Below are 55,959 nucleotides of genomic sequence, written 5' to 3'. Positions count from 1 at the left end.
CGCAGTCCTGCAGACGATCCCAGATATTCGCCTCGTAGGATTGGAAGGTCGCCCGGCGTCCGAGCAGCCCGTCGACCTCGTCCGGCGTCAACCCTTCTTCCAGAATGCTTTCGATCGCCCGGGCATTGTCCATCAGGCCCGCGCCTTCGGTGAAAAGATCTTCGAACTCGTTGACGAGCGTTTCAAGTTCGTGGGGCGGGATGGCGCGCAGCGACTGCGCCGCGGCGATGATCGCCTGCAGCTCGCTCTGGGTGAAGAACTTCAAGAGCTTCCCGGCCACGGACTTGCCCATGGCGAGCAATACGGCGGCCGCCTTGTCTGTCTGGCTCAGCGGATGTGCCGGCGTCTGTGCCCCGAAACTTTCGAAATCCATCATGGATTTATCCCTCGCCCCTTCATCGGGCCTATGATTTCTTGCTTCCCTTGATCTCGATGAGCTTGACGCCGAAACGGGTCACATCGCCCTCGAGAACGGTAATTTCACCACGGCCGATCACCCGGCCATTGACCATGATTTCGACTGGCTCGCCGATCTTGCGATCGAGCGCGATCGTTGCGCCTTCGGCCAAGCCCATTAGTCCGGAAACCTGCATCCGGCTGGTGCCGAGCACGATCTGGACATCGATCGGAATGTCCATGATCAGATCGAGATTGGCCGTCATGCCGCTGCCTGGCGCGGATTCGGTCGCCAGCTCCGCGACATCGAAGCCGCCATCGCCGAAACTGCCGCCGGCGTCGAAAGCGCCGTTCATTCCCGCACCGGCGAAGTCGCCGCCAAAGCTATCCGCGCCGAAGTCGCCGCCGAATGCGCTTGCGGTATCGGTCGCGTCGCCAAAGTCGCCGCCGAATTCTGTTGCCATATCCAGTGCGCCGGTGGAGCCGAAGTCGGCGCCAAAATCCGTCACCTGCTCGCCATCCTTCTTGAGAACGCCGCGCAGGTCGTCGATCGCCTGGTCGAGCTCCGTGTCTTCGACGGCGAATCCCGCCTGTTCCTGGATGGGTGCTGCTTTCTTGGGTGCCATGTGCGAATTATTCCAGTTGAAGCTTGCCTCAGGCATTCTGCCGAGACGCGGCTGTTAACCCATGATGTGGCGGAGGATGTCCTGTTCGGAGCCATGCGTGTCCTTGATCCGGACCGTATATTTCGCCCCCGATCGGCCGAACTCGCAGACATAGAGCTCGCGTCCGTTGGCGTTTACGTCGACGCGGACGTCCTGCCCGTCATGAAACGGGATCACGTCTCCCGGCTGCAGGCGGCTGATCGTGTCGAGCGTCAGGCTTTCCAGCCGGACGCGCGCCTCGAGCGTCACCGCGGAGCGACGAACCTGTTCTTCGAGCTGCTCCGTCCATTCCGACTTTGCCTTGTTATCCTGACCGGCGCCTTTGGGCGGGACGATCTGCGTCTTGAGGAGAACGCTTTGGGGAACGATCACCGAAAAGGTTGAGAGCACCGGGCCGAGCCCGATCGTCATATCGATCGAGGCCGCGTGAATATCCTCGATCGCGGGATCCGGTTTGAGGCGAGCTTCGCTGTTGTATGGGCGGCTGACGACGGGCTCGAAGCCGCCCGGCGCGTTTACAGCCGTATGCAGCACGTCGGCGATCTTTTCGAAGATCGGTACTGCGACGTCGATCTCGATCTGCGACATCGATCGCGGCTGAGGCTCCCCGATGCTCGTGGGCTCGGCGCCGAGCAGGGCTTCGACCAAGGTGATGAGAACCGGGCTGTCGCAACCAATCTGGAAATCCTGGCACCAGTTGCGCAGCGAAACGTCGGCAAGCAGGACACCGTCGCCGAGACCCGCAACGAGCTCGTTCCTGAGACCGGTCTTGAAACCGGCATAGCCGATCGCAATGTCGTGCCCGATCTCAGCCCTATAGATACCGGGAAGCAACTCGCCGAAGACCTGGCCGAGTTCGAGTGCGATCCGGCCGATGGTCTTGTCGTCGCCGAGCGCGCCGATCATGCGCGCAAGCAGCCTCTTGTCGAATGCGTGGACGTTCGATGCGGTGCCCGGGTTCATGTTACGCCGCCTTGCTTTCGCTGCCGCCGCCCGGGTTCATCATCTCCTGTTCGACCGCGTCGATCGACGGCCGCTCATAGGCCGAGATGGTCTTGCGGCCATATTCGAGCGCGACCTGCGGGACCGAGCCGTTCATGTAGGCAAGCAGAGTCTGCTTGACGATGACGTAGAGGCGGTTCTGCTTCTCGCGCACCGCCTTGATGTTTGCGACGAGCGGGCCGACGATCGAATAGGAGAGGAACACACCCAGCAACGTTCCTACGAGTGCGGCGGCGATCTTGGCTCCAAGCACTTCCGGAGCTTCGTTGATCGCGCCCATCGCCTTGATGACCCCAAGAACCGCCGCGACGATGCCGATCGCCGGCAGCGCGTCGCCCATGGTTGTCAGCGAGTGGTAGCACTTCATCTTGTCGTGCGTGATTGTCTGGATTTCCTCGTCCATCAGCGCCTCGATCTCGTGCGAGCGGGCGTTGCCGATGATGATCAGTCGGACATAGTCGCAGATGAAGGCGGTCAGTTCCTTGTTCTGCAGGACTGTGGGGGCGGACTGGAAGATCGACGATTCTTCCGGGTTGTCGATGTGGCTTTCGATCTCGTTGCGGGATTTGGTTCTGAGATCGCGCATCAGGCTGTAGAGCACACCGAGCGTATCGAGGTAGTGCCGCTCCTTCGGGACCTTGTGCCGGAAGGCTTCGCCGAGCGCCCTGCCCGTGTCTTTCACCACCTTCATCGAGTTGGCCATGATGAAGCCGCCGATGCCGGCACCGCCGATGATCATCAGCTCGAAAGGCTGGTTCAGGACTTCCAGGTGGCCGCCCATTGCCAGATATCCGCCGAGGATACAGCCGAAAGTCACAAGAAGCCCGATGATGATGTTCATTGTCGATACCTGTCGCGATCGTGATTTTCCGTTGACGGAATAGGATTTCATCCTTGCGTGAGGCTGTTCGTGAAGCCCCGTTGAAAGCCGCGCGCGGAACAGGTTCGCGCAAGCCAGTCAGGTCAGGATTTGCGACGTCGGGCCTTCGCGCCCGGTTTTTATTCGGGCAGGGCGAAGCGATCGTGACCACGACCTATACGAGCTACAAGCTGATCACCGCCGATTTGACGAAATCGCTGGAGCGCGTTTCCGAACAGCCGGACGTCGCCCGCGAGACGGAATATTACCTGTCGAAGATCGGCGGCATCAAAACCGTCGACGATTTCTTCGCCGACAGCCGGCTCTACAACTACGCGATGAAGGCGCACGGTCTCGAAGACATGGCCTATGCGAAGGCCTTTATGCGCAAGGTGCTTTCCGAGGGCATCGACAGCGACGATGCCTTCGCCAACAAACTGACGGATGGCCGCTATAAGGCGCTGGTCGAATCCCTGAATTTCGCGCGCAATGGCGAGGCGGCGACCTCGTTCGACCGCGCGCAAAAGGGCGTAGCCGACAAATACGCGCGCCAGACGCTGGAACAGAACGCCGGCGAGGAAAATGCCGGCGTGCGGTTGGCACTCTATTTCTCGCGCATGGCGCCGACGATCACCAGCGGTTACGCCATCATCGCCGACGAGGCGCTGGCACAGGTCGTGCGCACCGCTCTGCAATTACCCGACGAGTTCGCAGCGACCGATGTCGATCGCCAGGCCGAAGCCTACGAGGCGGCGATCGACCTCAAGGACTTCCAGGATCCCGAAAAGCTGGCGGCGTTTCTCGACCGCTTCACCGCCCTTTGGGAAGTCAACAATTCCACGGACAGCTACGATCCGCTTGCGGTTTTCGGTTCATCGAGCGGCTACGGCATCTCCTCCGATCTGCTCCTGTCCATCAACAGCCTGAAACTCGGGGGACGCTGAACGTGCAGACCGGTCTCTATGTGGCGATCTCATCGCAAATGGCGCTCGAAAGGCGCCTGAATACGCTCGCCGACAACATCGCAAATTCCAATACCGTCGGCTTCCGCGGCGCGGAAGTGAAGTTCAACCAGATGCTCGGCGACACCAAACCGACCAGGGTTTCCTACGTTTCGGAAGGTGAGGAATACATCAACACCAATACCGGATCGCTCGCACGCACCGGCGCCTCGCTCGACTTCGCGATCAAGGGGGACGCCTGGTTTTCGATCGACACGCCCGGCGGCCCGGCATTGACCCGCGATGGCCGGTTCACGCTGACGGAGACCGGCGAACTGGTCACCATCAAGGGCTATCCGGTGCTCGACGCCGGCGGGGCGCCGATCCAACTGAACGGTGGAGCGGGCGACATCACCGTCGGAGCCGACGGCTCCGTTCATCAGAACGGCAATCAGGTCGCGCTGCTTGGCCTCTACGAAGCGGACTTCAGCAACGGCTTCATGCGCTACGACAACAGCGCTGTCATGCCGGCAATTCAGCCGGAGCCGGTGGTCGACCGCTTTGATATCGGGGTGATGCAGGGCTTCCTTGAAGAATCGAACGTCAACGCCATCCAGGAGATGTCGCAGCTCATCATGGTCACCCGCGCCTTCGACAACATCACGGCCCTGATGCGCGACAGCGAGGGATCGCTGGAAGAGGCGATCAAGACGCTGGGCGGCAGCTGATAAGTGACGAGAACCATGAAACGCGAAGGCGTTGAAACTCTCGCCGCATCGACCTCGCTGGCGGCACTTGCCGGGCTGGTCGAGCGTTACGCCAAGCCGGAGGTTTCGATCGCGCCGGGCGGTCACGTGCAGACGATCTCGCCCGGCCATTACACCGTTACCGGTCTTTCGCGCCATGTGCGGCTCGGTGATTTCGTTGCGCATAAGAGCGCCACGGGCACCCATCTCGGCGAAGTCGTCCGTGTTGAGCCCGAGCGCGTGGTCGTCTGCCCGATCGAACCCGGCGATCCGATCGGCATCCACGATACGGTCATACGCAAAGGTGCCTTCCGGATAGCGCCGACGGAAAATTGGTGCGGCCGCACGCTCAATGCGCTGGCGGAGCCGATCGATGGTCTCGGACCGCTGTTGCAAGGCGACGTTCGCCGCTCGATCTCCAACACCGCGCCGCCGTCGATGACGCGCAAGCGCGTCGAGGATGGTTTCCGGACCGGCGTGCGCGCCATCGACATTTTCTCCCCGCTCTGCCTCGGGCAGCGCCTCGGCATCTTTGCGGGCTCCGGCGTCGGCAAATCGACGCTGCTTTCGATGCTGGCGCGCGCCGACGCGTTCGACAAGGTCGTGATTGCGCTGGTCGGCGAACGCGGCCGCGAAGTTCGCGAATTCATTGAGGACACGCTCGGCGACAATCTTTCGAAATCGGTCGCCGTAGTCGCGACCAGCGACGAAAGCCCGATGCTGAGAAAGATGGCGCCGCTGACGGCCGTCACGATTGCCGAACACTACCGCGACAAGGGTGACAACGTGCTCCTTATCGTCGATAGCGTGACGCGCTTCGCCCACGCAATCCGCGAGGTAGCGACCGCAGCGGGTGAGCCGCCGATCGCGCGTGGCTATCCGGCTTCCGTTTTCACCGAGCTGCCCCGCCTGCTCGAACGCGCCGGTCCCGGCGTCGAGGGAACCGGGACGATCACGGCGATCATTTCGATCCTGGTGGATGGCGACAACCATAACGATCCGGTTGCCGACTCGACGCGCGGCATTCTGGACGGGCATATCGTACTTGAGCGCAGCCTGGCGGAGGAGGGGCGCTATCCGCCGATCAATCCGCTCGCCTCGATCTCGCGCCTTGCACGGAAGGCCTGGACGCCGGACCAGGAAAAGCTCGTGGCCCGCCTCAAGGCGCTGATCCATCGCTTCGAGGAAACGCGCGATCTGCGCCTGATCGGCGGTTACCGTCCAGGCGGCGATGCCGATCTCGACATGGCGATCAAGCAGGTGCCGGTCATCTATGACGTGCTCAAGCAGACGCCCGGCGAGCGGGGCGCTTTCGACGCCTTCACCGATCTTGCGAATGCGTTGAAGGCGGCTGCCATGGGCAATCAACCTGGCGCCGCTGTGCGAGGGAGGGGGTAGCAATGACCGACTATGACGCGGACGAGATCGTCCGCCAGCGCCGACGCGAGGCGAAGATGCCGCTGATCGACAAGGTTCTGGGGGCGACCGGGCTGGCGATGGCCGCCTGCGCGACCTTCTTTCCTTGGTACGCGGTCTTCCACCAGGAAGAGTTTTCAATGCCGCCGCTCTGGGAGAGCGCGACGCGGGACGTGCCGGAGCGTGCGGGCCGCGCGAACGTGCCGGCTTCGCCGCTGGCAATGAAGGACATGGACGACAAGACCCTCGCCACGGTCGACCGGCTGACGACCGCGACGGTGCCGGGGCTCGGACACGAGCCGGCTGTCGGGGAGGGCGAGCTGAAGGCCGCTCCCGCTCAGCCTCTGCCCGAAAGATCCGGCTTCAAGCTCATGCACATCGCCAACGGCCGGGCGCTTATCGAAGACCGGGGCGGCGTGTACATCGTTCGCATCGGCTCCATCCTTCCAGACAACAGCCGGCTCGCGACTTTCGAGCAGCGAGACGGCCGCTGGGTGCTGATCACCTCCAAGGGGGAGGTCTACGAGCCGAACTAGGCGGCGGCGGAGCCGTCTTCCCGAGCGTGCCGAGATCGCCGCGACGTCTTTAAGTGCCGGCACATGGCATACATGCGGTGCCGACCAAAACGTGCGTAGCGTTTTCCGTCCGGAATTGCCGCCATCCGCCATTTGCGTGAGCGACACGGATCCGGGGCATCATTCCCGTCTGATCCCGCGTCCCGACAAGTCCCACGCAAGATTACCTGCCTAGGTTCGTCATCATCAGGCAGGAGCTTTTGATGGAACCGATTCAGCTTTTCGAACTTGCGTCGCGCCAGGCCCAATGGCTGACGGTTCGTCAGAACGTCGTGGCCGGCAACATCGCCAACGCAAATACCCCACACTACAGGGCGAAAGACGTAGAAGCCTTCGAAAGCGTCCTGCAGAACACCGGCATCCAGATGGCGGCGACGCACCGCGCGCATTTCACCGAAAGTCCCGATGCGGCCCAAGTCACGGAAGTCAGCATGATCGATGACGTGCAGGTGCAGCAGTCCGGCAACAGCGTGGCGATCGAAGAGGAAATGATGAAGACCGGTGAGATCAAGCGCGACTACGAGCTCAATGCCGGGCTCGTGAAAGCCTTTCATCGGATGATGCTCATGACGGTACGGAAATAACAATCATGGATCCTTTGACTTCGGCGCTCAAGGTTTCGGCCTCCGGTCTGCAGGCGGAATCGACCCGCCTGCGCATCGTTTCAGAAAACATCGCCAACGCACGTTCGACCGGCGACACGCCCGGTGCCGATCCGTATCGCCGCAAGACCATCAGCTTTGCGGCGGAAGTCGACCGGGCGAGCGGGGCATCGCTCGTCGAGATCCAGCGCCTTGGTACGGACGATTCGAATTTCAACATCGAGTTCGATCCCGGCAATCCGGCGGCCGACGAAAAGGGCATGGTCAAGATGCCGAACGTCAACGTCCTGATCGAAATGGCCGACATGCGCGAGGCCAACCGCGCCTATGAGGCGAACCTGCAGACCATCAAGCAGTCCCGCGATCTTATCTCCCAGACAATCGACCTGTTGAGGGCTTCGCAATAATGATCGATGCAATCCAGTCCGTCGGCGCGTTTTCGGCCATCAGGGAGACGGAAGGCACGAGCCTGACCGCTTCCAGCTCGCTCGTCGCGCCCGGCGCCGGCGCTTCCGTGCCGCAGTCGCAGAGCTTCGCCGAGGTTCTCGGCAACATGGCCAGCGACACCATCCGTTCGATGAAGTCGGCCGAAGGGGCGTCGCTGCAGGCCGTCCGCGGCGAGGCCAATACTCGGGAAGTCATCGACGCGGTGATGAGTGCGGAACAGTCGCTGCAGACCGCACTTGCCATCCGCGACAAGGTGGTGAGCGCCTATCTCGAAATCGCGCGCATGCAGATCTGAAGGAACGAGACATGAAGGCCCTTTCCATCGCCGCCACGGGCATGAATGCCCAACAGTTGAACCTGGAAGTCATCGCGAACAACATCGCGAACATCAACACGACGGGCTACAAGCGGGCGCGCGCCGAGTTTTCCGATCTGCTCTATCAGACCGAGCGCGCCCAGGGCGTGCCCAACCGCGCCAACCAGGCGATCGTCCCGGAAGGCGCGATCATCGGCCTCGGCGTGCAGACCTCCGCCGTGCGCAACCTCCATATCCAGGGCAGCCTGGTCAACACCGGAAACGACTACGATCTGGCATTGGTCGGCCGCGGCTGGTTCCAGATCGAGACGCCGGACGGAGAGACCGCCTATACCCGTTCGGGCGCATTCAACACCAATGCCACCGGCCAGCTCGTCACCATTGACGGCTACACCGTCGTTCCCGGCATCACGGTGCCGCAGGACGCGAGCGAAATCACCTTCACCTCGTCGGGGCAGGTGCTGGTGCGCATCGGCAACAACACGGAACTGCAGGAAATCGGCCAGCTGACGATCGCGAACTTCGTCAACGAGGCGGGGCTCGAGCCGCAGGGCGAGAACCTCTTCAAGCAGACACCGGCTTCCGGCGAACCGATCATCGGCACGCCGGCCGATCCCGGCTTTGCCCAGATCAAGCAGAACTATCTCGAGGCCTCGAACGTCGATCCTGTCAAGGAAATCACCGACCTGATCTCGGCCCAGCGCGCCTATGAGATGAATTCCAAGATCATTCAGGCCGCAGACGAGATGGCGGCGACGGTCAGCAAGAACCTCAGGTAAACGCAAAACAGGGGCAAACATGATGTTTCGCCGATCAGCCGCAAGGACAGCATCGCCATCCCGTTCCCCGTTCCGGATGCGAACTGTCGCGTTCGCCGTGGTGGCCGCAGCCTTCCTGTCGCCGGCTGCCGTTTTCGCGGAGCGGCCGACCGCTGTCATCCCCAAGCAGACGATCTATCCCGGCGAAACCCTTGATGAGAGTCTGGTCGAGGTCGTCGACGTGACCAATCCCAATCTCATGGACGGCTATGTCCAATCCATCGAGGAGATCGAGGGCAAGGTCACGAAACGGACCCTCCTTCCAGGACGGGTGATCCTCGCCTCGGCATTGCGTGACCAATACGCGGTCGAGCGCGGTTCGACGGTTCGGCTCATCTTCAACAATGGTGCCCTGACGATCACGGCGGCGGGTTCGCCCTTGCAGGACGCCGCGGTCGGCGAACTGATCCGCGCGCGTAACGTCGATACCGGCGTCATCGTCTCCGGCACTGTGATGGCGGACGGCACGATCCATGTGGTGGCGAAATGAAGCTCCGTGTCTGTAAGTGGTTCCTGACGCTTGCCGTAGCCTTTGCCGCGACACTGACGCTTGCCCATGGTGCCTCCCGCATCAAGGACGTGGCGTCGCTGCAGGCGGGGCGGGATAACCAGCTGATCGGCTATGGTCTGGTGGTCGGGCTGCAGGGAACCGGCGACAGCCTGCGCTCCTCACCCTTCACCGATCAGTCGATCCGCGCCATGTTGCAGAACCTCGGTATCTCCACGCAGGGCGGCGAGTCGCGTACGCGCAACGTCGCGGCAGTGCTGGTCACGGCAACGCTGCCGCCCTTTGCAAGCCCGGGCAGTCGCGTCGACGTGACTGTCGGTTCTCTCGGCGATGCGACGTCGCTGCGCGGCGGCACGCTGGTCATGACGTCGCTTTCCGGCGCCGACGGCCAGATCTACGCGGTGGCGCAAGGTTCGGTCGTCGTGACCGGTTTCAGTGCGCAAGGGGACGCCGCCACCCTCAGTCAGGGCGTGACCACGGCCGGACGTGTGCCGAACGGTGCCATCATCGAGCGGGAACTACCGGCAAGATTCAAGGACGGCGTCAATCTGGTGCTGCAACTGCGCAATCCGGATTTTTCCACGGCCGTCGGCATGGCCGCGGCGATCAACAAATATGCCGCCGCGCAGTTCGGCGGGCGCATCGCCGAAGCCAAGGATTCGCAGTCGGTGCTCGTCGAGAAGCCCAAGATGGCCGACCTTGCGCGCCTGATGGCCGACGTCGAAAACCTGGTGATTGAAACCGATGTGCCGGCGCGCGTCGTCATCAACGAACGGACCGGCACGATCGTCATCGGCCAGGACGTGCGTGTCGCCGAGGTCGCCGTCAGCTACGGCACGCTCACCGTGCAGGTGACCGAGACGCCGACAGTCGTGCAGCCGGAGCCCTTCTCGCGCGGCGAGACCGCCATGGAACCGAACACGACGATCGAGGCGCAAGCGGATGGTGGCACGGTCGCGATCCTGAATGGCTCGAGCCTGCGTTCTCTGGTCGCCGGCCTCAACAGCATTGGCGTCAAGCCGGATGGGATCATCGCCATCCTCCAGAGTATCAAAACGGCGGGAGCCCTTCAGGCGGAGCTTGTTCTGCAATGACCGGACACTTGGACAGACTTCTCGGGAAATCGCCGCGCATCCTCATGATCGCGGCCGCCGGCGCATTGATGCTGGCGCTCCCGGGCGCTTTCGCGCAGGACGTGACGGCGCCGCCGGCGGAAAGCGGGAGCGCCAACGAAATCCAGCAATTCTGCACCAACATCGCCGATGCGGCGCGCGACCAGCGCTACCTGCTGCAACGCAAGGAACTGGAAAATCTTCAGGGCAGCGTCGACGAGCGTATCGCGACGCTGGAGAAACGCCGCGCCGAATACGAGGACTGGCTGAAGCGCCGCAACGACTTCCTGAAACAGGCGGAACTCGGTCTCGTCGACATCTACAAGACGATGAAGCCGGACGCCGCCGCCGGCAAGCTCGAGATGGTACGACCGGAGATCGCGGCTGCGATCGTCATGCGGTTGCCGCCGCGCCAGTCGTCGCTGATTCTCAGCGAGATGAGCGACGAGAAGGCGGCTGTGCTCACCAACATCATTTCGAGCGCGAGCGACCCCAACACCTCGAAGGAGCCATCATGAGAAAGCATTTTACGGCCGTCTTGGCCGCGGGCCTCCTTGCGGGATGTCAGAGCCAGGCGTTCAAGGAGATCGGTCAGGCGCCGTCAATGAGCCCGATCGGCAGCGGCCTGCAATATACGCAGACGCCGCAGCTCGCTGCATATCCGAAGCAGCCGCATCAGGTCACGAACGGATATTCGCTTTGGAACGACCAGCAGGCAGCGCTCTTCAAGGATGCTCGCGCGATCAATGTCGGCGACATTCTCACTGTCGATATCAGGATCGACGACAAGGCATCCTTCGACAACAAGACGGATCGTAGCCGCAAGAATTCCAGCGGCTTTAACCTCGGCGCCAGCGGGGCATCGCAGACCAGCGATTTCGAATGGTCGGGCGATCTGGAATATGGCTCCAACACCAAGACCGAGGGCGATGGCAAGACCGAGCGCTCCGAAAAGCTGCGCCTGCTCGTCGCCGCCGTCGTGACCGGGGTGCTGGAGAACGGCAACCTCCTGATCAGCGGTTCGCAGGAAGTTCGTGTCAACCATGAATTGCGCATTCTCAATGTCGCGGGGATCGTTCGGCCGCGGGATGTCGACGCCGACAACATCATCTCCTACGACCGCATCGCCGAGGCTCGCATCTCCTATGGCGGCCGCGGCCGCCTGACCGAGGTTCAGCAGCCGCCTTGGGGACAGCAAGTCGTGGATCTGCTCTCTCCGATCTGATCAGGGGCCGATTGCAAATCAAAGTGCCACGGTGCCCCTGTCGTCCTTGACGACCTGCGGCGCTGTAGGCCGACCGGCATGGAATGGGACGATGGAAGAAATCGATAAAGCGCAGTCCTCCAGATCCGTTTCCAAGGTGATGACGATCGCCGCCCTGGCCGTGCTGACAGTCGTCGCCGGCGGCGGCGGGTGGCTCGTCGGCCAGTTGCTGGCTCCGCCGCCCGCAACGGAGAAGATCGAAGCTGCGGCCGAAATCGCGCCGAACGCCACCGGTGCCGAGGGCATTCCGAAAATCGCCACCGAAGCCAATGGTGTCGTGCAGCTGGATCCAATCACGACGAACCTGGCGTACCCCTCCGAGAACTGGGTCCGTCTGGAAGTCGCGCTGCAGTTCAACGGCATCCCCGACGTTGTTCTCGCCGAGCAGATACACCAGGATATTGCAGCCTATCTCAAGACCGTGTCGCTGCAGCAGATCCAGGGGCCGCGCGGCTTTCAATATCTCCGGGATGACATTCAGGAGCGGGTTGACCTGCGCTCCGACGGACGCGTAACGAAAGTGATGTTCCGAACTTTCGTCATCCAATGATTCGCTCGATGCTCCGGATTGCCACCTTCATAATCGCTATGATGGCGATGTCGGGAATTGCCGGGGCGCAAAACTTTCCCGCCGATATCCTGAACACGCCGGTCGACGGCTCCGTCGCATCGTGGATCATCCGCACCTTCGGCCTGATCACCGTTCTGTCGGTGGCACCCGGCATTCTGATCATGGTGACGAGCTTTCCGCGCTTCGTCATCGCCTTTGCGATCCTGCGGTCGGGCATGGGACTGGCGACCACGCCATCCAACATGATCATGGTGTCGCTGGCGCTGTTCATGACCTTCTATGTCATGGCGCCGACCTTCGACCGCGCCTGGAGGGAGGGTATCGACCCGCTCCTGAAGAATGAAATCTCGGAAACCGAGGCCATGCCGCGCATGGCGGAGCCGTTCCGCGAATTCATGCTGGCCAATACGCGCGACAAGGACCTGCAGCTCTTCATCGACATCGCCAAGGAGAAGGGCCAGACGGTCGTGGTCGACGACAAGGTCGATCTCCGCGCCGTCGTGCCAGCCTTCATGATCTCGGAAATCCGGCGCGGCTTCGAAATCGGCTTCCTGATCATGTTGCCGTTCCTGGTAATCGACCTGATCGTCGCGACGATCACTATGGCGATGGGTATGATGATGCTGCCGCCGACGGCGATCTCGCTGCCCTTCAAGATCCTCTTCTTCGTGCTGATCGACGGCTGGAACCTGCTCGTCGGCAGCCTGGTGCGGTCCTTCACCTGAGCGGGTGAAACGTCCCCCTGCTGATCCTTGACAATAGATCGACGGAACGCAGGGCCATCTGTGCGGCGACTGCGCCGCAAGGCACCAACCAACGAGCGAACCTCTGCAATGAAAAAGAGGCAGTGGTTCCACTGCCTCTTCGCCAATGGCCGTTTCCGTGGCGCCGGCGATCTATCGTTCGAAGGACCCATCGCGTGGCGGAAGCGCCGGAACGTCGATGTGATCCGGTGCCAGTTTCTGCTTGGCGCGATCCACCATCATCTCGTAACCGCGCTCGAGATGACGGCAGAAGCGCTCTGCATCGAACAGCGGCATGCGGAAGCGGTTTTCCTCGAGCACCTTCCTGTATTCGGCGATTTTCTCGCGGTTCTCATAGAGTGCAACCGCTTCGGCGACGTAGGCTTCGGGGCCGGCGGTTACGAGCTCTGGCAGCCCGATTGCGTTGAGAAGGCTTTCGCTTACGCGCGAGGCAAAGTTGGTGCCCTTGAACGTGAGCACCGGCAGGCCGGCCCAAAGCTGTTCCGAGGTGGTCGTGTGGCCATTATAGGGATAGGTGTCGAGGCCGAGATCGGCTGCGGGCAGGCGATTGATGTGCTCTGCATAGGCCGTCTTGCTGCATAGGATGATACGTTTCGACGCGATACCGCTGCTCTGGAGCTTACGCAGAATGTTGGCCTGAGCGTCCCGCTTGCACATGAGCCACAGAATGCTGTCGGGTGTTCGGCGCAGGATCTCGATCCAGAGATTGATGGTCTGGAGAGAGATCTTTCTGCTGGCGTTGAACGATGCGAAGACGAACGCTTCCTCGGGAAGGCCTAGGTCCCTGCGGGCGATGCCGTAGGGGCGAGGGCGGTGATAGGGATCGTTCGGCTGGTAGGTTTCCGGAAGGCGGCAGAACTTTTCGTAGTAGTGCTCCTGGCTTCCATCCGGCAGGACATACGGATCGCCGATGACATAATCGACGTCGACATTCGCGGTGGTTCCGGGGAAGCCCAGCCAGGACACCTGAACGGGTGCAGCCTGATGGTTAAGTATCTTCAGCCGGTTGTCGAGCGTGTGTCCCTTCAGGTCCACCAGGATATCGATGCCTTCTGCACGAACGGCGCGGGCGGCCTCCTCATCGGACATATCGTTGATGCGGATGATTCGGCCCCAATTGATGCGATTACCCCGGTCGCGTGCCAGATTGCTTTCCTTGGTATGGCAGAAGAGCGTGACTTCAAATTTTTCCGGGTCGTGCAGCTCCAACACAGCTTGCAGAAGCTTCATGGTTGCATGCTGGTCCCAGAAGTCCGCTGAAAGATAGCCGATGCGGATTTTCTTCGCCCATTGATGCGGCATGTTGCGCCGCGCCTCGGTGATTGCGGAGGCAAAGGGCCGGTTCCGCGCACCAGCCCATCGATTGAGCTTTTCGTCCCCGCACCAGGTGACGTGGTAGTAGGGGGACTCGGCGGTGAGAATTTCGTACCGGCCCGCATCCAGGGCTTTCTGGATATCCGGATAGTGCTTTTCAATCTCGACGTAGTCGTTGGCCTCACGCGCAAAGACGAGATAGGCCGCCCGCAACACAGTGCTCTTCGGATTTTTCCGGAACAGATTCACGACCGCATCGCGGTCCTGCGCATCGTCGATATCGGCCGTCAGAAGTTTGAAGGCGAGTGACTGATGTTGAATATTTGTACTCGTGGAAAGCGGTGCCTTGAACAGGCCGAGAATTTCCTTCTGGTCCCGCTTGAGGAAAATGGATGCGATGATGAATGCGATCTCCGGATCGGTCTTCGCCTTTTCAAGAAGAGGAAGGCCGATGCTGAGCGCCTCATCCTCGTTGCCGCACGCAAAATGCAGCTTCATCGCTTCGGTCAGATAATGTTCCGAACGCGAACCCTTTTCCTCTCCCGCCAGCTGGTAGGCGCGCGCCGCATCCGTCTTGAAGCCGAGTTTCAAAAGAACCTTTGCCAGCAAGACGAATGTCTTGGCCTCCCTGCTGATGTTCATCAGGTGGTTAAGCTGGTTGAGCGCCTCGGTATACTGGCCTTTCTGATATTGCCGGGAGGCGTTGGTGAAGAGGGCATGGGCGTTCAATTGCGGCTCCGTCGCATGGGTCGGACCGCGGTCGGCATTCTCCCGTCCCGGTCCTGATTCGATCGACATGTTTCACGCAACATTGTCGCGGCCGGACCTTGCCTCAGGCGTGACTCAGACAACGGTTGGGGAGGTCTGCTGCCGCCGCTGTCGAGGAGAGGCCGTGAAATAAAAAGCTACATGAGCTCAACCATTTAATCGTGTGTTAAGCATAAATTGAGCCATCCGGAGTGGGCACCTGCATTTAATGAATTCGCAAGCATTGGCCTCGATATTCGTCTCCACATGACGGGTTTGGTTTCTTCCAAAGGATGTTTGTTGGAACCGAGTGGCATGAAGCCGGTCCGTCATCACCGGTAGTGTACGCAGTCCGGTATGTCCCCACGGTATTCAGTAAAAAAGGGACAACTCATATGACCAGCATCATGACGAACTCTTCGGCAATGGCCGCAATCGCGACCCTGCGTTCGATCAATTCCTCTATGGAAACGACCCAGGACCGGATTTCCTCCGGCTATCGCGTTGGTTCGGCCTCTGACAACGCCGCTTACTGGTCGATCGCGACCACGATGCGTTCAGACAACAAGGCGCTTTCGACGGTTCAGGATGCCCTCGGCCTCGGCGCCGCCAAGACCGACGTCGCCTACACGGCGATGAAGTCCTCGATCGACGTCGTCGACGAAATCAAGGCGAAGCTCGTTGCCGCCAGCGAGCCGGGCGTCGACAAGGGCAAGATCCAGAAGGAAATCAAGGAACTCCAGAATCAGCTCGTCAGCATCGCGAAGTCCGCTTCGTTCTCGGGCGAAAACTGGGTCTACAACGACAACAACAACGCTGCCGGCACCAAGTCGATCGTCGGTTCGTTCAACCGCGACGCGAGCGGCAATGTCAGCCTCACCACGCTTCAGTTCGATACGACGAAGAGCTCGCTCATCGAAGTCGACTCGGCTGGCGCTTATGTCACCAACGGTTCGGGCCTGCTTTCGAGCGATCTCGAATACACCGATACGGATGGCACGACGACGGTTACGCTGAGCTACAACCTGCTCGAGATGGACATCAGCAGCATGACGACCGGCGATCTGGCCGAAGCCATCTCCGGCGTCGATGCAGCCCTGCAGACCATGACCGATGCAGCCTCCGATCTCGGCGCGCTCAACAGCCGTGTCGACATGCAGAAGGACTTCGTCGCCGACCTGATGGACTCGATCGAGAAGGGTGTCGGCAAGCTTGTCGATGCCGACATGAACGAGGAATCGACGCGCCTGAAAGCCCTGCAGACTCAGCAGCAGCTCGGCATCCAGTCGCTGTCGATCGCCAACAGCAACTCGCAGAACATCCTGTCGCTGTTCCGCTAAGCGAAATTCTTCCAAGCGCGGGAGACTTCCCGCGCCTGGTCGCAAGTGGATCCAAGCCGCGTTTCGCAAGGGACGCGGCTTTCGTTTTTGGTTCGACGTCCTACTGCATGATTCCTCAAATCGGAATCGATTTTGAGCACAAAATCATGCAGCGATTCAAAGCGCTGCGGCGGCCTTTGCGCGTCTGTGCAGACGCGCGGCGCTGCAATCGAAGAAAAATCTGCGCGAGTCGTGCGCCGGCTTTAGCCTTCGTTAACTATGTTGGTGTTTGCTGTGGCCATCGAAACGGCGGGTTAACCAACAAATTTAACGCGTTAGCAGGCATGAAGCTGACCGCCGTTTCCCGGTAATCCCGGAATGTCCCTTCCATCTCAACTGTCACAAGGGGCACTCAGCCAATGACAAGCATCATGACGAACACCGCCGCAATGACGGCGCTCGCAACGCTGCGCTCGATCAACTCTTCCATGGAAACGACGCAGGACCGGGTTTCCTCTGGTTATCGCGTGGGCGCCGCTCAGGACAACGCCGCCTACTGGTCGATCGCGACCACCATGCGTTCCGACAACAAGGCGCTCTCGACGGTTCAGGACGCTCTCGGCCTCGGCGCCGCCAAGACGGATGTCGCCTACACCGCGATGGAATCCTCGATCGACGTCGTTGACGAAATCAAGGCGAAGCTCGTAGCCGCCAGCGAGCCGGGCGTCGACAAGAGCAAGATCCAGAAGGAAATCACCGAACTTCAGAACCAGCTGATCAGCATCGCGAAGTCCGCTTCGTTCTCCGGCGAAAACTGGGTCTACAACGACAACAACAACGCTGCCGGTACCAAGTCGATCGTCGGCTCGTTCAACCGCGACGCCAACGGCAATGTCAGCCTGACGACGCTTCAGTTCGACACGAACAAAAGCTCGCTTATCGAAGTCGATTCGGCTGGCGCTTATGTCACCAACGGTTCGGGCCTGCTCTCGAGCGATCTCGAGTACACCGACACGGACGGCACGACGACGGTTACGCTGAGCTACAACCTGCTCGAAATGGACATCACCAGCATGACTGTTGGCGATCTGGCCCAGGCCATCTCCGGCGTCGACGCAGCCCTGCTGACGATGACCGATGCTGCTTCCGATCTCGGTGCGCTTAACAGTCGCGTCACTATGCAGAACGACTTCGTCGCCGATCTCATGGACTCGATCGAGAAGGGTGTCGGGCGCCTTGTCGATGCCGACATGAACGAGGAATCGACGCGCCTGAAAGCCCTGCAGACACAGCAGCAGCTCGGCATCCAGTCGCTGTCGATCGCCAACACCAACTCGCAGAACATCCTGTCGCTCTTCCGTTAATCGGAACCGGCTAATCCGACAAGAAAGCCGCGCTGCTCGACGAGCAGCGCGGCTTTCGGCTTTTTTGCAAGCCGAGCGTGCGGTTAGGATTTTATCCATCTTTGTTTATTTTCGTTCACTTTTATTACTCGCTCGTTAAGCCCATTAACGATTTGTTAACCATCAAATCGTTACACCTTCGTTAAGAGCGAAGGGTCGCCTCGCAGGGCAAATTCGAGGCGGTTCGCATGACGCTGGTCCCGTCGCTGCCGGTGCACTCCGGAATGTTTTTGAAAAATCATTCAGGGCAAACGATCCATGACCAGTATCATGACCAATGCCGCCGCGATGGCGGCGCTCCAGACATTGCGCTCGATTAATAGCAACATGGCCGAGGTGCAGAACCGGATTTCGTCCGGCTATCGCGTCCAGACGGCCGGCGACAACGCGGCCTACTGGTCGATCGCGACGACCATGCGGTCCGACAATGCGGCCCTTTCGACGGTTCAGGACGCACTCGGTCTGGGCGCCGCCAAGGTCGATACGGCATACGCCGCTATGGACACGTCGATCGAGGTGATCAGTGAGATCAAGGCGAAGCTCGTTGCGGCGCGCGAGCCTGGTGTGGACAAGCTGAAGATCGACAAGGAAATCAACGAGCTCAAGAACCAGCTCGTGTCCGCAGCGCAGTCCGCATCGTTCTCCGGCGAGAACTGGCTCTACAATTCCAACGCCGCGGCGGTCGGAACCAAGTCGATTGTCGCGTCCTTCAACCGCAGCGGCAACGGCAATGTTTCCGTGACGACGCTCGACTTCGACACCGCGCAGTCGATGCTGATCGACACGGCTGATGCCACGCGGGGCCTGCTGACCAACAGCTATGACGCCGATCAATTGCAGGCGACGCCGTCGGGCACGGCGCGGCTCTATCACCTCATCGTCGCGCCCCCGGCCACGCCAGTCGCCGGCAGCACGGAGATCAAGCTGACGACTGCGACGACCAGTGCGCAACTGGACGACATGATCCGCGTTGTCGACAAGATGTTGAGCAAGCTCACCGATTCCGCCTCCACGCTCGGGGCGATCACCACTCGCATCGACATGCAGGAAAGCTTTGTCGCGAACCTGATGGACGTGATCGACAAAGGTGTCGGACGCCTGGTCGATGCGGACATGAACGAGGAATCGACGCGGCTCAAGGCTCTGCAGACGCAGCAGCAGCTCGGCATCCAGGCGTTGTCGATCGCCAACACCAACTCCGAGAACATCCTGCGCCTCTTCCAGCAGTAACGCGCTGATCCACCCGGGCGACCGTGCAATTCCGTCGCTCCCGTCCGTTTGCATGGAAAGCAAGCGGCGTCGCCTTCCGCTGTGCCGCCGGTCATCGGCATCTGGCGGAAACCGTTGGACCGCGCTTCTTGCCCTGGCGCGGTCCAACCATTTTCGCGCAAGTTTGACCGAATAACCTCCCATCGCAGTCTTGTCGGACTGTCGGCCAAGATGAGTTTTGTGCCGCCGCTTGCATCGGCTCTACCAAATCCGCGAACAGCCGTTGCGCATCGAGAATGTTGGGTCCTGCCGCTGTCTCGGGCGGTCGGGACCGAGGGAGACATTGCAAACGTGTCAGGCTCTTTGGATTTCCGGGCCGTGCGGCAGCGTGCGAGCGACAGGCAAAGCATGCCGACGCCATCCGTGCGACTGTCGGAGGGGCGTCGATGACGGCGTCGCTTTCCCGATACCTAAAGGATTTCAGCGCGCCGAAGATCGAGTTGTCGAGGATGCCGCCGAAATATTTCCCGGACATCGACGCCGAGCTTCCAAACACGGATCGTCCGGGTGCGAGGCGCGCCATGCCGGAGATAGACATCGATGCCGAGCGTCGCGATGCCTTTGCCCAAGGCCGCGCCGAAGCCAGCGCCGAACTCGTGTTCGAGCATGAAAAAGAGATCGCCGAACTCAAGGCGAGCCACGCGGAGCAAATGGAAGCGTTGACGCTACGCCTCGAAGAGGAAGTCGCAGCCGGATTGGCAGCCAAGATCGCGGAAATGACTGACCGGCTTGCCCTCGCCCTCGGCGATCAGACGGCGCGCGTGCTTGCGCCGGTCATGGAAGAGGCGCTGCTCAAGCGCGCCATCGAGGATCTGGCGCGGATGGTCCGGGAGGGTGTCGCAGCCGGAGAGGGCTGCGTGATCACGGTCAGGGGGCCGCTGTCTCTTTTCGAGGCGCTGAAGCGGCATTTGCCGGATGACGCGACGCTGTTCCGCCATATCGAAACCAACGACATCGATCTCGCGGTCGAAATGGGTGACGCCGTACTGGTGACCAGAATGGCCGCCTGGTCCGATACCGTCCGGAAAGTTCTGGCATGAGTGACGAAAGCCATCATAACGGCAAAAACGAAATCATCATCGTCAAGCGTTCCTCGGATGGCCATGGCGAGCATCACGGCGGCTCGTGGAAGATCGCCTATGCCGACTTCATGACAGCAATGATGGCCTTCTTTCTAGTGATGTGGCTGATCAATGCCGCGAACGAAGAGACGAAGGCGGCCATCGCTTCCTATTTCAATCCGGTGCAACTCACCGACCAGAAGCCCTCCGAGAAGGGACTGAAGGATCCCGCCAAGGACGCCCAGGGCGAGCAGACGCAGCAGCGGTCGAAGACCGACGGCGAACAGTCGAAATCCGGTGGTACCGCCAAGAAGGGCGACCAGTTGACCGCGACCTCGGGCGAGGAAACCAAATATTCCGACGCCGATTTCTTCGAGAACCCCTATTCGGTCCTTTCCGAAATCGCCAAGGAAGTCGGCCAGCAGGCCAATATCAGCGTCAGGGGCGATGGCGGCGCGGCGCAGTCGGGGCCGGCGACCGGTGCCGAAGGTGGCGAAGCCTACCGGGATCCCTTTGACCCGGACTTCTGGACCAAGCAGGTCGAGATCAAGGAGGCCGGCAATACCGCAGCAAACGACGTGGCGGCCGCGACGACCCCTGCGCCGCAGGGAACCGCCGAGTTGAAGCCGGCCGATGGCAAGGCGCCGGCCAACGTCGAAGACCGGACGGTGAAGAGCGTAGAAAAGGCGCTCAAGGCCGAAACCGACGGAAGGGACCGGCAGCACGAGGCAGATGCGCTCAAGGCTGAAATCGAAAAGGAGCTCGGCGGAAATGCCGGGCGGCTCATCGAGGGGCTGATGGTGACCCCTGCAGAGGGCGGCCTCCTGGTCACCATCAGCGAGCAGACGGACGCGCCGATGTTTGCGGTCGGCTCCGCCGTGCCGCAGAAGGAACTCGTGCTCGCAATGGAAAAGATCGGGCGGCTGCTCGCTGCGCGCAAGGGTGCCGTAGCGATCCGCGGCCACACAGACGGGCGGCCGTTCAAAGATGGAACCTACGACAACTGGCGCCTCTCGGCGGCGCGCGCGCAGAGTGCCTATTACATGCTCGTCCGCGGCGGCCTGAAGGAAGACCGTGTCAGCCAGATCAGCGGCTTCGCGGATCGCCGCCTGCAGGTGCCTGGTGATCCCTACGCGCCCGGCAACCGGCGCATCGAGATCCTGTTGCAGTCGGGACAGGGTTGATCGGATGCTGAAGCGGTTGCACGCCATCCTCCTGACGTCGGTTCTGGCCATCCCGCTTGCGGCCGGGCTTGCGCGCGCGGGCGGGACGGAAGAGCTCGCGCCTTTCAAGATGGTAAGATCGCTGCAATATGTTCAGGATTCGGTCGTCCTCGGGGATCATTCCGCAATCGAGATGCAGCGCTTCATGCTGGGGGCGATCGACAAGCGGCTAAGAGCCGTCGAGCAGTCGGCCTTCCGCGATCCGCGCAACGTCGATGCGGCGCTTGTCTACGTCATGAGCGGCGGCAACCCCGATACGCTCGACTATCTCGCCGACCGCGACGTCGAGGGCAATTTCGATACCAGGGTGACCGAAGCGTTGCGGCAGTATCTGCGCGGCAAGGGTGCGCTGATCGTCGAAACGCTCTCCAAGGCCGCGCCGGAATACAAGAACGCCCGCATCGGCCCTTATCTTTTCCTGATCCTCGGCAACGCGACCTCGCAGCAGAACCCTTTGGCGGCGATGAAGTATTACGACTGGGCGCGTCTGACTGCGCCGGGCACCATCATCGAGGAGGCGGCGCTGCGCCGCTCCGTCTTTCTGGCAGCGAAGGCGAACGAACCCGATAAGGGATTTCGTTATGCTTTGAGCTATGCGCGACGTTATCTGACGTCGCCCTATGCAAGCCAGTTCGCGGACGTGTTCGTCGAACTGGCCGTTGCGCATTTCGACCAAGCCGCTGAGCAAAAGGTCTCCGAAGTCCTCGCTTTCATGGATAGACCGCGTCAGCGCGAGGTCTATCTTCGTGTAGCCCGGCGCGCGGCGATCGGCGGCAACCAGGCGCTCGCGCGGCTTGCGTCGAAACAGGCTGAAGGTCTCGCTGACAGTGGCGCTTCGCAGGCGCAGGTACTCGCAAGCTTTTACGAGGGGGTTGCGGCCGTGCCCTCGGCGGACGTGTTTGCAGCCACCGAAACCATCAGTGCAATTCCTGATGAAAAACTGTCCGCGCGCGATCGGGCACTCCGCGACGCGGCCAAGGCGGTTGCGGACGCGGTGGTGCGACTACCACAGGATGAAAGCTCCGCGCAAGCGTCCGCGCCTACACCAGACAGAATCGCCTTGGAAGAAAGTCAGGCTTCGTCCGAGGAGACGGGAAGTGGGATGAGCCCATTCGGCGAGGCGGCTGAGACGTCGGGTGCGTCGAGCAATGGTGGCAAGACCGGTGCAGGAATGGGCCAGCCCATGGACCCGGCACTCGATGGATTTCTCACCAACGGGCGCTCGAAGATCGCTGAGATCGATGCTCTCCTGAAGGAGGAAGGACTATGAGGCCTCTTGACGAGAGTTTGCGCAGCCCGGTTCCGGCGGCCACAGGCAAGGCCGGGTCGAGGCAGGGTGGACGGGAAGAGATCGGGGAAGCACCGCGCGCCTTCCAGGACGTCATTGCGGACACCGGCCGCCAGAAAGCACAGGGACAAGGTCCTGCAATCAGCGACGCCAACCAGCCAATCGACAATTCATCGGCGAACGGTTTGCAGGGACGCCTCGGCGATGACACGGCAACCGGCGGCCGTGACCGACGTAGCTCGATCGGACGCAACGGAATGGAAGGCACGTGGGACGCGTCGTCGTTGCAAGATCTTGGCAATGGTGTCGCAGAAGATGCTATCGCGGCGGGCAAAGACCGGTTATCCGACAGCCTCTCCGTCCGCGAGCACGCGCTGAAGCGGCTCCGCCGCGTGGGCCTTGCAGGCAAGGAACATGCGCCATCGCGCAGTGATCCAGCCGCTGGCAGCGAGCAGCATGCGGATGCGCAAGCGCAAAAGGCTGACGCCGACGCGCGTGGGAAGGTAAGGGCAGGGGGCGGGGTGCCGGACGCGGTGCGCACAGACGCCGGGCAAGAAGATCCTTCCGGACCGGCCGACCCGGCGAAGGGGACCGTCGACGATCTACTCACGCTCCTCGGCGCGGCCGCCGCGGTAACCGCCGGGCTGCAGCAGCCGAAAGACGAGGCAGACCGCTCGTCGGGCGATCGCACGGTCCCGGGCAATGCGGTCGGAATTGAAGGCGGCGAAGCTGTGGCCGACATTGTTCCGGACGAAAGCTTGCATGCCGAGAAAGACGCATCCGACTCCGATCAGCTCTTCCGCTTTGCCCGAGCCGACGGCAAGGGCCAGGCGATGTCGATGACCATTTCCGCCGATGGGGAGAAGGCCGTCGTCGACACCGGCAAGCCGGCCGCCGCATCAAAGGCGGAAAACGTCACGGTTCTGGAAGCGCGCCGTTATCTCGGTTTGGCCATGAACGCCAACGCCGCATCGGTGACCAGCGCGATCGCCGGCGATAGTGAATGGGCGCAGCTAATCCAGTCGGGCGCGACCTTGGGACAACCGGAGGCCTCCGGTCAGGTCGGCAAAACGCTCAACACGCTCAAGATCCAGCTGCATCCGATCGATCTCGGCACTGTGACCGCCACCTTGCGGCTGAAGGACGACGAGTTGCAGGTTGATCTGAAGGTGGAGTCGGGCGAGGCGTTCCGGCAGTTGCGCGACGACCAGGGCGAGATGGTGAAAGCGTTGCGCGCACAAGGCTTCGCTGTTGACCAGGTCAATATCGTGTTCAATGCCGGCGGCGACGCTTCAGGTGGCGGCAGTCAGCAGCAACAGGCGCAAACCGCCCCCGGTCAGCAGGGGCGCGAACACGCCGGCGAGGGGAGCGGGCAGGGGCGCCAGCGACAGAACGATGCGCAGGCTTCGACAGCAGGAAGGTGGGCGGGCAATGATGGACTGGATGGTGCGCCGGTTGACGCTGAGCGTCCTCGTGCTGGCTACGTCTACATGTAGCGCCTGGGCAAGCGCCGGTGCCTGTGAGCGCGAGATCATTTCCGCGGCTTCGAAATATGGCGTCCCGACCGGGATTCTCTATTCCGTCGGTTTGACCGAGACAGGCCGCAAAGGATCTCTCCAGCCTTATGCGATGAACATCGAGGGCAGGGCCTATTTCGGCACGAGCACGCGGGACGTCCTGGCGCGCTTCGGGACCGCCCGGGCGCAAGGGGCCAAACTCATCGATCTCGGCTGCATGCAGATCAACTATTACTTCCACGGAGAGAATTTCGGTTCGCCGGAGGAAATGCTTGATCCGCGCAAGAACGTCGAATATGCCGCCCGCTTCCTGTCCGATCTGCGCGCCAAGCACGAGAGCTGGACGATGGCTGTCGCGCGTTATCATGCCGGGCCGAACAACGATCCGGCGCAGAAGAAATACGTCTGCCGGGTGATCGCGAATCTCGTCGCGACGGGCTACGGCAAGTGGACGCCGAACGCGACGCAATTCTGTCGGTAATCAACCTGAAATTGCTTTCCACGGGGCGATCCCGCATTGTGGCGACAATGCGGGCAGAATGTGATGGCAAGCAGATTTGTCGCGCGCCGTTAACTTTTCCACACGATTTTAGTGCTATGATTAACGAGTACCTACTAGATATAGATCAAATCGGCACGCAATTCCTAATCAATTATTAAAATCCCCCATTAACTTCCTCTAGTTGTTCGTGAATCCCCCGATTCGTACCTCTTTATCAACGAGGCACCCATATTGATTCGGAGGCGGACGAATGATCGTGGTGGTTGACGATAGAGAGCTCGTAAAGGATGGCTACACGTCCTTGTTCGGGCGCGAAGGTATTCCCTCGACGGGCTTTGATCCCAGAGAATTCGGCGAGTGGGTAAACACGGCTGCGGACTCGGATATCGATGCGGTCGAGGCATTCCTGATCGGGCAGGGCGACAGCGCGTTCAGCCTGCCGCGCGCGATCCGTGACCGCTCGATGGCGCCGGTCATCGCGATGAGCGACACGCCTTCGCTCGAAAACACTCTGGCGCTGTTCGACTGCGGGGTCGACGATGTCGTGCGCAAGCCGGTGCACCCGCGGGAAATCCTCGCCCGTGTTGCCGCGATCCGCCGACGCCTCAAGGCCATTACCAACTATACCGACATCGGGCCGATCCGCGTTTTCGCCGACGGCCGCGATCCGGAGATCAATGGCGAGGTCTTCGCGCTGCCGCGTCGAGAACGGCGCATCCTGGAATATCTGGTCGCCAATCGTGGCCGTCGCGTATCGAAGTCCCAGATCTTCAACGCGATCTACGGCATCTTCGATGAAGACGTCGAGGAGAACGTCGTCGAAAGCCACATCAGCAAGCTGCGCAAGAAACTGCGCAAGAAGCTCGGCTTCGACCCGATCGATTCCAAGCGCTTCCTTGGCTACTGCATCGACTGGAATTGAGCGCGCGGCAGCGGGCCGGGGCCGGCTCAAGACAGGTTCACGCAAGGCCCGGCTCCTAGTGTCGCCGCAACGAGGAATTGAGGATCCGATATGAGTCTCTACGGTACCATGAGAACCGGCGTTTCAGGCATGAACGCCCAATCGAATCGACTCAGCACAGTCGCGGAGAACATCGCGAACGCCAATACGACCGGCTACAAACGCGCATCGACGGAATTCTCGTCGATGATCCTGCCGTCGAGCAACGGCGCTTACAATTCCGGCGGCGTGCAGACCCAGGTCCGTTACAGCATCTCTGAGCAGGGTGCGACGACTTACACCACGTCCGGCAGCGATCTCGCCATCGACGGCGGCGGCTTCTTCATTGTTCAGGGTACGAATGGTCAGGAATACCTGACACGCGCCGGCGCCTTCGAACCGGACAGAGAAGGCAATCTCGTCAACGGCGGCTTCACGCTGATGGGTTACGAATACCAGGCCGGGGTTGATCCGACGGTTGTCGTCAACGGGTTCGACGGCCTGACCAAGGTGAATCTCAGCTCCGAAGGGCTGGTCGCCAAAGGCTCGACCAAGGGCGAGATGGGTGGAAATCTTCCATCAGGAGCGGCCGTAGGCGCTACGCATCCCACATCGCTTGTGGTCTTTGACAGCCAGGGTAACTCCCGCCTTCTCGACTTTGTGTACACCAAAACCGCAGCAAACAGCTGGTCGGTGGAAATCCGCGACCGTGCCACCTATACGGCCGGCCCACCCGCCACTGGCGTGCTCGGCACCGCGGCCTTGACCTTCAATGCAAGCGGGGTGCTGACGACTTCTCCGGCAACGGTTACGACCTCGGCAATGACGGGCCTGCCCGGGACCGGCGCAAACCTCGCCGCGCTCACCATCGACCTCAGCAAAACCACGCAGCTCGGTTCCGACTTCAGCTCCGACGGCGGTGACATAGACGGCAACGCGCCGAGCAAGGTTGCCGGCTTCCAGATCGATGCCGATGGCATCGTCTACGTCAAATACGAGAGCGGCGAACTCGACCCACGCTATCGCATCGCGCTTGCCAATGTGCAGAGCCCGGACAAGCTGCTGCCGGAATCCGGCAACGTCTATTCGCAGGGCGTCGACTCCGGCGTCATCATCACCGGTTTCGCCGGTTCCGGTAACTTCGGCAACATTCTTTCGGGCGCGCTTGAAAGCTCGAACGTCGATATCGCCGAAGAACTGACGGCGATGATCGAATCCCAGCGCAACTACACGGCCAACTCCAAGGTCTTCCAGACCGGGTCGGAACTGCTCGACGTGCTGGTCAACCTGAAACGGTAATCGAAAAGAGAGACGGTCCGCGTTATGTCGCTGTCCACCGCAATCACAATCGCGCAATCCGCTTTCAACACCACGGCGGCACAGACTGCCATCGTGTCGAAGAACATCGCGAATGCGGGCAACGCGGACTATTCGCGTCGGATGGCGATGCTGGGCTCGACGCCGAACGGAGCGCAGGTCGTCTCGATCTATCGGGCACAGAACGAGGCGTTGCTCAAGCAGAGCATCGCCAGCATCGGCCAGGCCTCGGGCCAGGGCCGCCTGCTCTCCGGCCTCGAGCTATTGAAGTCGTCGCTCGGCGGCAACGACTACGAAACGTCGCCGGCGAAATTCCTGGCGGCGTTCCGGGACAGCCTGCAGACATTCGCGTCGACACCCGGCAATCCTTCGATGGCCGCTTCAGCGGTATCGGATGCCGGCGATCTGGCCAACTCGATAAGCACCACGGCAAAGGCAGTTCAGAGCCTGCGCGCCGATGCCGACAAGGAGATCGCAATCGAGGTCGAGAAGCTGAACAGCCTTCTCGCCGATTTCGAAAAGGCGAACAATGCCGTCAAGTCGGCGACCGCCCAGGGGCAGGACGCGAGCGAAGCCCTCGACCAACGGGACAAGATCCTGAAGCAGGTGTCGGAGATCATCGGCATCTCGACCGTGACGAGGGCCAATCACGACACGGTGATCTACACGGCGGATGGCACGGTGCTCTTCGAGACCTTGCCTCGAGCTGTCACCTTTGCTCCGAAAGCAGCCTATGACGCGACGATCACCGGCAACAAGATCTATGTCGACGGTGTACCGGTTGCTGCGGGTTCCGGGGCCAACACGACGGCCGAGGGCAAGCTGGCGAGTTTGCTTCAATTGCGCGATGACGTTGCGCCAAAATTTCAGTCGCAGCTCGACGAAATCGCCCGCGGTCTGGTGACACTGTTCCAGGAGGGCAATCCGTCCGGCGTGCCCCCGATCCCCTATGCCCCCGGGCTCTTTACCTGGTCAGGTGGCACCGTGCCGCCGGCGGGCACGGTCGTTCCCGGCCTTGCTGCAACGCTTGCCGTCAATCCCCTGGCAAAGGCCAATCCGATGCTGCTGCGTGACGGCGGTTTCAATGGTGTCGTGTCCAATCCGGGCGGGGCTGCAACGCCCGATGCGGGCTACACCGGCCTGCTTGAAGGCTTTATCGCGGCCATGGGCGAGGGCATGGCCTTCGACCCGGCAACGGGCCTCGACGGAAGCAGCTCGATCCTCGATTTCGCGACATCCTCTATTGGTTGGCTGGAGCAGTTGCGCAGCACCGCTTCGACCGCCAGCGACAACAAATCGGCGCTGCTTGCTCGCACCCAGGAAGCCCTGAGCAAAGAGACGGGCGTCAGCATCGACGAGGAATTGTCCCTGCTGCTCGACCTGGAGCAATCCTACAAAGCATCGGCCAAGCTGGTCAGTACGGTGGACGCCATGATGGCGGCCCTTCTCGAAGCCGTGAGGTAATCATGAAGACGTCCTTCGTTTCGAATCTGGCGATACAAAACGCCATGCGGCTGACGATCCAGCAGCAGCAGGCGGAAATGCTCGACCTTCAAAAGGCATTGACGACGGGCCGCCACGCCGATGTCGGCGTCACGCTCGGAGCGTCGACCTCGCGCTCGCTCAACCTGCAACGCGAGCTGGCGCGCATGAATGCGCTGACAAGCACCAACTCGATCGTCAACCAGCGCCTTTCTGCCTCTCAGGAGGCGCTCGAAACGATGGCGAGCGCCGCCCAAAAGGTTCGCGACACCTTGATGACTTTCAAGGGCAATGATTCCGCCGACAAGCTTGCGATCCAGAAGACCGAAATCGACAGCGCTCTCTCGCTTTTCACAGCCGCGGCGAATACCTCGTTCAATGGCGAGTTCCTGTTCTCCGGCATCAATTCGGACGTGAAGCCGCTCGCGGATTACAATTCCGCCGCAACCTCGGCTGCCAAGACTGCGTTCAACACGGCCCTGTCGGCATACATGGCCGCTCAGGTCCCGCCGCTGACGGCGATGGACCAGTTCTCTGTCACGCAGATGCAAGGTTTCATCACCACGGTCGTGGAGCCGATGTACACCGGCGCCCAATGGGACGCCGATTGGTCTGATGCGTCGAACCAGAACATGACCAGCCGCATCAGCACATCGGAGATCATTGAAAGCTCGACGAATGTCAACACGACCGGCGTCCGGATGTTCGCGCTCGCAAGCATCATCGCGTCGGAGCTGATGGACAAGGGCGTCACGTCGGAGGTCCGCAGCGCCATCGGTGAAGCAGCCCTTGTTTACGTCGAACAGGGGATCACCGGCATCGACGCCGAACGCAGTGCCCTCGGTGTCGCCGAGGCTCGCGTGAAGAAGGCGAATGATTCACTGGCGGCGCAGATCAAACTCGTCACCACGCATGTCGGCGATATCGAGGGGATCGACGAGGAGGCGATATCGACACGGATAAACCTGCTGAAAACGCAACTTGAGACATCTTATACGCTCACGTCACGGATCCAGCAGTTGAGCTTGCTCAATTTCCTCTGACGAGAGGAACCGGACAAACATGAAGGATGTCTGAATGTATCAATTTTCGTATGCCGAGATCATGGAGGACGGCGTCGCCGATTCCAAGGATCGCGAACGGCAGGTACTCGATCGCTCGATCGCGCTCCTGGAGGCGGCGAAACAGCAGAAAGGGTACTCACGGGAGGCTATTGAGGCGATCTATTTTACCCGGCGCGTCTGGATCCGCTTCATCGAGGATTTGCGCACGCCGGATAACCAGCTCAACGAAGAGCTGCGCGCCAATCTGATTTCGATCGCCATCTGGATCTTGAACGAGACGGAGAAGATCCGCAAACGCGAATCTTCCAACTTCCAGGGCATTATAGACATTACCACCATCATCAGGGATGGACTGAAATGAAGAGCACACTGCGTATCTCGCTGAAATCGGGCGAAAGAATTTTTGTAAACGGCGCGGTGCTTCGTGTTGACCGCAAGGTCGCGGTCGAGTTCCTGAACGATGTCACCTTCCTCCTGGAAAACCACGTGCTGCAGCCGGAAGATGCGACGACGCCGCTGAAGCAGCTCTACTTCATTGCCCAAATGATCCTGATCAATCCGGAAGGCGCCGAGCAGTCGACGGCGATGTTCCGCAAATCGATCGTCATGCTGCTCAACTGCTTCAAGAACGAAGAGGTTCTGGCCGAGCTGAAGCGCATCGATGGTCTCGTCACGCAGGGCCGCGCATTCGAAGCGCTGAAGGCGATCCGGGCGCTCTATCCGATCGAAGATCGTATTCTCAATGCGCAGGAAATCACGCCGGCAACGGTCGAGCAGATTCGCAAGGAGATCGCACCATGGCGGTAAGTGGCGTCAGCAATACCTCGAGCAGCTACACGCCGACCGTATCCGGCCTGGAGTCCGGGGCGGATCAGACCGCTGCAACGCTGAACTACGAGAGCTTCCTGAAGCTGCTCGTGGCGCAGATGAAGAACCAGGATCCGACCAGCCCCATGGACGCGACGCAGCAGATCGCCCAGCTCGCGACCTTCTCGCAGGTGGAGCAGACGATCAAGACCAACAAGAACCTCGAAAGCCTGCTCCAGCGCACGTCGCTCAGCGAAGCGGACGCGGTCATCGGCAAGACGGTCACCAGCGCCGACGGCAAGACGACTGGTGTCGTCAAGGAAGTGAAACTATACTCCGACGGAATCATCGCCGTCCTGGATACGGGCAAGGAGCTCGTCATTGGACCCGGCGTCAAAGTGAAGTGATGCCGTATGAACGAGGCGGACGCCCTTGATATTGTGCAGGCTGCGATCTGGACGGTGATCGTGGCCTCGGGTCCCGCCGTCCTCGCCGCGATGGTTGTCGGCGTCGTCATCGCGTTCATCCAGGCCCTGACCCAGGTGCAGGAAATGACGCTGACCTTTGTGCCGAAGATCCTGGCGGTCATGATTACCGTCGCCGTCTCCGCGCCCTTCGTCGGTGCGCAGATCTCCATCTTCACCGACATAATCTTCTCCCGGATACAGTCCGGATTCTAGAGCGAATTAGGCGCAGCGGCTTTCGCCGCGCGCTGCCTCTTCGAGCGCTCAGCGAAGCACCCCCTCTGCTCTGCCGGGCAGAGGAGGGTATCAACATCATCTGCTATACCACCCTCACGCAAGCTTGGGCCTGTAGATCTCCGGCGACAGCTTGGGCAGCTTTCGTGGATCGCTGCCCGCCTCTCATGAAGAGACGGAAGAGACATGGCACAACAGGCAGCGCTGACCATCCCGAAACTCGCACCCAAGAGCCGGGACGTCGGCTTTGCGCTCGGGATCGTGACGATCCTGTCGATTCTCTTCCTGCCGATTCCCCCGTTCCTGATCGATCTCGGTTTGGCGTTCTCGATCGCCTTCTCGGTGCTGATCCTGATGGTCGCGCTGTGGATCCAGCGGCCGCTGGACTTCTCGTCCTTTCCGACCATCCTGCTGATTTCGACGATGACCCGCCTGTCGCTGAATATTGCGACGACGCGCGTCATCCTTTCACATGGTCACGAGGGCCACGGCGCTGCCGGCGGCGTCATTTCCGGTTTCGCCAGCCTCGTCATGTCCGGCGATTTCGTGATCGGTCTGATCGTCTTCCTCATCCTGATCACGGTGAACTTCATCGTGATCACCAAGGGTGCGACCCGTATTGCCGAAGTCGGCGCCCGATTCACTCTTGATGCAATCCCCGGTAAGCAGATGTCGATCGATGCCGATCTTTCGGCCGGCCTGATCGACGAGAAGGAGGCACAGCGCCGCCGCCGCGAGCTGGAAGAGGAGAGTTCCTTCTACGGCGCGATGGACGGCGCCTCGAAGTTCGTTCGCGGTGACGCGATCGCTGGGCTGATCATTACCGCGATCAATATTTTCGGTGGCATCATCATCGGCTATCTCCGCCACGACATGCCGATTGGCGAGGCGGCCGATGTCTTCGTCAAGCTCTCCGTCGGCGATGGTCTCGTATCGCAGATCCCTGCGCTGATCGTCTCGCTTGCCGCCGGCCTGCTCGTCTCGCGCGGGGGGACCGCCGGCTCCACCGACCAAGCGGTTGTCGGCCAGCTCAGCGGCTATCCGCGGGCGCTGACGGTCGCCGCCGGTCTCATCATCCTGCTTTCGGTGATGCCGGGTCTGCCGTTCCTTCCCTTCGCGACTCTCGGTGGCGGCATGGCCTTCCTCGGCTGGGTCATCCCGAGGCAGCTCGCTGCTGCTGATGCGGAGAAGCGGGCACAGGAAGCGACAAAGGCCCAACAGGCGAAGGATAGCGACAAGGATTCCGTCAAATCGGTGCTGAAGACGGCGGAGATCGAACTCCTGCTCGGCAAGCAGGTCTCGACGCGGCTCCTCGGAGCCCATCAGGAACTCGCCTTCCGTGTCGGCAAGATGCGCCGCAAGTTTGCCGGCCAATACGGCCTCGTCGTTCCGGAGATCAAGGTCTCGGACGATATCTCGATTCCGGACAAGGCCTATCATATCCGCATTCATGGCACGACGATCGCGTCCAACACGGTGCGGGTCGGTGAGGTGCTGGTCGTGACCGGTGGCGGGCGCCGACCGAGCGTGCCCGGCGACGAGATCAGGGAACCCGCCTTCGGCATGCCGGCCGTTTCGATCCTGGAGACCTTCACGGAAGACCTGAAGCGCGAAGGATTCCACCCGATCGACAACGTCTCGGTGGTGCTCACTCACCTCAGCGAGGTCATCCGCAACAATCTTCCGCAGCTTCTGTCCTACAAGGACGTCAAGGTGCTGATCGAACGGCTCGACCCGGAGTACCGGAAGCTCGCCGACGAGATCTGCACATCGCACATGTCCTATTCGGGGCTGCAGGCGGTGTTGAAGCTGCTGCTTGCCGAACGCGTGTCGATCCGAAACCTGCATCTCATTCTGGAAGCCGTGGCGGAGCTTGCGCCGCATGTGCGCAAGACCGAGCAGATCGTAGAGCACGTGCGCGTACGTATGTCGCAACAGCTCTGCGGTGACCTCGCTGACAACGGCATCCTCCGCGTTCTCCGGCTCGGCAACAAATGGGACATGGTTTTCCATCAGGCGCTGAAGCGCGACGCCAAGGGCGAGATCGTCGAGTTCGACATCGATCCCCGGCACCTGGAGGAATTCAGCGAACAGGCGACGAAGGTTATCCGTGAACATCTCGATCGCGGCATGCCCTTCGTGCTGGTAAGTTCCCCCGAATCCCGCTCTTATGTGCGCATGATCATCGAACGCCTCTTCGCCACGCTTCCCGTGCTCTCCCATGTCGAGCTCGCCAAGGGCCTTGAGATCAAGATCATCGGCTCGATTTCATGATCTCCGATCCCGAGGGAACGGTGCTGGCGCTGTTTGCGGCCTTCTGCCGGATTGGTGCCTGCATCATGATCATGCCGGGCTTCTCCACGGCGCGCGTTCCCGTCCAGATCCGGCTGTTCCTTGCGGTTGCAATCTCGATGGCCATCCTGCCGATCATGTGGGACGACATCTACCCGCAGGTCACCGGGAAGGGTCACACCTACATTTATCTTATCGCGACCGAGACGATCGTCGGCGCCGTGATCGGTCTTGTCGCCCGTTACTATGTGCTCGGCCTGCAGTTTGCGGCCACGGCGGCGACCATGCTGATGGGGTTCAGCCCGCCGCCGTCGGCGGACGTTCTCGAAGACACGGCCGAAAACCAGGTCACCAGCTTGATCACCTTCGCCGGCCTGATGATCCTGTTCATGCTGGACTTCCACCATGTGATCATCGAGGCCGTCGCGCAATCCTACCGCGTGATGCCGATCGGCAGCGGCTTTGATCCGCAGGGCGTGTTGATCACGCTCGCAAATTCGCTGGGGCAGACCTTCATGATCATGCTGCGCCTCGCAAGCCCGTTCCTGATCTATGGCCTGCTCTTCAACGTCGCCATCGGAATGGTGAACAAGCTTGCCCCGCAGATTCCGATCTATTTCATCTCCCAACCCTATCTGATCATGGGCGGCATGTTCCTGCTCTATCTCGGGATCGCCGCAATGCTGCGACTCTTCGCCGACGGCTTCGCGCCGGTCATGCAGGGAGGCTAGGGGCGTGAAGACGCGATCGGAAAAATTGAAGCGCCTGGTTGCCGTCCAGCGGCATCTTGAGCGGATGGCGGAAAGCGAGCTTGCAGAGACCGCACGCCAGCGCGGCGTCCTTGCAGAAACGATCGATGTGGTCGCCGATGCAATGGGTTCGGCTCACCCGATGCATCGCATCTTCTCCGGTCATTACGCCTCCCAACTCGGGCGTCTCGCCCAGAAGGATCAGATGCTGCTCGGCATTCAGCAGGTGCACGAGGCGCGCATGCTGAGGGAGCGCGCAAAAGGCGATCGCTTCGAGGAAAACATGAAGGATGCACGCCTCGCGGAGGATCGCGAAGCGGCCGACAACTCGATGCTCGATCTGATCGACCAGCATCTCTCTACAGCGCCGCGCGTCTAATCAGACGCGCAAAGGTCGCTGTAGAACTTCGAGTCTGCATGGTTTTGTCCTTAAATCGATTCCGATTCAACGAACCATGCAGTAGCGCTCCGCCAGCTTCCGGTAAGGTTGAAGGACGATAGTGCGCCATCGGGGCGTCCTTCCAAGGGGACAAGCCCGGTTCGGAATATTTGCGACCGCGCGCGACCCCGGGCGCTTCGAGAGGATGTGACATGGCAATTTCCCCGCCCAGCGATCTTGTGATGGACGTCGTCCGCGCGGCCGATCCGGCGGAAATCCAGGAGGCCCAGGCAAAGCTCAAGGCCAACCGCGCTGCTTTCCAGGCAACGAGCCTTGCGGAAAACGGCAATGGTTTTGCCGCGGCCGTTTCGGTTCTCAACCCGTCCGAGGGATCGACCGGACTGGGCGACATCAACAACCGTGTCGAGCAGAAGAAGATTCCCGAGACCTATCGGAAGTTCGAGGCGATGGTGCTGCAGAATTTCGTGAAGTCCATGCTGCCGAGCGAAAGCGAGAACGTCTACGGCAAGGGCACCTCCGGCGACGTCTGGAAAAGCATGATGGCGGAACAGATCGGCGACGTTCTCGCCGCGGGCGGCGGTATCGGCATTGCCGATCGCATGGCCGGCGACGACGCGACCGATCGAGTGAATGCGTCGGTCGACGGCAACAGCCACAACCTCGCGACGAGCATGGTCCAGGAATACGAGCGCAAGGCTCTCTCCGGCTTTTTGACCAACGATGAAAAGAAGAAGCAAGCCTAGCGGATAAGCACACTCGGCGGGTTTCCGCCTGCATCGCGCTTTTGGATTATTTGGGAGTTGATTAATGGAAGCTGTGGCATCGAATGACGTACGAATTCGGAACGTTCTCGGCCGCCTGGAAATGATCATCGACAACGAGAACAGCCGCATCGGCGTGGACCCTGATTTCGATATCAAGACGTCGAACGCACACAAGAGCCGCTGCCTCTACGAACTGACGATGCTCCACCGCGATGCCGTGCCCGGCGAGATCTCGCCGGCCTTCATTTCGCAGACGCGCCATCTGCGCAACAAGCTGCAGGTCAACTCCCAGAAGGTCGAGGCACATCTCGAAGCGGTGCGGTCCGTGGTCGATATTCTGAAGACGGCTGCCCAGGACGCGGATGCGGATGGCATCTACACCGAAGCGCAGTTCCGCTATAGCGATTTCTGATGCTGAAGCTCGTTCTCACCGGGGTCTGGGTCTGCGTCGTTACGCTCGGATCCGTCTATTTTTCGATGCAATACGCCTCGGCGCCCGTCATATCGGAGGCCGAGGCGGATAGACGTGCATCCGAGGAATACATACCGGGAGAAATCATCACCGTCCCGGTCATCAAGGAAGGGGCGGTGCAGGGATATTTTCTTGCCAAACTGTCCTTCTCGGCAACGAAGGAAGGCATCGCGAAGCTGCACGCACCGCTCCGGCAGGTCGTGACGGATGAGCTTTACGACATGCTGGTCGGTTCGAAGTTCGTCGATCTCGCCGACACCGGGACATTCGACTTGCCGACCTTCAAGGTCGCCGTGAAGGACGGATTGAACAAAAAGCTCGGCAGTGAAGTGATCACCGAGGTTCTGGTCGAACAGCTCGAATATCTCACCAAGGACGACGTCGAGCGCGTCGCCAACAGTCAGAACAGGCCGTATCAAAAACCGGTTCCTGTCGTCGACAAGAACGGCAACGTTGCTGCGGACAAGATTCCGGAAGGGGCGGTGAAGGCGAACAGCAGCGCCCATTGACCGGCCCTGCAGCGCCGCGCGACCGGACGTGCTGAGATCGCTGGAGCACTTTGAAGGTGCTGCATGACTTTGTCCCGTTAATCGATTTAGGGAAACATGCAGTAGCGGCGAGCCGGCATTCAGGTGACGTTGTGCGTCCGGTCTTGCGCCTCTGCGGAGCCGATTTTCGCCGTCAGCCGGCCGACCGCGACATAGAGCGGATAGAGACTTGCCGCGGCGAGCCCGGTCTCCGCCCAAAGTTTGAGCCCGACCGGCAGAGAGGTGGCGATGAGCGCAAGGGATTTGCCGAGCACTCTCAACCGACCGGAGAATGTCGGGTCGCGCTGATGCTCCAGGAGTGCCGAGATTGCGCCGTTCTCGAGGCTGCGGGTACGGATCCACGACCTGGTGGTGTGATAAGCAGGAACCGTTTCCGCGACCCAGGCTTCCGTTGCCCAGGCAAACGTGAACCCTTTCGCCTTGCATCGATCGAAGAAATCCGCTTCGCCGACGCCGACGACATTGAGCGCCGGATCCAGAAACGGCCGGGGCATCCCGTCGAGTGCCGCCCGGGCTATAAGGACGTTGCCTGCCGAATAGAGGATCGGTACCGGTCCGCTCTCATTGTAAGGAGGCGTGAAAACGGGGTGCCGCTTCCACTTCTGTTCGTGCGGATCCTCGAAGACGGGGAGTTGCGGCCCGCCGACAATATCCACCCCATGGGTCTCCTGAACGGCAAGGAGGCGATCGAGCCACTCCGGAGCGGCAACTTCATCGTCATAGATGACCGCGAGCGCGCGGAGGTTGGGATAGAGATCGAGCGCTGTCGTCCATCCGGCATTGCACGCATGGGCGTGTCCGCGGCGGCGAACGACGACAATGGCGGAATCGGACGGATGTCCGAGAAAGAAGCTCTTCGCCGCCTGGGCGCCAGCCAGCCCGTCCGCGTCGTTTTCGACGACCACAGTCGCCAAAGGAACGTCAGGCCGTTGGGAAACAATGGTTTTCAGCGTTTTGACGAGGTGATCCGGGCGGCGGAACGTCGGCACGACGACTACGAGTTCGATGTCGGCCGCATCTTCCCGTTCGGTCTGGAAATAGACGGTGATGTCCTGACCGTTCAGCGTCATAGTAAGACCTGTGCGCGCAGATAGCCGGCAAGCACTACAGCAAAATTTCCTAAACAGATGTTGAATCCGGAAAACGGCTTTTGAATGAGAGCCTTAAACGGTGTTTTAGCGCAAGCGACTAAAGTGAGAAAAAATCGTCTCTCACCCCGTGTGGCAACATGTTTCCGATGCCCGTCTCCTTTTTTGCGCCGATGGAAAGTCTCGCCTTGATCTTCGATACGGCGGGCCGGACCTGCCAATGGTCCGTTGCCACTTCGGCCGCAAGGACCGGAGGCGGGTCGCGATGAACGCCTTTTCGCGCATTGTCGTAACCGCGTCCAAGCAGATCGAATCTCGCGTGCCGAGTCGCGATTTCGGCTGGGCCGATGCTTTGGCCTTCGCCGATACAGTCGCCTCCCAGCCCACATGGCATGCGGTCGTGACCGACCGCATGTTTCCGACCAGTCAGGATGCGGCGGCCTTCGTGCCCGCGCTGCTGACCTATATCGAGAAGCCGATGCGTGTCGCGCTGATCGGCTCGCATCGTGACATTGTGCGGCGCGCTGCCGAGAATTTCCGAAGCCACGCGCCCTGGCACGAATTCATAGCCGCCGGCGGCTTTTCCGGTCAGGGGAACGTTCTCGATGACGTACGCGCGCTCGAGCCCCACATTCTCGTAGTGGCGATCGAAAGCTCGAAACAGGAGAAATGGGTCGATCGAAACATTGCTCCCGAGCACGGCCGGCTCGTCATCGCCGTTGACGACTTTGTGGTTCGGGAATTCTCCCCTGCGCCCGCTCTCTTTCGTCGCCTGGGGCTCGATTGGCTCCGTCGGTTCGCGGCGGAGGCAGGGCGGCGTCGCGCGTATCACGCCTTTCGGTGGAAACCGATTAAGCGCGGTCGCGAACTTGCCGGCGTTTCCGAGCAGCATTTCGAATCGCCGCAGGCGCACCGTGGTGCTAGCCGCATCTCGCGCGAATGATTCCGAGCGCTGCCGGTGATGTCTTGCTTGCGTCAAACACTGTTCTCGCCGGAGCAGTGGGGTGTCTGTGACATGACGTTGCAAGTGGCGGCCCCGGATCTTTCAGCGATGCAAGGAAATGCTGCTGACGTCGACGGAATGCTGTTCCGGTATGGTCGGCTCTTGCATTTATGCGTTTGGAACAGCATAGGGCGCATGCAGGCAATCGCTTGATGCCGCGCGAACTAGAGTGTGCCGCGCGAAGGACAAACCGGGAGATACGCCGTGACGACTGTGATTGATGGCAAGGCCGTTGCCGCTTCGGTCATCGAAACCGTGAAATCCGCCACAAAGACGCTGGAGGCGGAAACCGGCGTCCGCGCCGGGCTCGCCGTGGTTATCGTCGGAGACGATCCGGCAAGCCACGCCTACGTATCGGCGAAGAGCAAGATGGCCAAGGAATGCGGTTTCCTTTCGGTCCAGCACACGCTGCCGCAGGAGACGTCGCAGGAGGAACTGGCGGCGCTTGTCGCGGAGCTTAATGCGGACGCCTCCATTCACGGCATTCTCGTGCAACTGCCGCTGCCGAAGCATCTTCAGTCCGAGCCGATCATCCAGTCGATCCTGCCCGAGAAGGATGTCGACGGCCTGCACGTCGTCAATGCCGGCAGGGTCGCGACCGGAGATCTCGAGAACGGGCTCATTTCCTGCACGCCTGCCGGGGCCATGGTGTTCGTGCGCCGCACGCATGGGGAGGACCTTTCGGGGCTCAACGCCGTCGTCATCGGCCGGTCGAACCTCTTCGGCAAGCCGATGTCGGCGCTGCTTCTTGCCGCCAACGCAACGGTTACGACCGCGCATTCACGCACGAGGGATCTTCCCGCCGTCTGCCGCAACGCCGACATTCTGGTTGCCGCCGTCGGTCGCCCGGAAATGGTCAAGGCCGATTGGGTGAAGCCCGGCGCGACAGTCATCGACGTCGGCATCAATCGCGTGCCGGCGCCGGAACGCGGCGAGGGCAGGACGAAGCTCGTCGGCGACGTCGCCTTCGAGGAATGCGCCAAGGTCGCAAGCGTGATCACGCCGGTTCCCGGCGGTGTCGGGCCGATGACCATTGCCATGCTGATGGCGAACACGATCATTGCAGCCTACCGCACGGCCGGTCGCAAGCCGCCGAAATTCTGACGACCGCTCCAAGGATGTGAAATGGATGCGGGCGGAGGGCCAAACGCCTTTCCGTCCGCTTCAGCGTCTACGCGATTCCGGACGGAAGACCGTCACACCCTTTTCCTGGAATTGATGTTTTTGACGGACGCCGGTCCGGTCGACGCGCGAACGATCAGTTCCGCGCGCCAAAGTTCCTGATCCGGGTAGGCGCCGCGGTCCAGGATGCCGCCGATCAGCCGGCTTGCGACGCGCGCGCCGGCGGCCCTCAGCGACGAGCGCGTCGTCGTCAGCGGCACGCTGAAATTTTCCGGCTTCAGCATCGGCAAGACATCGTCATGAGCGATGATCGAGATATCCGTGCCGACCGTGAGGCCGGCCTGATTGATCGCGCGCACGGCTCCGAGTGCCAGAGCCGTACTCGAGCAGAGAACGGCGGTAGGCGGATCCGGCTGCTTCAGGAAGCGCTGCATGCTGCGATAACCGTATTCATCGGTCATCACCGAGTGGTGGACCAATGTCTCGTCGAGATCGAGACCCCACTCCTTGAGGGCGCGTGTCACGCCCTTTTTCCGGCGAATGGCGAAGGCCAGGTGTTCCTGTCCATTGATGAGGGCGATCCGCCGATGGCCGAGCTGGATGAGAAGCCTCGTCGCGTCGTAGAAGGCGGCCGTGTTGTCTATGTCGAGGAACGGATAGTCTTTCGGGCCTCCGATCGATCGGCCATGCACGACAAAGGGGATAGACAGCGACTTGAGTATGGCGATGCGCGGGTCATTGGCGCGCATATGGGCAAGAAAGAGTGCGTCGACATTGCCGCTTGCCGCCAGGCGCCGGAACGTTGCTTCCTCGTCTTCGGGCGCACTCGGGTTCAGCACGAAATGAAAGTCGTGCTTGACGGCCTCTTCGGCGAGACCGGCAAGAAATTCGCCGAAATGAATGTCCGATCCGATACCCGATGCAATCGGCATGACAAGGCCGATGGAATAGGCCTTGCCCGTCGCCAGCCGTTGCGCGGCGCGGTTCGGCCGATAGCCGGTCTCGCGCACCGCTTTCAGGACCCGTTGCCGGGTCTTGGCGTTGACTTCCGGGTAGCCGTTGAGCGCTCGGCTGACCGTCGTCTGCGATAGGCCGAGCAACTCCGCTAGCTGCTTAAGATTGACCGGCATGGTCGGCATTCCTCCCCAAAGCGCTTTGGATACCCCTCTTATTTAGGGTGTTCCGGCGAGCGCCCCCAAATCCTGTATCACTCGCACCGCGCAGGAAAAAGCGAAAAGCCCTGTTTCCGCAGTGCAAAATGTTGATGCAAGGCAATATCCACGCCACTTTGAGACGGTCAGGAGGAAAGCGCTTGACTCTTCCTCAGTGGCGATGATTTCTTAGCAAACTCAAAGCGCTTTGAATTTGCGCGTTGATGATCCGCCCGCGGCGCAATGTCCGGGTTCATGTTGGGAGGACAATAACGTGAAGAGATCATTCCTGATGGGCGTGGCTGCGCTCGCCCTGGTAGTGGGGGCTGCCGATGCTGCCGAGCTGAAATTCAAGCCCGGCGAGGACTCCAAATTCAATTGGGCGAGTTTCGAGGAATTCAAAAAAGGCCACGACCTCAAGGGACAAACGCTGACCATCTTCGGTCCATGGCGCGGCGAGGACGAGGCCCTGTTCAAGAGCGTTTATGCCTATTTCGTTGAAGCGACGGGCGCCGAGATCAAATATTCGTCCTCCGAAAACTATGAACAGCAGATAGTCATCGACACTCAAGCTGGTAGCCCGCCGGATGTCGCGATCCTGCCGCAGCCGGGTCTTATCGCCGATCTTGCCTCGAAGGGCTATCTGACGCCGCTTGGTGACGAAACCAAGCAATGGTTGCTCGACAACTACGCAGCCGGTCAATCGTGGGTCGATCTCTCCACTTACAACGGCAAGGACGGCGCACCGGCGCTCTACGCGTTCCCTTACAAGATCGATGTGAAGTCGCTCGTCTGGTACGTGCCGGAAAACTTCGAGGACGCCGGCTACGAAGTGCCGAAGACCATGGAAGAGCTGAAGGCGCTGACCGAGAAGATCGCCGCCGATGGTGAGAAGCCGTGGTGCATCGGCCTCGGTTCGGGCGGCGCGACCGGCTGGCCGGCGACGGACTGGGTCGAGGACCTGATGCTGCGCACGCAGCCGGCCGATGTCTACGACAAGTGGGTCAAGAACGAGATTCCGTTCACCGATCCGGCGATCACCGGTGCGTTGGACGAATTCGGCTGGTTCGCACGCAACGACAAGTTCGTGGATGGCGGCGCTGCGGCCGTGGCCTCTGCCGACTTCCGTGACAGCCCGAAGGGTCTCTTCTCCTCGCCGCCGAAGTGCTACCTGCACCATCAGGCTTCGTTCATCCCGTCCTTCTTCCCGGAAGGCACCGTGATCGGCGAGGATGCCGATTTCTTCTACTTGCCTCCCTATGAGAGCAAGAAGGATCTCGGCAATCCGGTGCTGGGTGCCGGTACGCTCGCGATGATCACCAAGGACACGCCGGCCGCACGCGCCTTCATCGAGTTTCTGAAGACGCCGATCGCGCATGAGGTCTGGATGGCCCAGACGAGTTTCCTGACGCCCTACAAGAGCGTCAACGTGGAGACCTATGGCAATCCGCCGCTGAAGAAGCAGGGCGAGATCCTGCTCAATGCGACGACCTTCCGTTTCGATGGTTCCGACCTGATGCCGGGCAAGATCGGCGCAGGCGCCTTCTGGACAGGCATGGTCGATTTCGTGGGCGGCAAGTCGTCTGCCGACGTCGCAGCCGGCGTGCAGAAGGCATGGGACTCCATCAAGTAAGACTAAAACAAAGACGGCGGACGATGCTAATCTCGTCCGCCGCTCCTTCATGTCCGGATTGCCTCGGCAATCGGGGTAATCCCAATCAAGAGCGGTAGCCGTCATCACACGATGCGCCGGGAGCATCCTGCTTCGGAGCGCATTTAAGGGGAGGGATGTGTCATGCAGCAGCTATTCGCTGCCATTCTGACGATGATTGCCGGTGTCCTGGCTTGCGCAGCCTATTTCTGGGGCACCAATTTCATTCTCGACCAGATTTTCCCGTCGAAGGGCCTCTCCGGTAAGGCTGCGTCCCGCAACCTGCGCATCACCAACGCCATCCGGCCCTGGCTGTTTCTGGCGCCCGCACTGTTCGCGCTGACGATCTATCTCATCTATCCGGTCTACCAGTCCGTCGTTTTCAGTTTCCATGATCGAGCGGGAGTGAACTTCGTCGGCTTTAGTAACTACTTCTGGATGGTTAATGACAATGAATTCCGTCAGTCGATCTTCAACAATTTCCTCTGGCTGCTGGTCGTCCCGGCACTCTCGACCTTCTTCGGGCTCATCATCGCGGCGCTGACGGACCGCATCTGGTGGGGCAACATCGCCAAAACGCTGATCTTCATGCCGATGGCGATCTCCTTCGTTGGCGCCGCCGTCATCTGGAAGTTCATCTACGACTACCGTGCGGAGGGAGCGGAGCAGATCGGCCTCTTGAATGCCATTGTCGTCGCCTTCGGCGGCGTACCGCAGGCCTGGATCACGCTGCCCTTCTGGAACAATTTCTTCCTCATGGTCATCCTCATCTGGATCCAGACAGGATTTGCGATGGTCATTCTCTCCGCTGCATTGCGCGGCATACCGGAGGAGACCATCGAGGCCGCGGTGATCGACGGCGCCAATGGCTGGCAGATCTTCTTCAAGATCATGGTGCCGCAGATCTGGGGCACGATCGCCGTCGTCTGGACCACCATCACGATCCTGGTGCTCAAGGTTTTCGACATCGTTCTGGCGATGACGAACGGGCAATGGCAGAGCCAGGTGCTCGCCAACCTCATGTTCGACTGGATGTTCCGCGGTGGCGGGGACTTCGGCCGCGGCGCGTCGATTGCCGTAGTGATCATGATTCTCGTCGTCCCGATCATGATCTGGAACATCCGCAACGCGGCCAAGGAAATGAGGAGCCACTGAGATGACCCCAGCCACGCGCTCCCCGCTGATGTGGGCCGTGCACCTCTCGGTGCTTCTGCTCGTCGCTCTCTGGACGATGCCGACCGCCGGCCTGTTGATATCGTCGCTACGCGACAAGGATCAGCTCGCCGTTTCCGGATGGTGGACGGCGCTTGCCACGTCGTCGCGCAACGCCGTCGCGCGCGCTCCGTCGGCCGACAGTCAGGTCGAACGTGACGGCAAGTTCGTCATCTCAGGCAACGTTCTCGATGGTCAGGCCGGACAGGTTTCGGCCTTCGGCTTCTCCAGTCGTGAACCGGCGGCGTTCAAGGCCGGCGAAACCGCCGATCTGAACGGCGGCGAAAAGCTGACGGTGCAGGCGGACGGCAGCTTCGAGATCGTTTCCGACACGAGGATGGAAGGCTCGCGCGGCCAGCGCATCTTTTTCACCGCCGCGGCACCGCCGCGTTTCACGCTCGACAACTATAGAGAGGTTCTGAGTGCGGAGGGCATTGGCGCGTCCTTCATCAACTCGCTGACGGTTGCCGTTCCATCGACGGTCATCCCGATTCTGATAGCAGCTTTTGCAGCCTATGCTCTGGCCTGGATGCCTTTTCCCGGGCGTGCAATCCTGATCGCCGTGGTGGTCGGCCTGCTGGTCGTGCCGCTGCAGATGTCGCTTATTCCGCTCTTGAAGCTCTATAACGGCGTCGGTGCTTTCCTCGGCGTGCCGGCCAAGACCTATATGGGTATCTGGCTCGCCCATACCGGCTTCGGTTTGCCACTCGCGATCTATCTCTTGCGCAATTACATGGCCGGTCTGCCGCGCGAGATCATGGAATCCGCACGCGTCGACGGCGCCAGCGATTTTGACATCTTCGTCAAGATCATCCTGCCATTGTCGTTCCCGGCGCTCGCCTCCTTTGCGATCTTCCAATTCCTCTGGACCTGGAACGATCTTCTGGTCGCCATCGTCTTCCTCGGCACGGGCCAGGATCAGCTCGTCCTGACGGGGCGCCTGGTCAACCTCCTCGGCTCTCGCGGCGGCAACTGGGAAATCCTGACCGCTTCCGCCTTCATCACCATCGTCGTTCCTCTGATCGTCTTCTTCGCGCTGCAGCGCTATCTCGTGCGCGGCCTGCTCGCGGGGTCGGTCAAGGGCGGCTGACAGATTCAAGACAAGGACCTTTTACGCGAATGCACATGACAGAAACGACCGGCTCCATTCTGCAGCCCGACAAGGACTGGTGGCGTGGAGCGGTGATCTACCAGATCTATCCGCGCTCCTATCAGGACACGAACGGCGATGGCATCGGCGACCTGAAGGGAATCACCGCCCGGCTGGCGCATATTGCGGCGCTCGGCGTAGACGCGATCTGGATCTCGCCCTTTTTCACTTCGCCGATGAAGGATTTCGGCTATGACGTCTCCGACTATCGGGACGTCGATCCGATCTTCGGCAAGCTCGAGGATTTCGATGAGCTGATCACAGAGGCGCACCGGCTCGGCGTGCGGGTCATGATCGATCTCGTTCTGTCGCATACGTCCGACCAGCATCCATGGTTCGTCGAGAGCCGGTCGAGCCGTAGCAACGGCAAGGCGGACTGGTATGTCTGGGCCGATTCCAAACCCGACGGAAGCCCGCCCAACAACTGGCTGTCGATCTTCGGCGGCTCGGCCTGGGCCTGGGATCCGACGCGGCTGCAGTATTACCTGCACAACTTCCTGACGTCTCAGCCGGACCTCAACCTGCACAATCCGCAAGTGCAGGAGGCACTGCTCGCCGTCGAACGCTTCTGGCTGGAGCGCGGCGTCGACGGCTTCCGCCTCGACACCATCAACTTCTATTTCCACGACAAGCAACTGCGCGACAACCCGGCCTTGGCACCGGAGCGGCGCAATGCCTCGACGGCGCCGGCGGTCAATCCGTACAACTATCAGGAACACCTTTACGACAAGAACCAGCCCGAAAACCTCGAGTTCCTCAGGCGTTTCCGGGCGGCGATGGACGAGTTTCCGGCGATCGCTGCCGTCGGCGAGGTTGGCGACAGCCAGCGCGGGCTTGAGATCGCCGGTGAATATACGTCCGACGGTGACAAGATGCACATGTGCTATGCCTTCGAGTTCCTGGCGCCGGAAGCTCCGACGCCGGAACGGGTGGCCGAGGTGCTGTCTGATTTCCAGAAGGCGGCACCCGAAGGCTGGGCCTGCTGGGCCTTTTCCAATCATGATGTCGTTCGGCACGCCAGCCGCTGGGCCGACGGCGTCAGCGATTACGGCGCGCACGCCAAGCTGCTGGCGAGCCTTTTGATGTCGCTGCGTGGTTCCGTTTGCCTGTACCAGGGCGAGGAACTGGGGCTGACGGAGGCGGAACTCGCCTACGAGGATTTGCGGGATCCCTACGGCATCCAGTTCTGGCCGGATTTCAAGGGGCGCGACGGCTGCCGCACGCCGATGGTTTGGGAGAGCATGTCGGACGGCGGGTTCAGCGACGCCAAACCATGGCTGCCGGTTTCCGAGGCCCACCTTGCGCACGCAGTTGCCATTCAGGAGGCGGACCCGGCCTCAATCATGCAGCATTACCGCCGCTTCCTGAGATTCAGAAAGGCGTATCCGGCCTTTGCCAAGGGCGAGATCGAGTTTTTCGAGACGCGGGCGCCGCTCCTCGGCTTCCTGCGCACCTATGGCAACGAGAAATTGCTTTGCGTGTTCAACATGAGCGAAGGACGCGCGACCGCCGAGTTGCCGAGCGAACGATTGGAACCACTCGAGGGCCACGGTTTCGTTTCGGAAATCAGGGACAACAAGGTTAATCTTCCGGCCTGGGGCGCGTTCTTCGCGCGCCTCGGCTAAGCGTTTTCCAGCGAAGGACAACGGTTCGCATGAAGAAAGCGCCTTTTGGAGAAATGGAGAGGGGAGGATGCGATGACAGGCCTGTTGCTTAAAGATATCCGCAAGTCCTATGGGGCGGTTGATGTCATTCACGGCATCAACCTCGACATCAAGCAGGGTGAGTTCATCGTCTTCGTTGGACCGTCCGGTTGCGGGAAATCGACGCTGCTCAGGATGATCGCCGGCCTTGAAGAGATAACCGGCGGCGACATGTTCATCGATGGCGAACGGGTCAACGAGGTGCCGCCATCGAAGCGCGGCATCGCCATGGTGTTCCAGTCCTACGCGCTCTATCCGCACATGACAGTCTATGACAACATGGCTTTCGGGATGCGGATCGCCAAGGAGCCGAAGGAGGAGATCGACCGCCGCGTGCGCTCGGCGGCGGAAATCCTCCAGCTCACCAAATATCTGGACCGGCTGCCAAAGGCGCTTTCGGGCGGCCAGCGCCAGCGCGTGGCGATCGGTCGCGCGATCTGCCGAGACCCCAAGGTCTTTCTCTTCGACGAGCCGCTTTCCAATCTCGATGCCGCCTTGCGCGTCGCCACCCGGATCGAGATCGCCAAGCTCAACGAGCAGATGGCCGATACGACGATGATCTATGTCACCCATGACCAAGTGGAGGCTATGACGCTCGCCGACCGCATCGTCGTGCTTTCCGCCGGTCATATCGAGCAGGTCGGTGCCCCACTCGAACTCTACGAGCGCCCGGCGAACCTTTTTGTCGCCCGCTTCATAGGCTCGCCGGCGATGAACATCATCCCGTCGACGATCTCCGCGACCGGCGCGCAGACCACGGTGACGCTCGCAGGCGGCAAGTCGGTGACGCTTGATATCTCCACGAACGCTTCCGAAAACGGTAAGAAGGCGAGCTTCGGAGTGCGGCCGGAAGATCTGCAGGCGACGCAGACCGAAGACTTCCTGTTCGAAGGAACGGTCTCGATCGTCGAGGCGCTTGGCGAAGTGACGCTGCTCTACATCGAGGGACTGGTCGAAAACGAGCCGATCATCGCGAAGATCCCCGGCATCTCGCAGGTCAACAGGGGAGACAAGGTGCGCTTCACCGCCGACAAGGCAAAGCTTCACCTTTTTGACGAAGCCGGGCGCAGCTATCGCGCTTAGTGCAATTCCAGGAGCAGTGTGTAACGGTTTTCCGTCCGGATTGCTCAGTTTCAAGGGGCTGCAGCGTTCTTTGCGCGTCCGATAAGACGCGCGGCGCTGTGGTCCATGTCACCGGTGGTGCGGCGCAAGCGAAGGAACAGCGCGCGCTTTCTCCTCCGCATTCAGTCAGATGGATTTAACCATATCGGACTCGCCCGGCGCTTCCGCACGAGTTTTCCACACGTGTTTGGGAAGCCAAACTCTCTGTTAAATTTCATGGGTTAGCGTCGCCGCAGGTAGAAATGCGAAAGGCGAATTCGATGAGCGGCGCGTCCCCCGTGGTGCACCAGCACTTCCTCAACAAGGAAGAATCCTTCATGTACGATCGGGAAACGAACTTCCCAATGGAGGACACACGCAACGAGGCGCGCATCGAATTCACCGAGAAAGGCGTACAGAACCTTTCATCGCGTCGCTGCGAAATCATCAAGCTCTCCAAGAGCGGCGCCGTCATCGGTATCCTGACGAAGTTCAAGCTGCCGCAGAACTTCTATCTCGACATCCCGAGCGCGCGCATTCCCTTGATCGGGTGCCTGCTCAAGCGCGTCCATGCCAACAATATCATCGAAGCCCGCTTCCTGCGGCTTTTGACCGATCGCGATTTGAACCGGATTTTCGTCTACAGCACGCATCCGAACCATCGCAATCGCACGCTCGATATCTACCGCTGAAAATCGGAAGTGCGCCGTCTTGCAGCTATGCGTCTGCAGTTGTCCTCTCTCTTGACGGGATTACCTTCGTCGTCGAAATTTGACACTAAGGCGCCGCGCGTCTCAGGCAGGCACGTCGCCTTAAATCGGCTCCGACTAAGGAACCATACAGCAGATCGACTGCGCTTGAAGCGAGAGAACCGCTATGCAGCGACCCTATCGTCTTTCCTGTCATTGCGGCGACATTTGTGTCGAGGTCGATGCTGATCTCTCAGGATTGATCGAATGCAATTGTTCGACGTGCCGGCGGTCGGGTTTCCTTCATTGGAAGGTGGATTCCGCCAGTGTCAGGCTCATCACTGAAAAGCGCCGCCTGTCGAGCTACATCTGGCGCGGCGTTACCGAAGGCCATCACTTCTGCCCCACATGTGGCACTGCGATCATGCGAAGCGGCTATCCGGAGAACCGCGTCTCACTCAATGCCCGCTGCATCGAGGGAGTGGACGTGTTCACACTCGAAATCGAACATTATGATGGGCGAAACGATATTCATCCCGGGCCGCTCCCGTAGCTGGAGCGTCCCGTAACGGTGCGCCAGCACGGGCATCCGCCGCCTTACTGGAAAAGGACGCTTGCCCCATGATCGGCCGTGCCCGCGATCCTGCGGAACGGAGCGAAGAGCTCACGGCCCATGCCGAATTCGTTGTCGGAGAGGTCGATATGTGCCGGCACGCGCGTTCTCAGCGCAATGTCTTCGACCAGCACCTCGATCGTCCCGGCAACGGCGTCGATGCGGACGATGTCGCCCTCCTGGATGCGCGCGATCGGCCCGCCATCCTTTGCTTCCGGTGTGACATGGATGGCCGCAGGCACCTTGCCGGACGCGCCTGACATGCGGCCATCGGTCAAGATCGCGACTTTCTGACCGCGGTCCTGGAGAATGCCGAGCACGGTCGTCAGCTTGTGCAGTTCCGGCATGCCATTGGCCTTCGGCCCCTGGAAGCGGACCACCGCGACGAAATCGCCTTCGAGCTTCCCCGCCTTGAATGCGGCGTTGAGTTCCGCTTGGTCATGAAAGATCTTCGCCGGCGCCTCAATGACATGGCGCTCCGGTTTGACGGCCGAAATCTTGATCACGGCCTTGCCGAGATTGCCCGCGAGCATCTTTAACCCGCCCGTGTGCTGGAACGGTTGGTCGATCGTTGCCAGCACCTTCGGGTCGGCACTCTGTTGCGGCGCCGGCTCGCGGTGCACGCCTCCGTTGGCGCCGAGCTTGATGTCGATCGCATAGGCGTTAAGGCCGTGGCCGAACACCGTCCTGACGTCGTCGTGCAGCAATCCGTTCTTGAGCAGCTGGCTGATCAGGAAGCCCATGCCGCCGGCGGCGTGGAAATGGTTCACGTCCGCGAGTCCGTTCGGATAGACGCGCGCGAGAAGCGGCACGATATCGGAAAGTTCCGAGATATCCTGCCAGGTGAGCAGGATGCCCGCCGCGCGCGCCATGGCAACAAGATGCATGGTGTGGTTGGTCGAGCCGCCCGTCGCATGCAGGCCGACGACACCGTTGACGATCGATCGTTCATCGATCATTTCGCCGGCGGGGGTGAACTCGTTGCCCATGGCGGTGATGGCGAGCGCCCGCTTTGCCGCTTCCTTCGTCAGCGCGTCGCGCAGCGGCGTGCCGGGATTGATGAAGGAGGCGCCGGGCAGGTGGAAGCCCATGATTTCCATCAGCATCTGGTTGGAGTTGGCGGTGCCGTAGAAGGTGCAGGTACCCGGGCCGTGATAGGACTTGGATTCCGCCTCGAGCAGCTCGTCGCGACCGACCTTGCCTTCGGCGAAGAGCTGGCGGACGCGGGCCTTTTCGTCGTTAGGCAGACCTGAGGTCATCGGTCCGGCGGGAATGAAGACCGCCGGCAAGTGGCCGAAAGTCAGCGCTGCGATGACGAGGCCCGGAACGATCTTGTCGCAGACGCCGAGATAGACCGCGGAATCGAACATGTTGTGCGACAGGCCGACGCCGGCAGCCATCGCGATCAGGTCGCGCGAGAAGAGGGAAAGCTCCATCCCCGGCTGCCCCTGGGTGACGCCGTCGCACATCGCCGGCACGCCACCGGCGACTTGCGCCACGCCGCCCGCCTCGCGAGCCGCCTCCCGGATCAGTGCCGGATAGGTCTCGAAGGGCTGATGCGCCGAGAGCATGTCGTTGTAGGAGGTGATGATGCCGAGGTTGGGGACGCGGTCACCCGCGAGCGCCGTCTTCTCGGCGGGGGAACAGACGGCAAACCCGTGCGCGAGGTTGCCGCAGCCGAGCACGCTGCGGTGCGGCCCGTTTGCCGACGCGCTACGGACGCGATCGAGATAGGCCTCGCGCTGGGGTTTCGAGCGCTCGACGATACGGGCGGTGATTGCGGCAACGCGGGAATCGGCGGACATGACACATCCTGTTCCGGAGCTTGGGGCTCCTGTCTTCATCCTGTTATCGGTCTACAGCGGCCGCGCTCTCCGCATCGGTGGCTGCAACAGTTTGAATTGCTGTTGTAATTTACCCTCAATCCGATAGCGAAATAAGGACAAATCACCCAACACGACCTGCGCATTCGAGTGAGCGCGCAGGGAATGCTCCAAGTCGGAGCGCTTTCTACCCTCGGCGGCTTGCCCGAACGGGCCACGCTCCGCCGTGTTACGGCGCCCAATAGATCTGCAGCGGCGAGGTGGCCCGCCGCAACATGGCGCGGATCGGCATCTCCGCCTCGTCACCGGGCGCCTCCGCTCGGGCAAGAACCTCCTTCTTGCCGTCGCCTTCGATATGGAGGACGAGTAACCCGGCGTCCTGGAGACTGGAAAAGGTGAAGGTCAGGCGTATTTCGCCCGCGCCTTCCGCTTCCATGGTGATCACGCCGCGTGGCGTCGCGGGATCGATCGCCTCCTTGAGGCGCGTCCCACCCGGGAAGAACGACGCGGTATGCCCGTCCGTTCCCATCCCGAGAACGACGATATCGAAGGGCGTGCCGATGGCCGCCACCGATTGGCTCGCCATGGTTGCCGCCTCCTCGGCGGTCGCCGCGGCATGATAGAGCGGCACGAAATGCGCCTTGGCCGCCTCGTTTTGCAGGAGGTTCTGAGCGACGAGGCCATGGTTGGAGCGTTCGTTTTCCTGCGGCACGAAGCGTTCGTCGACGAGGGTGACGGTCACTTTCGCCCAGTCGAGTTCGCGCTGCGACAGCGCCTGGAAGAACGCTTTCGGCGTCGATCCGCCGGAGACCGCGATGCTCGCCGCGCCGCGCGCATCGATCGCCGCGGCGAGCCTGGCGCGGACGGCGTCCGCGAGGCCTTCCGCCAGTGCAGTTCCATTCTCGAATGTGTGCAGGATGGTGCTCATGAGCCGGTCCTAGATCGTATCGTTCCAGGTGCGGCCGTCGCGCTCGATCAGCGCGATCGACTGGCTCGGCCCCCAGGTGCCGGCCGTATAACCCTGCACCTGCTGCCCGGTCGTTTCCCACGCCTTGAGGATAGGGTCGATCCATTGCCAGGCGGCTTCCACTTCGTCGCGGCGCACGAACAGCGTCTGGTTGTTGCGGACGACATCGAGCAGCAGCCGCTCATAGGCGTCGGCGTTGCGCACGTCGAATGCTTCCGCGAAGCTCATGTCCAGGGGCACGTTCCTGAGGCGCATGCCGCCCGGCCCCGGATCCTTGATCATCAGCGACTGCTTGACGCCTTCGTTCGGCTGGAGGCGGATCATCAACTGGTTGGCCGAGATGCGTCCGGCACTGTGGTCGAAGATCGAGTGGGGAATCTGCTTGAACGTGATGACGATCTCCGACATGCGGCCCGCCATGCGCTTGCCGGTGCGTATATAGAAGGGCACGCCGGCCCAGCGCCAGTTGCTGACCTCGGCCTTGAGTGCGACGAAGGTTTCGGTGTTGGAAACGCCGCCTTCGAGTTCCTCCAGATAGCCCTTCACCGGGCCGCCCGCAGATGCGCCCGCGCGATACTGGCCGCGAACCGTCACCTGCTCGACATTGGCCGCGGTGATCGGCTTCAGCGCGCGAAGCACCTTGAGCTTTTCGTCGCGCACCGCCTCGGCGTCCATCGAGGTCGGCGCTTCCATGGCTACGAAGCAGACGAGTTGCAGAATGTGGTTCTGCACCATGTCGCGGAGCGCGCCCGCCTTGTCGTAATAGCCGGCACGATTTTCCAGGCCGACGGATTCCGAAACCGTGATCTGCACGTGGTCGATGTGCGCCGAGTTCCACAGCGGCTCGTAAAGCGCATTGGCAAAGCGCAGAGCCATGAGGTTCTGCACTGTCTCCTTGCCGAGATAGTGATCGATGCGGAAGATCTGCTCTTCACGGAACACCCGGCCGATCGTGTCGTTGAGTTCCGTCGCCGATGCGAGGTCGCGCCCGATCGGCTTTTCGACGACGATCCGGGTGCTCTTGGTGATGAGCTTGTGGTCGCGAATCTTTTCCGAGATATCGCCGAAGATCGCCGGGCCGACGGCGAGATAGAAGGCGCGGATGCGATCCTTTCCTTCTTCAAGGATCTTCTTCAGCGAGTCCCAACCTTGGTCGGACTTGGCGTCGACCGAGACGTAGTAGAGCCGCGACGTGAACTTCTCCACTTCCGCTTCGTTGAATTCGCCCTGTTTCAGATGCTCTTTCAGGGCCTCGGTCGCAAATCCCCGGTATTCCTCATGGGTGAGTGCCGCGCGCGACGCACCGATGATACGTGTAGGCTCAGTGAATTGACCTTCGATCTGTCGGTGATAGAGCGCGGGCAGAAGCTTGCGCTCCGCAAGATCGCCGGTGCCCCCGAACACGACATAGTCAAACGGGTCGACGGGAATGATCTGGCTGCTCATGGGATATCTCGATCTCGTTCAGGTCAGGGGCACGTATAATCTAATCGATTTAAAAACGCTAGGGTGCGGCGCAACAAAATGAGGCTGCACCCGGCTTTTTAAAACCGGTCGCGCAAGGCGTACCAGCTGAGCGCGAGGAACAGGAGCGCCGAGCGGAATCGCATTCCGCCCGGGAAAGCTGGTATTTTCAAGGCCTTGAGAAGGTCCAGTTCCGTCGTTTTACCCAAAGCCAGGTCAGCATAGAGCTTGCCACAGTAGTTGGACAGCATGACGCCGTGACCGGAATAACCACCGATGCTTGTGACACCGGGCATGACCTCTCTGCAGAAGGGATGGCGCGGCATGGTGATGCCGACCGACCCGCCCCAGGCGTGGGTGATCTCGACGTTGGCGAGTGCCGGATATATCTCGCTGATCTGTCGGCGGATATGGCTGGAAATGTCGCGTGGGTTGTCGGCCGTATAGGCTTCGCGCCCGCCGAAAAGCAGCCGTCCATCCTTCGATTTGCGGAAATAGCGCACCACGAAACGCGAATCGTCGACGGATTCCCCGCCGGGCAGCACATTCGGATGGCCGGACAAGACCTTTGTTGCGCCGATGAACGAACGGATCGGCATGACGTGGCTTGCGGTTACCGGCTCGAGGTTGCCGATATGGGCGTTGCAGGCGATCAAGGCCCGGTCGGCGGTTATCGTGCCCCGATCGGTGTCAATGACGATCGCGCCGCCCTTTTTCTCGATCTTCAGTGCCTTTGTGTGTTCGTGGAGCTTGGCGCCGGCTCGCGATGCCTGCTTCGCGAGCCCGACAAGCAGCTTCATCGGGTGGATGTGCCCGGTGCCGGTGTCGCGTATGCCGAATTGATAATGATGCGACCCGAGCCGGCTTGCCGTCTCATCCCGTTCCATGAAGGAAAGATGCGGGTAGCCGAACCGCTCCGCCATCGCTTCGACGTGTCTGCGGTAGTATTTCTCGAGACTCTGCTTGTGGCTCACGGAGAGCTGGCCAGGGACGAACTCGATGTCGATTCCGTGTTCGCCGGCGAAGTCCAGCACGTAGCGCTTGGCGTTTTCCGCCATCTCGAAAAGCAGCTTGGCGCGCTCGTGGCCGAGCGCTTCCTCCGCCTCGTCCGCCCAGGCGCGCTGGCCCGTGCCGAACTGGCCGCCGTTCCGGCCCGAGGCGCCGTCGCCAAAACGGCAGGCGTCGATCAGCGCAACGTCGGTACCGTGCTTGGCGAGGTTGTAGGCGGCCTGAAGACCGGTATAGCCGCCGCCGATGATCGCAACGTCAGTCTTGCACGAGCCTGCCAGCGCCGGGTAGTCCGGACGCTCCAGTACCGTCGCCTCGTACCAGGAAATTCCGGGCGAGATCGGACTTTGCCAGGGCATAGAGGTGCCTTTCGGTCAGACGTTCAGAAGCAGGAATTCGCGTTCCCACGGACTGATCACCTGCATGAATGTCTCGAATTCACCACGCTTCACGCCGGCATAGATGGCGATGAACTCGGGCGTGAAGACGTCGGCGAGCGAGGGCGCCGATTCGAGCAGCGAAACCGCCTCGAGCAGGCCGCGCGGCAAATCGATTTCGCCTTCGTTGGCGGTGTCCTCGGTCGGTGGCGAGGGCTGCAGGTCTTCGATGATGCCGAGATAGCCGCAGCCGAGCGAGGCCGCGAGCGCCAGATAAGGGTTGGCATCCGAACTCGGCAGACGGTTCTCGATGCGTCTCGCCGCCGCGTCCGAGACCGGGATGCGGAATGCCGTCGTCCGGTTGTCGTAACCCCAGGCGGTATTCACCGGCGCCGACATGTCAGGAGTCAGCCGCCGGTAGGAGTTCACATATGGCGCCATCATCGCCAACGTCCTCGGCACGTAATGCTGCATGCCGCCGATGAAGGAGAAGAATTCCTTCGATGGGGATCCGTCCGCATTCGAGAACAGATTGCGACCGGTATTGATCTCGACGACCGACTGGTGAATGTGCATCGCCGAGCCGGGCTGGCCCTGCATCGGCTTCGCCATGAAGGTCGCGTAGATGCCGTGCTTCAGTGCCGCCTCGCGAATCGTGCGCTTGAACAGGAAAACCTGATCGGCAAGCTCGATAGGGTCGCCGTGCCTGAGGTTGATTTCGAGCTGGGCGGGACCCTCTTCGTGAATGAGAGTGTCGATCTCGAGGCCCTGCTTTTCGGAGAAGTGGTAGATATCGTCGATCAGTTCGTCGAATTCGTTGATGCCGGCGATCGAATAGCCCTGACCGCCGAGGATCGAGCGGCCGGAGCGACCCTTCGGCGGACGCAGCGGATAGTCGGGATCATCGTTCTGGGCGACGAGATAGAACTCGATCTCGGGCGCGACGACCGGTTTCCATCCTTTCTGGCGATAGAGATCGACCACGCGTTTCAGAACGTTGCGCGGCGTATAGCTGATCTGCTCGCCCTGCGAGCCGACGATGTCGCAGATCACCTGCGCCGTCGGGTCAGTCTCCCAAGGTACAACGGAAAGAGTCGAAAGATCGGGCATCAGCTTGATGTCGCTGTCGCGCGAATCGTAGCGGAACTGTTCGGTTTCGTCGGGATATTCGCCGGAAATCGTATGACGGTAGATCGCCGAAGGCAGGGCGAGCGAGGTGTTCGACGTGAACTTGGAGGTCGGCATCATCTTGCCGCGCGGTACGCCGGCAAGGTCGGGTGTGATGCACTCGATGTCTTCGATGCCGCGGATCTTGAGCCAGTCGACTGCTTCCTTCCAGGTCTTCACGCCTCGGAGCGAATGCAGGGCGACGGGTATTTTCGAACTCTTGCTGATCTTTGCTGCTTGTTGGGCGACACTTCTCTTGGAGGGCATAAATCACCGGTTTTGGCTTCGGATAGCGCATCATAGCCGGAGTTTGGCGATTGGCTAGAGCGGCTTCGGCGGTTCACGATTGACTTTTGGTTCTGCCGTCGGAAAGGAAGACGCAAACGCAAAAAGGGTCTTCCGTGGCAGAAAAACATGATGTGGTAATCATTGGGGCGGGCGCCGCGGGCATGATGTGCGCGATCGAAGCGGGAAAACGCGGACGCCGCGTGC

General features: G+C 61.0%; 58 protein-coding genes (2 of these 58 only partly in view). 46 read left to right on the top strand and 12 right to left on the bottom strand.

Annotated features, from left to right (window positions below; all coding sequences use genetic code 11):
* The 4 genes in view from fliG to motA are tightly spaced (at most 54 nt apart) and all read right to left on the bottom strand, a layout consistent with a single transcriptional unit that may run on beyond the window.
* A protein-coding gene (fliG, locus tag ILFOPFJJ_RS12790; RefSeq protein ID WP_173510912.1) for a flagellar motor switch protein FliG crosses the window boundary here: on the bottom strand, positions 1-376 show its 5' portion. It extends 656 nt beyond the left edge of the window; only the first 376 of its 1,032 coding nucleotides appear in the window; the start codon lies at positions 374-376; its stop codon lies off the left edge, out of view.
* Between the two features lie 28 nt (positions 377-404).
* Positions 405-1,022: a flagellar motor switch protein FliN gene (gene fliN, locus ILFOPFJJ_RS12785; protein WP_173510911.1), complete on the bottom strand. Its 618-nt coding sequence runs from the start codon at positions 1,020-1,022 to the stop codon at positions 405-407.
* A 54-nt stretch (positions 1,023-1,076) separates the two neighbouring features.
* Positions 1,077-2,024 (bottom strand): FliM/FliN family flagellar motor switch protein, encoded by a 948-nt coding sequence (locus ILFOPFJJ_RS12780; protein WP_173510910.1) that lies wholly within the window; start codon positions 2,022-2,024, stop codon positions 1,077-1,079.
* Position 2,025: 1 nt separating this feature from the next.
* Positions 2,026-2,904: a flagellar motor stator protein MotA gene (motA, locus tag ILFOPFJJ_RS12775; RefSeq protein WP_173510909.1), complete on the bottom strand. Its 879-nt coding sequence runs from the start codon at positions 2,902-2,904 to the stop codon at positions 2,026-2,028.
* A 182-nt stretch (positions 2,905-3,086) separates the two neighbouring features.
* Between motA and ILFOPFJJ_RS12770 the strand changes: the two genes are divergently transcribed.
* The 14 genes from ILFOPFJJ_RS12770 (at position 3,087) to fliP (ending at position 12,963) form a co-directional block, all read left to right on the top strand.
* Positions 3,087-3,866, top strand: a complete 780-nt coding sequence (locus ILFOPFJJ_RS12770; protein WP_173510908.1) for a DUF1217 domain-containing protein — start codon at positions 3,087-3,089, stop codon at positions 3,864-3,866.
* Positions 3,867-3,868: 2 nt separating this feature from the next.
* Positions 3,869-4,591: a flagellar basal-body rod protein FlgF gene (gene flgF / locus ILFOPFJJ_RS12765; protein ID WP_173510907.1), complete on the top strand. Its 723-nt coding sequence runs from the start codon at positions 3,869-3,871 to the stop codon at positions 4,589-4,591.
* Positions 4,592-4,606: 15 nt separating this feature from the next.
* Complete coding sequence (gene fliI / locus ILFOPFJJ_RS12760; protein ID WP_173510906.1) at positions 4,607-6,007, top strand: flagellar protein export ATPase FliI; 1,401 nt, start codon at positions 4,607-4,609, stop codon at positions 6,005-6,007.
* 2 nt (positions 6,008-6,009) lie between these two features.
* Positions 6,010-6,561, top strand: coding sequence for a flagellar protein (locus ILFOPFJJ_RS12755; protein ID WP_173510905.1), 552 nt, complete (start codon positions 6,010-6,012; stop codon positions 6,559-6,561).
* A 242-nt stretch (positions 6,562-6,803) separates the two neighbouring features.
* The gene (gene flgB / locus ILFOPFJJ_RS12750) at positions 6,804-7,184 is read left to right on the top strand and encodes a flagellar basal body rod protein FlgB (RefSeq protein ID WP_173510904.1); all 381 of its coding nucleotides are present in this window, start codon (positions 6,804-6,806) and stop codon (positions 7,182-7,184) included.
* A gap of 5 nt (positions 7,185-7,189) precedes the next feature.
* Positions 7,190-7,609, top strand: coding sequence for a flagellar basal body rod protein FlgC (gene flgC, locus ILFOPFJJ_RS12745; protein ID WP_173510903.1), 420 nt, complete (start codon positions 7,190-7,192; stop codon positions 7,607-7,609).
* A complete protein-coding gene (gene fliE, locus ILFOPFJJ_RS12740) occupies positions 7,609-7,944 on the top strand; it encodes a flagellar hook-basal body complex protein FliE (RefSeq protein WP_173510902.1) in 336 nt (111 codons plus the stop codon). The genes flgC and fliE overlap by 1 nt, the downstream gene beginning before the upstream one ends.
* 11 nt (positions 7,945-7,955) lie before the next feature.
* A complete protein-coding gene (flgG, locus tag ILFOPFJJ_RS12735; RefSeq protein WP_173510901.1) occupies positions 7,956-8,744 on the top strand; it encodes a flagellar basal-body rod protein FlgG in 789 nt (262 codons plus the stop codon).
* 19 nt (positions 8,745-8,763) lie between these two features.
* Complete coding sequence (flgA, locus tag ILFOPFJJ_RS12730; protein ID WP_173510900.1) at positions 8,764-9,273, top strand: flagellar basal body P-ring formation chaperone FlgA; 510 nt, start codon at positions 8,764-8,766, stop codon at positions 9,271-9,273.
* Complete coding sequence (locus ILFOPFJJ_RS12725; protein WP_173510899.1) at positions 9,270-10,385, top strand: flagellar basal body P-ring protein FlgI; 1,116 nt, start codon at positions 9,270-9,272, stop codon at positions 10,383-10,385. The genes flgA and ILFOPFJJ_RS12725 overlap by 4 nt, the downstream gene beginning before the upstream one ends.
* The gene (locus ILFOPFJJ_RS12720; protein ID WP_173510898.1) at positions 10,382-10,921 is read left to right on the top strand and encodes a MotE family protein; all 540 of its coding nucleotides are present in this window, start codon (positions 10,382-10,384) and stop codon (positions 10,919-10,921) included. Before ILFOPFJJ_RS12725 ends, ILFOPFJJ_RS12720 begins: the two co-directional genes overlap by 4 nt.
* A complete protein-coding gene (gene flgH / locus ILFOPFJJ_RS12715) occupies positions 10,918-11,628 on the top strand; it encodes a flagellar basal body L-ring protein FlgH (RefSeq protein WP_173510897.1) in 711 nt (236 codons plus the stop codon). The genes ILFOPFJJ_RS12720 and flgH overlap by 4 nt, the downstream gene beginning before the upstream one ends.
* Positions 11,629-11,719: 91 nt before the next feature.
* Positions 11,720-12,217 carry a flagellar basal body-associated FliL family protein gene (locus ILFOPFJJ_RS12710; RefSeq protein ID WP_173510896.1) on the top strand — a complete coding sequence of 166 codons (498 nt, stop codon included), beginning with the start codon at positions 11,720-11,722 and terminating at the stop codon, positions 12,215-12,217.
* An 8-nt stretch (positions 12,218-12,225) separates the two neighbouring features.
* Positions 12,226-12,963 carry a flagellar type III secretion system pore protein FliP gene (fliP, locus tag ILFOPFJJ_RS12705; RefSeq protein ID WP_173510895.1) on the top strand — a complete coding sequence of 246 codons (738 nt, stop codon included), beginning with the start codon at positions 12,226-12,228 and terminating at the stop codon, positions 12,961-12,963.
* A gap of 171 nt (positions 12,964-13,134) precedes the next feature.
* Here fliP and ILFOPFJJ_RS12700 read toward each other — a convergent pair whose 3' ends face one another.
* On the bottom strand, positions 13,135-15,114 hold the full coding sequence (locus tag ILFOPFJJ_RS12700) for an O-linked N-acetylglucosamine transferase, SPINDLY family protein (RefSeq protein WP_173510894.1): 1,980 nt from the start codon (positions 15,112-15,114) through the stop codon (positions 13,135-13,137).
* Positions 15,115-15,458: 344 nt separating this feature from the next.
* Here ILFOPFJJ_RS12700 and ILFOPFJJ_RS12695 point away from each other — a divergent pair, with 344 nt between their 5' ends.
* The 22 genes from ILFOPFJJ_RS12695 to ILFOPFJJ_RS12590 all read left to right on the top strand — a co-directional run bounded on the left by ILFOPFJJ_RS12695 (position 15,459) and on the right by ILFOPFJJ_RS12590 (position 36,139).
* Entirely contained in the window at positions 15,459-16,403 is a 945-nt protein-coding gene (locus ILFOPFJJ_RS12695; RefSeq protein ID WP_153438414.1) for a flagellin N-terminal helical domain-containing protein, read from the top strand.
* 398 nt (positions 16,404-16,801) lie between these two features.
* Complete coding sequence (locus tag ILFOPFJJ_RS12690; protein ID WP_173510893.1) at positions 16,802-17,746, top strand: flagellin N-terminal helical domain-containing protein; 945 nt, start codon at positions 16,802-16,804, stop codon at positions 17,744-17,746.
* Positions 17,747-18,043: 297 nt separating this feature from the next.
* Entirely contained in the window at positions 18,044-19,015 is a 972-nt protein-coding gene (locus tag ILFOPFJJ_RS12685; RefSeq protein ID WP_173510892.1) for a flagellin N-terminal helical domain-containing protein, read from the top strand.
* Between the two features lie 425 nt (positions 19,016-19,440).
* Positions 19,441-20,094 (top strand): hypothetical protein, encoded by a 654-nt coding sequence (locus tag ILFOPFJJ_RS12680; protein ID WP_173510891.1) that lies wholly within the window; start codon positions 19,441-19,443, stop codon positions 20,092-20,094.
* Positions 20,091-21,299 carry a MotB family protein gene (locus ILFOPFJJ_RS12675; protein WP_173510890.1) on the top strand — a complete coding sequence of 403 codons (1,209 nt, stop codon included), beginning with the start codon at positions 20,091-20,093 and terminating at the stop codon, positions 21,297-21,299. Before ILFOPFJJ_RS12680 ends, ILFOPFJJ_RS12675 begins: the two co-directional genes overlap by 4 nt.
* 4 nt (positions 21,300-21,303) lie before the next feature.
* Positions 21,304-22,608, top strand: coding sequence for a chemotaxis protein MotC (motC, locus tag ILFOPFJJ_RS12670; RefSeq protein ID WP_173510889.1), 1,305 nt, complete (start codon positions 21,304-21,306; stop codon positions 22,606-22,608).
* A gap of 275 nt (positions 22,609-22,883) precedes the next feature.
* On the top strand, positions 22,884-24,122 hold the full coding sequence (locus tag ILFOPFJJ_RS12665) for a flagellar hook-length control protein FliK (protein ID WP_376741412.1): 1,239 nt from the start codon (positions 22,884-22,886) through the stop codon (positions 24,120-24,122).
* Positions 24,061-24,624 (top strand): transglycosylase SLT domain-containing protein, encoded by a 564-nt coding sequence (locus ILFOPFJJ_RS12660; RefSeq protein WP_376741421.1) that lies wholly within the window; start codon positions 24,061-24,063, stop codon positions 24,622-24,624. Before ILFOPFJJ_RS12665 ends, ILFOPFJJ_RS12660 begins: the two co-directional genes overlap by 62 nt.
* A 271-nt stretch (positions 24,625-24,895) precedes the next feature.
* Positions 24,896-25,567: a transcriptional activator Rem gene (gene rem, locus ILFOPFJJ_RS12655; RefSeq protein ID WP_136506072.1), complete on the top strand. Its 672-nt coding sequence runs from the start codon at positions 24,896-24,898 to the stop codon at positions 25,565-25,567.
* Positions 25,568-25,657: 90 nt separating this feature from the next.
* Positions 25,658-26,884 (top strand): flagellar hook protein FlgE, encoded by a 1,227-nt coding sequence (locus tag ILFOPFJJ_RS12650; protein ID WP_173510887.1) that lies wholly within the window; start codon positions 25,658-25,660, stop codon positions 26,882-26,884.
* A 24-nt stretch (positions 26,885-26,908) separates the two neighbouring features.
* Positions 26,909-28,366 (top strand): flagellar hook-associated protein FlgK, encoded by a 1,458-nt coding sequence (flgK, locus tag ILFOPFJJ_RS12645; RefSeq protein WP_173510886.1) that lies wholly within the window; start codon positions 26,909-26,911, stop codon positions 28,364-28,366.
* Positions 28,367-28,368: 2 nt separating this feature from the next.
* The gene (locus ILFOPFJJ_RS12640) at positions 28,369-29,427 is read left to right on the top strand and encodes a flagellar hook-associated family protein (RefSeq protein ID WP_173510885.1); all 1,059 of its coding nucleotides are present in this window, start codon (positions 28,369-28,371) and stop codon (positions 29,425-29,427) included.
* Between the two features lie 34 nt (positions 29,428-29,461).
* The gene (gene flaF / locus ILFOPFJJ_RS12635) at positions 29,462-29,809 is read left to right on the top strand and encodes a flagellar biosynthesis regulator FlaF (protein ID WP_153438396.1); all 348 of its coding nucleotides are present in this window, start codon (positions 29,462-29,464) and stop codon (positions 29,807-29,809) included.
* Positions 29,806-30,255: a flagellar biosynthesis repressor FlbT gene (gene flbT, locus ILFOPFJJ_RS12630; RefSeq protein ID WP_153438395.1), complete on the top strand. Its 450-nt coding sequence runs from the start codon at positions 29,806-29,808 to the stop codon at positions 30,253-30,255. Before flaF ends, flbT begins: the two co-directional genes overlap by 4 nt.
* Positions 30,246-30,662 carry a flagellar hook assembly protein FlgD gene (gene flgD / locus ILFOPFJJ_RS12625; protein WP_173510884.1) on the top strand — a complete coding sequence of 139 codons (417 nt, stop codon included), beginning with the start codon at positions 30,246-30,248 and terminating at the stop codon, positions 30,660-30,662. The genes flbT and flgD overlap by 10 nt, the downstream gene beginning before the upstream one ends.
* A gap of 6 nt (positions 30,663-30,668) precedes the next feature.
* Positions 30,669-30,935 (top strand): flagellar biosynthesis protein FliQ, encoded by a 267-nt coding sequence (fliQ, locus tag ILFOPFJJ_RS12620; RefSeq protein WP_136506065.1) that lies wholly within the window; start codon positions 30,669-30,671, stop codon positions 30,933-30,935.
* Positions 30,936-31,139: 204 nt separating this feature from the next.
* The gene (gene flhA / locus ILFOPFJJ_RS12615; protein ID WP_173510883.1) at positions 31,140-33,227 is read left to right on the top strand and encodes a flagellar biosynthesis protein FlhA; all 2,088 of its coding nucleotides are present in this window, start codon (positions 31,140-31,142) and stop codon (positions 33,225-33,227) included.
* Positions 33,224-33,976, top strand: coding sequence for a flagellar biosynthetic protein FliR (fliR, locus tag ILFOPFJJ_RS12610; protein WP_173510882.1), 753 nt, complete (start codon positions 33,224-33,226; stop codon positions 33,974-33,976). Before flhA ends, fliR begins: the two co-directional genes overlap by 4 nt.
* A gap of 4 nt (positions 33,977-33,980) precedes the next feature.
* A complete protein-coding gene (locus ILFOPFJJ_RS12605) occupies positions 33,981-34,373 on the top strand; it encodes a hypothetical protein (RefSeq protein ID WP_173510881.1) in 393 nt (130 codons plus the stop codon).
* A 212-nt stretch (positions 34,374-34,585) separates the two neighbouring features.
* Positions 34,586-35,137 carry a rod-binding protein gene (locus tag ILFOPFJJ_RS12600; RefSeq protein ID WP_173510880.1) on the top strand — a complete coding sequence of 184 codons (552 nt, stop codon included), beginning with the start codon at positions 34,586-34,588 and terminating at the stop codon, positions 35,135-35,137.
* A gap of 64 nt (positions 35,138-35,201) precedes the next feature.
* Positions 35,202-35,570 carry a hypothetical protein gene (locus ILFOPFJJ_RS12595; protein WP_173510879.1) on the top strand — a complete coding sequence of 123 codons (369 nt, stop codon included), beginning with the start codon at positions 35,202-35,204 and terminating at the stop codon, positions 35,568-35,570.
* Positions 35,570-36,139, top strand: coding sequence for a hypothetical protein (locus ILFOPFJJ_RS12590; protein WP_173510878.1), 570 nt, complete (start codon positions 35,570-35,572; stop codon positions 36,137-36,139). The genes ILFOPFJJ_RS12595 and ILFOPFJJ_RS12590 overlap by 1 nt, the downstream gene beginning before the upstream one ends.
* A gap of 119 nt (positions 36,140-36,258) precedes the next feature.
* Here ILFOPFJJ_RS12590 and ILFOPFJJ_RS12585 read toward each other — a convergent pair whose 3' ends face one another.
* Positions 36,259-37,248, bottom strand: coding sequence for a glycosyltransferase family 2 protein (locus ILFOPFJJ_RS12585; protein WP_173510877.1), 990 nt, complete (start codon positions 37,246-37,248; stop codon positions 36,259-36,261).
* Between the two features lie 283 nt (positions 37,249-37,531).
* Between ILFOPFJJ_RS12585 and ILFOPFJJ_RS12580 the strand changes: the two genes are divergently transcribed.
* A complete protein-coding gene (locus ILFOPFJJ_RS12580; protein ID WP_173510876.1) occupies positions 37,532-38,209 on the top strand; it encodes a WecB/TagA/CpsF family glycosyltransferase in 678 nt (225 codons plus the stop codon).
* A 264-nt stretch (positions 38,210-38,473) separates the two neighbouring features.
* Positions 38,474-39,373 carry a bifunctional methylenetetrahydrofolate dehydrogenase/methenyltetrahydrofolate cyclohydrolase FolD gene (gene folD / locus ILFOPFJJ_RS12575; protein ID WP_173510875.1) on the top strand — a complete coding sequence of 300 codons (900 nt, stop codon included), beginning with the start codon at positions 38,474-38,476 and terminating at the stop codon, positions 39,371-39,373.
* 92 nt (positions 39,374-39,465) lie between these two features.
* Here the strand turns inward: folD and ILFOPFJJ_RS12570 are convergent, their stop codons facing one another.
* Positions 39,466-40,521, bottom strand: a complete 1,056-nt coding sequence (locus ILFOPFJJ_RS12570) for a substrate-binding domain-containing protein (protein WP_173510874.1) — start codon at positions 40,519-40,521, stop codon at positions 39,466-39,468.
* 295 nt (positions 40,522-40,816) lie between these two features.
* On the opposite strand from ILFOPFJJ_RS12570, the gene ILFOPFJJ_RS12565 reads away from it, so the two are divergent.
* The 7 genes from ILFOPFJJ_RS12565 (at position 40,817) to ILFOPFJJ_RS12535 (ending at position 48,601) form a co-directional block, all read left to right on the top strand.
* Positions 40,817-42,175 (top strand): ABC transporter substrate-binding protein, encoded by a 1,359-nt coding sequence (locus ILFOPFJJ_RS12565; RefSeq protein WP_173510873.1) that lies wholly within the window; start codon positions 40,817-40,819, stop codon positions 42,173-42,175.
* Between the two features lie 162 nt (positions 42,176-42,337).
* Entirely contained in the window at positions 42,338-43,348 is a 1,011-nt protein-coding gene (locus ILFOPFJJ_RS12560; protein ID WP_173510872.1) for a carbohydrate ABC transporter permease, read from the top strand.
* A 1-nt stretch (position 43,349) separates the two neighbouring features.
* Complete coding sequence (locus ILFOPFJJ_RS12555) at positions 43,350-44,495, top strand: carbohydrate ABC transporter permease (protein ID WP_173510871.1); 1,146 nt, start codon at positions 43,350-43,352, stop codon at positions 44,493-44,495.
* A 29-nt stretch (positions 44,496-44,524) separates the two neighbouring features.
* A complete protein-coding gene (gene bglA / locus ILFOPFJJ_RS12550) occupies positions 44,525-46,180 on the top strand; it encodes a beta-galactosidase BglA (RefSeq protein ID WP_173510870.1) in 1,656 nt (551 codons plus the stop codon).
* 72 nt (positions 46,181-46,252) lie between these two features.
* Positions 46,253-47,341: an ABC transporter ATP-binding protein gene (locus ILFOPFJJ_RS12545; protein WP_173510869.1), complete on the top strand. Its 1,089-nt coding sequence runs from the start codon at positions 46,253-46,255 to the stop codon at positions 47,339-47,341.
* Positions 47,342-47,640: 299 nt separating this feature from the next.
* Positions 47,641-48,051 (top strand): hypothetical protein, encoded by a 411-nt coding sequence (locus ILFOPFJJ_RS12540; protein WP_173510868.1) that lies wholly within the window; start codon positions 47,641-47,643, stop codon positions 48,049-48,051.
* 184 nt (positions 48,052-48,235) lie between these two features.
* Positions 48,236-48,601: a GFA family protein gene (locus ILFOPFJJ_RS12535; protein WP_173510867.1), complete on the top strand. Its 366-nt coding sequence runs from the start codon at positions 48,236-48,238 to the stop codon at positions 48,599-48,601.
* Between the two features lie 44 nt (positions 48,602-48,645).
* Here the strand turns inward: ILFOPFJJ_RS12535 and edd are convergent, their stop codons facing one another.
* The 5 genes from edd to ILFOPFJJ_RS12510 form a co-directional block, all read right to left on the bottom strand.
* Positions 48,646-50,466: a phosphogluconate dehydratase gene (edd, locus tag ILFOPFJJ_RS12530; protein ID WP_173510866.1), complete on the bottom strand. Its 1,821-nt coding sequence runs from the start codon at positions 50,464-50,466 to the stop codon at positions 48,646-48,648.
* A gap of 247 nt (positions 50,467-50,713) precedes the next feature.
* Positions 50,714-51,412, bottom strand: coding sequence for a 6-phosphogluconolactonase (gene pgl, locus ILFOPFJJ_RS12525; protein ID WP_173510865.1), 699 nt, complete (start codon positions 51,410-51,412; stop codon positions 50,714-50,716).
* 9 nt (positions 51,413-51,421) lie between these two features.
* A complete protein-coding gene (gene zwf / locus ILFOPFJJ_RS12520) occupies positions 51,422-52,897 on the bottom strand; it encodes a glucose-6-phosphate dehydrogenase (RefSeq protein WP_173510864.1) in 1,476 nt (491 codons plus the stop codon).
* Positions 52,898-52,995: 98 nt separating this feature from the next.
* Positions 52,996-54,282, bottom strand: a complete 1,287-nt coding sequence (locus tag ILFOPFJJ_RS12515; RefSeq protein WP_173510863.1) for an NAD(P)/FAD-dependent oxidoreductase — start codon at positions 54,280-54,282, stop codon at positions 52,996-52,998.
* A 15-nt stretch (positions 54,283-54,297) separates the two neighbouring features.
* Positions 54,298-55,734 carry a glutamine synthetase family protein gene (locus tag ILFOPFJJ_RS12510; protein WP_173510862.1) on the bottom strand — a complete coding sequence of 479 codons (1,437 nt, stop codon included), beginning with the start codon at positions 55,732-55,734 and terminating at the stop codon, positions 54,298-54,300.
* 134 nt (positions 55,735-55,868) lie between these two features.
* On the opposite strand from ILFOPFJJ_RS12510, the gene ILFOPFJJ_RS12505 reads away from it, so the two are divergent.
* Positions 55,869-55,959: the beginning of a BaiN/RdsA family NAD(P)/FAD-dependent oxidoreductase gene (locus ILFOPFJJ_RS12505; RefSeq protein ID WP_173510861.1), read on the top strand. The gene runs 1,094 nt beyond the window's last position; the window shows 91 of its 1,185 coding nt (coding positions 1-91); it begins with the start codon at positions 55,869-55,871; its stop codon lies beyond the right edge, outside the window.

It is taken from the genome of Sinorhizobium psoraleae (assembly GCF_013283645.1).
Taxonomy (GTDB): Bacteria; Pseudomonadota; Alphaproteobacteria; order Rhizobiales; family Rhizobiaceae; genus Sinorhizobium; species Sinorhizobium psoraleae.
The sequence above is the reverse complement of the archived record's forward strand: the minus strand, read 5'-3'. Positions and strand labels throughout refer to the sequence as shown.

Coding starts and splice junctions, on each gene's coding strand:
- ILFOPFJJ_RS12515 (WP_173510863.1), bottom strand. CDS start 54,282: ATGCCCTGGCAAAGTCCGATCTCGCCCGGAATTTCCTGGTACGAGGCG.
- ILFOPFJJ_RS12690 (WP_173510893.1), top strand. CDS start 16,802: ATGACAAGCATCATGACGAACACCGCCGCAATGACGGCGCTCGCAACG.
- ILFOPFJJ_RS12755 (WP_173510905.1), top strand. CDS start 6,010: ATGACCGACTATGACGCGGACGAGATCGTCCGCCAGCGCCGACGCGAG.
- ILFOPFJJ_RS12600 (WP_173510880.1), top strand. CDS start 34,586: ATGGCAATTTCCCCGCCCAGCGATCTTGTGATGGACGTCGTCCGCGCG.
- flgB (WP_173510904.1), top strand. CDS start 6,804: ATGGAACCGATTCAGCTTTTCGAACTTGCGTCGCGCCAGGCCCAATGG.
- flgC (WP_173510903.1), top strand. CDS start 7,190: ATGGATCCTTTGACTTCGGCGCTCAAGGTTTCGGCCTCCGGTCTGCAG.
- ILFOPFJJ_RS12700 (WP_173510894.1), bottom strand. CDS start 15,114: ATGTCGATCGAATCAGGACCGGGACGGGAGAATGCCGACCGCGGTCCG.
- flgG (WP_173510901.1), top strand. CDS start 7,956: ATGAAGGCCCTTTCCATCGCCGCCACGGGCATGAATGCCCAACAGTTG.
- flgD (WP_173510884.1), top strand. CDS start 30,246: ATGGCGGTAAGTGGCGTCAGCAATACCTCGAGCAGCTACACGCCGACC.
- fliP (WP_173510895.1), top strand. CDS start 12,226: ATGCTCCGGATTGCCACCTTCATAATCGCTATGATGGCGATGTCGGGA.
- ILFOPFJJ_RS12680 (WP_173510891.1), top strand. CDS start 19,441: ATGACGGCGTCGCTTTCCCGATACCTAAAGGATTTCAGCGCGCCGAAG.
- ILFOPFJJ_RS12585 (WP_173510877.1), bottom strand. CDS start 37,248: ATGACGCTGAACGGTCAGGACATCACCGTCTATTTCCAGACCGAACGG.
- ILFOPFJJ_RS12580 (WP_173510876.1), top strand. CDS start 37,532: ATGAACGCCTTTTCGCGCATTGTCGTAACCGCGTCCAAGCAGATCGAA.
- ILFOPFJJ_RS12560 (WP_173510872.1), top strand. CDS start 42,338: ATGCAGCAGCTATTCGCTGCCATTCTGACGATGATTGCCGGTGTCCTG.
- ILFOPFJJ_RS12665 (WP_376741412.1), top strand. CDS start 22,884: ATGGAAGGCACGTGGGACGCGTCGTCGTTGCAAGATCTTGGCAATGGT.
- edd (WP_173510866.1), bottom strand. CDS start 50,466: ATGTCCGCCGATTCCCGCGTTGCCGCAATCACCGCCCGTATCGTCGAG.
- ILFOPFJJ_RS12555 (WP_173510871.1), top strand. CDS start 43,350: ATGACCCCAGCCACGCGCTCCCCGCTGATGTGGGCCGTGCACCTCTCG.
- flbT (WP_153438395.1), top strand. CDS start 29,806: ATGAAGAGCACACTGCGTATCTCGCTGAAATCGGGCGAAAGAATTTTT.
- flaF (WP_153438396.1), top strand. CDS start 29,462: ATGTATCAATTTTCGTATGCCGAGATCATGGAGGACGGCGTCGCCGAT.
- zwf (WP_173510864.1), bottom strand. CDS start 52,897: ATGAGCAGCCAGATCATTCCCGTCGACCCGTTTGACTATGTCGTGTTC.
- ILFOPFJJ_RS12570 (WP_173510874.1), bottom strand. CDS start 40,521: ATGCCGGTCAATCTTAAGCAGCTAGCGGAGTTGCTCGGCCTATCGCAG.
- fliQ (WP_136506065.1), top strand. CDS start 30,669: ATGAACGAGGCGGACGCCCTTGATATTGTGCAGGCTGCGATCTGGACG.
- ILFOPFJJ_RS12660 (WP_376741421.1), top strand. CDS start 24,061: ATGGACTGGATGGTGCGCCGGTTGACGCTGAGCGTCCTCGTGCTGGCT.
- bglA (WP_173510870.1), top strand. CDS start 44,525: ATGCACATGACAGAAACGACCGGCTCCATTCTGCAGCCCGACAAGGAC.
- ILFOPFJJ_RS12595 (WP_173510879.1), top strand. CDS start 35,202: ATGGAAGCTGTGGCATCGAATGACGTACGAATTCGGAACGTTCTCGGC.
- flgA (WP_173510900.1), top strand. CDS start 8,764: ATGATGTTTCGCCGATCAGCCGCAAGGACAGCATCGCCATCCCGTTCC.
- ILFOPFJJ_RS12685 (WP_173510892.1), top strand. CDS start 18,044: ATGACCAGTATCATGACCAATGCCGCCGCGATGGCGGCGCTCCAGACA.
- fliN (WP_173510911.1), bottom strand. CDS start 1,022: ATGGCACCCAAGAAAGCAGCACCCATCCAGGAACAGGCGGGATTCGCC.
- fliI (WP_173510906.1), top strand. CDS start 4,607: ATGAAACGCGAAGGCGTTGAAACTCTCGCCGCATCGACCTCGCTGGCG.
- ILFOPFJJ_RS12675 (WP_173510890.1), top strand. CDS start 20,091: ATGAGTGACGAAAGCCATCATAACGGCAAAAACGAAATCATCATCGTC.
- fliE (WP_173510902.1), top strand. CDS start 7,609: ATGATCGATGCAATCCAGTCCGTCGGCGCGTTTTCGGCCATCAGGGAG.
- ILFOPFJJ_RS12535 (WP_173510867.1), top strand. CDS start 48,236: ATGCAGCGACCCTATCGTCTTTCCTGTCATTGCGGCGACATTTGTGTC.
- ILFOPFJJ_RS12540 (WP_173510868.1), top strand. CDS start 47,641: ATGAGCGGCGCGTCCCCCGTGGTGCACCAGCACTTCCTCAACAAGGAA.
- motC (WP_173510889.1), top strand. CDS start 21,304: ATGCTGAAGCGGTTGCACGCCATCCTCCTGACGTCGGTTCTGGCCATC.
- ILFOPFJJ_RS12545 (WP_173510869.1), top strand. CDS start 46,253: ATGACAGGCCTGTTGCTTAAAGATATCCGCAAGTCCTATGGGGCGGTT.
- flhA (WP_173510883.1), top strand. CDS start 31,140: ATGGCACAACAGGCAGCGCTGACCATCCCGAAACTCGCACCCAAGAGC.
- ILFOPFJJ_RS12640 (WP_173510885.1), top strand. CDS start 28,369: ATGAAGACGTCCTTCGTTTCGAATCTGGCGATACAAAACGCCATGCGG.
- ILFOPFJJ_RS12720 (WP_173510898.1), top strand. CDS start 10,382: ATGACCGGACACTTGGACAGACTTCTCGGGAAATCGCCGCGCATCCTC.
- flgK (WP_173510886.1), top strand. CDS start 26,909: ATGTCGCTGTCCACCGCAATCACAATCGCGCAATCCGCTTTCAACACC.
- ILFOPFJJ_RS12590 (WP_173510878.1), top strand. CDS start 35,570: ATGCTGAAGCTCGTTCTCACCGGGGTCTGGGTCTGCGTCGTTACGCTC.
- ILFOPFJJ_RS12780 (WP_173510910.1), bottom strand. CDS start 2,024: ATGAACCCGGGCACCGCATCGAACGTCCACGCATTCGACAAGAGGCTG.
- rem (WP_136506072.1), top strand. CDS start 24,896: ATGATCGTGGTGGTTGACGATAGAGAGCTCGTAAAGGATGGCTACACG.
- ILFOPFJJ_RS12510 (WP_173510862.1), bottom strand. CDS start 55,734: ATGCCCTCCAAGAGAAGTGTCGCCCAACAAGCAGCAAAGATCAGCAAG.
- motA (WP_173510909.1), bottom strand. CDS start 2,904: ATGAACATCATCATCGGGCTTCTTGTGACTTTCGGCTGTATCCTCGGC.
- ILFOPFJJ_RS12650 (WP_173510887.1), top strand. CDS start 25,658: ATGAGTCTCTACGGTACCATGAGAACCGGCGTTTCAGGCATGAACGCC.
- fliR (WP_173510882.1), top strand. CDS start 33,224: ATGATCTCCGATCCCGAGGGAACGGTGCTGGCGCTGTTTGCGGCCTTC.
- ILFOPFJJ_RS12725 (WP_173510899.1), top strand. CDS start 9,270: ATGAAGCTCCGTGTCTGTAAGTGGTTCCTGACGCTTGCCGTAGCCTTT.
- pgl (WP_173510865.1), bottom strand. CDS start 51,412: ATGAGCACCATCCTGCACACATTCGAGAATGGAACTGCACTGGCGGAA.
- flgH (WP_173510897.1), top strand. CDS start 10,918: ATGAGAAAGCATTTTACGGCCGTCTTGGCCGCGGGCCTCCTTGCGGGA.
- ILFOPFJJ_RS12710 (WP_173510896.1), top strand. CDS start 11,720: ATGGAAGAAATCGATAAAGCGCAGTCCTCCAGATCCGTTTCCAAGGTG.
- ILFOPFJJ_RS12695 (WP_153438414.1), top strand. CDS start 15,459: ATGACCAGCATCATGACGAACTCTTCGGCAATGGCCGCAATCGCGACC.